Origin of the sequence: Pedobacter aquatilis, from assembly GCF_030409415.1 — a bacterium.
GTDB classification, from domain to species: Bacteria; Bacteroidota; Bacteroidia; order Sphingobacteriales; family Sphingobacteriaceae; genus Pedobacter; species Pedobacter aquatilis.
Genome location: NZ_JAUFPW010000005.1, coordinates 1 through 57,671, shown reverse-complemented (window position 1 = coordinate 57,671; position 57,671 = coordinate 1). Strand labels below are relative to the sequence as shown.

Annotated in this window: 47 protein-coding genes; 22 read left to right on the top strand and 25 right to left on the bottom strand. The window is 35.6% G+C overall.

What is annotated here, in order from left to right:
- Nucleotides 1–331: 331 nt before the first annotated feature.
- The 7 genes from glmM to QWY86_RS01060 all read left to right on the top strand — a co-directional run bounded on the left by glmM (nt 332) and on the right by QWY86_RS01060 (nt 7,409).
- Nucleotides 332–1,720 (top strand): phosphoglucosamine mutase, encoded by a 1,389-nt coding sequence (gene glmM, locus QWY86_RS01090; protein WP_290237751.1) that lies wholly within the window; start codon nt 332–334, stop codon nt 1,718–1,720.
- A gap of 3 nt (nt 1,721–1,723) precedes the next feature.
- A complete protein-coding gene (locus QWY86_RS01085; protein WP_290237749.1) occupies nt 1,724–2,872 on the top strand; it encodes a cysteine desulfurase family protein in 1,149 nt (382 codons plus the stop codon).
- A 489-nt stretch (nt 2,873–3,361) separates the two neighbouring features.
- Nucleotides 3,362–3,565, top strand: a complete 204-nt coding sequence (locus QWY86_RS01080) for a hypothetical protein (protein WP_290237747.1) — start codon at nt 3,362–3,364, stop codon at nt 3,563–3,565.
- A gap of 128 nt (nt 3,566–3,693) precedes the next feature.
- Nucleotides 3,694–3,897: a hypothetical protein gene (locus QWY86_RS01075; RefSeq protein ID WP_290237744.1), complete on the top strand. Its 204-nt coding sequence runs from the start codon at nt 3,694–3,696 to the stop codon at nt 3,895–3,897.
- 72 nt (nt 3,898–3,969) lie between these two features.
- Nucleotides 3,970–4,869 carry an MBL fold metallo-hydrolase gene (locus QWY86_RS01070; protein WP_290237742.1) on the top strand — a complete coding sequence of 300 codons (900 nt, stop codon included), beginning with the start codon at nt 3,970–3,972 and terminating at the stop codon, nt 4,867–4,869.
- A 183-nt stretch (nt 4,870–5,052) separates the two neighbouring features.
- Entirely contained in the window at nt 5,053–6,375 is a 1,323-nt protein-coding gene (locus QWY86_RS01065) for a cytochrome ubiquinol oxidase subunit I (RefSeq protein ID WP_290237741.1), read from the top strand.
- Nucleotides 6,376–6,404: 29 nt separating this feature from the next.
- Nucleotides 6,405–7,409, top strand: a complete 1,005-nt coding sequence (locus QWY86_RS01060) for a cytochrome d ubiquinol oxidase subunit II (protein ID WP_290237739.1) — start codon at nt 6,405–6,407, stop codon at nt 7,407–7,409.
- Between the two features lie 302 nt (nt 7,410–7,711).
- Here QWY86_RS01060 and QWY86_RS01055 read toward each other — a convergent pair whose 3' ends face one another.
- The 4 genes from QWY86_RS01055 to accD form a co-directional block, all read right to left on the bottom strand.
- Nucleotides 7,712–9,259: a M20/M25/M40 family metallo-hydrolase gene (locus QWY86_RS01055; protein WP_290237737.1), complete on the bottom strand. Its 1,548-nt coding sequence runs from the start codon at nt 9,257–9,259 to the stop codon at nt 7,712–7,714.
- Nucleotides 9,260–9,379: 120 nt separating this feature from the next.
- Complete coding sequence (locus tag QWY86_RS01050; protein WP_290237734.1) at nt 9,380–9,835, bottom strand: YciI family protein; 456 nt, start codon at nt 9,833–9,835, stop codon at nt 9,380–9,382.
- Nucleotides 9,836–9,845: 10 nt separating this feature from the next.
- Nucleotides 9,846–10,292, bottom strand: a complete 447-nt coding sequence (locus QWY86_RS01045) for a nuclear transport factor 2 family protein (RefSeq protein WP_290237732.1) — start codon at nt 10,290–10,292, stop codon at nt 9,846–9,848.
- Nucleotides 10,293–10,474: 182 nt separating this feature from the next.
- Nucleotides 10,475–11,320, bottom strand: coding sequence for an acetyl-CoA carboxylase, carboxyltransferase subunit beta (gene accD / locus QWY86_RS01040; RefSeq protein WP_290237730.1), 846 nt, complete (start codon nt 11,318–11,320; stop codon nt 10,475–10,477).
- 446 nt (nt 11,321–11,766) lie between these two features.
- Here accD and fbaA point away from each other — a divergent pair, with 446 nt between their 5' ends.
- From fbaA to QWY86_RS01025, 3 genes are all read left to right on the top strand, one after another.
- Nucleotides 11,767–12,846, top strand: a complete 1,080-nt coding sequence (gene fbaA / locus QWY86_RS01035) for a class II fructose-bisphosphate aldolase (protein ID WP_290237728.1) — start codon at nt 11,767–11,769, stop codon at nt 12,844–12,846.
- A 146-nt stretch (nt 12,847–12,992) separates the two neighbouring features.
- Entirely contained in the window at nt 12,993–13,475 is a 483-nt protein-coding gene (locus QWY86_RS01030) for a low affinity iron permease family protein (RefSeq protein WP_290237725.1), read from the top strand.
- Nucleotides 13,475–13,897 (top strand): GNAT family N-acetyltransferase, encoded by a 423-nt coding sequence (locus QWY86_RS01025; protein ID WP_290237723.1) that lies wholly within the window; start codon nt 13,475–13,477, stop codon nt 13,895–13,897. Before QWY86_RS01030 ends, QWY86_RS01025 begins: the two co-directional genes overlap by 1 nt.
- Before the next feature lie 180 nt (nt 13,898–14,077).
- Here the strand turns inward: QWY86_RS01025 and QWY86_RS01020 are convergent, their stop codons facing one another.
- From QWY86_RS01020 to QWY86_RS00995, 6 genes are all read right to left on the bottom strand, one after another.
- A complete protein-coding gene (locus QWY86_RS01020) occupies nt 14,078–14,941 on the bottom strand; it encodes a hydroxymethylglutaryl-CoA lyase (RefSeq protein ID WP_353958886.1) in 864 nt (287 codons plus the stop codon).
- A gap of 178 nt (nt 14,942–15,119) precedes the next feature.
- Nucleotides 15,120–16,436, bottom strand: a complete 1,317-nt coding sequence (locus QWY86_RS01015) for an NAD(P)/FAD-dependent oxidoreductase (protein WP_290237721.1) — start codon at nt 16,434–16,436, stop codon at nt 15,120–15,122.
- A gap of 299 nt (nt 16,437–16,735) precedes the next feature.
- Nucleotides 16,736–19,711: a protein translocase subunit SecDF gene (gene secDF / locus QWY86_RS01010; RefSeq protein WP_290237719.1), complete on the bottom strand. Its 2,976-nt coding sequence runs from the start codon at nt 19,709–19,711 to the stop codon at nt 16,736–16,738.
- A 414-nt stretch (nt 19,712–20,125) separates the two neighbouring features.
- Complete coding sequence (locus tag QWY86_RS01005) at nt 20,126–20,632, bottom strand: dihydrofolate reductase (protein ID WP_290237717.1); 507 nt, start codon at nt 20,630–20,632, stop codon at nt 20,126–20,128.
- Between the two features lie 34 nt (nt 20,633–20,666).
- Complete coding sequence (locus tag QWY86_RS01000; protein ID WP_290237716.1) at nt 20,667–21,041, bottom strand: four helix bundle protein; 375 nt, start codon at nt 21,039–21,041, stop codon at nt 20,667–20,669.
- Between the two features lie 117 nt (nt 21,042–21,158).
- Entirely contained in the window at nt 21,159–21,953 is a 795-nt protein-coding gene (locus QWY86_RS00995) for a thymidylate synthase (protein ID WP_290237714.1), read from the bottom strand.
- A gap of 663 nt (nt 21,954–22,616) precedes the next feature.
- Here QWY86_RS00995 and ispE point away from each other — a divergent pair.
- The 6 genes from ispE (at nt 22,617) to QWY86_RS00965 (ending at nt 27,349) form a co-directional block, all read left to right on the top strand.
- Nucleotides 22,617–23,420 (top strand): 4-(cytidine 5'-diphospho)-2-C-methyl-D-erythritol kinase, encoded by an 804-nt coding sequence (gene ispE / locus QWY86_RS00990; protein WP_290237712.1) that lies wholly within the window; start codon nt 22,617–22,619, stop codon nt 23,418–23,420.
- Between the two features lie 90 nt (nt 23,421–23,510).
- Complete coding sequence (locus QWY86_RS00985) at nt 23,511–23,933, top strand: OsmC family protein (protein WP_290237710.1); 423 nt, start codon at nt 23,511–23,513, stop codon at nt 23,931–23,933.
- Nucleotides 23,934–24,005: 72 nt separating this feature from the next.
- Nucleotides 24,006–25,172 (top strand): trans-sulfuration enzyme family protein, encoded by a 1,167-nt coding sequence (locus tag QWY86_RS00980; RefSeq protein ID WP_290237708.1) that lies wholly within the window; start codon nt 24,006–24,008, stop codon nt 25,170–25,172.
- 166 nt (nt 25,173–25,338) lie between these two features.
- Complete coding sequence (locus tag QWY86_RS00975; protein ID WP_290237707.1) at nt 25,339–26,046, top strand: DNA alkylation repair protein; 708 nt, start codon at nt 25,339–25,341, stop codon at nt 26,044–26,046.
- A 127-nt stretch (nt 26,047–26,173) separates the two neighbouring features.
- Nucleotides 26,174–26,896: a pirin family protein gene (locus tag QWY86_RS00970; protein ID WP_290237705.1), complete on the top strand. Its 723-nt coding sequence runs from the start codon at nt 26,174–26,176 to the stop codon at nt 26,894–26,896.
- A 156-nt stretch (nt 26,897–27,052) separates the two neighbouring features.
- Complete coding sequence (locus tag QWY86_RS00965; RefSeq protein ID WP_290237703.1) at nt 27,053–27,349, top strand: response regulator; 297 nt, start codon at nt 27,053–27,055, stop codon at nt 27,347–27,349.
- A gap of 90 nt (nt 27,350–27,439) precedes the next feature.
- Here the strand turns inward: QWY86_RS00965 and QWY86_RS00960 are convergent, their stop codons facing one another.
- The 6 genes from QWY86_RS00960 to tgt form a co-directional block, all read right to left on the bottom strand.
- Nucleotides 27,440–27,832, bottom strand: coding sequence for a GxxExxY protein (locus tag QWY86_RS00960; protein WP_290237701.1), 393 nt, complete (start codon nt 27,830–27,832; stop codon nt 27,440–27,442).
- A 204-nt stretch (nt 27,833–28,036) separates the two neighbouring features.
- A complete protein-coding gene (locus tag QWY86_RS00955) occupies nt 28,037–28,315 on the bottom strand; it encodes a lipopolysaccharide assembly protein LapA domain-containing protein (RefSeq protein ID WP_290237698.1) in 279 nt (92 codons plus the stop codon).
- A gap of 5 nt (nt 28,316–28,320) precedes the next feature.
- On the bottom strand, nt 28,321–31,125 hold the full coding sequence (locus QWY86_RS00950; RefSeq protein ID WP_290237697.1) for a hypothetical protein: 2,805 nt from the start codon (nt 31,123–31,125) through the stop codon (nt 28,321–28,323).
- 1,180 nt (nt 31,126–32,305) lie between these two features.
- A complete protein-coding gene (locus QWY86_RS00945) occupies nt 32,306–33,184 on the bottom strand; it encodes a DMT family transporter (RefSeq protein ID WP_290237695.1) in 879 nt (292 codons plus the stop codon).
- Nucleotide 33,185: 1 nt separating this feature from the next.
- Nucleotides 33,186–34,283 (bottom strand): LptF/LptG family permease, encoded by a 1,098-nt coding sequence (locus QWY86_RS00940; RefSeq protein WP_290237693.1) that lies wholly within the window; start codon nt 34,281–34,283, stop codon nt 33,186–33,188.
- A gap of 1 nt (nt 34,284) precedes the next feature.
- Nucleotides 34,285–35,415, bottom strand: a complete 1,131-nt coding sequence (gene tgt / locus QWY86_RS00935; protein ID WP_290237691.1) for a tRNA guanosine(34) transglycosylase Tgt — start codon at nt 35,413–35,415, stop codon at nt 34,285–34,287.
- 116 nt (nt 35,416–35,531) lie between these two features.
- On the opposite strand from tgt, the gene QWY86_RS00930 reads away from it, so the two are divergent.
- The 3 genes from QWY86_RS00930 (at nt 35,532) to rsmG (ending at nt 38,123) form a co-directional block, all read left to right on the top strand.
- Nucleotides 35,532–36,215 carry a hypothetical protein gene (locus QWY86_RS00930; protein ID WP_290237689.1) on the top strand — a complete coding sequence of 228 codons (684 nt, stop codon included), beginning with the start codon at nt 35,532–35,534 and terminating at the stop codon, nt 36,213–36,215.
- A 108-nt stretch (nt 36,216–36,323) separates the two neighbouring features.
- On the top strand, nt 36,324–37,424 hold the full coding sequence (locus QWY86_RS00925; protein ID WP_290237687.1) for a glycosyltransferase: 1,101 nt from the start codon (nt 36,324–36,326) through the stop codon (nt 37,422–37,424).
- Nucleotides 37,425–37,487: 63 nt separating this feature from the next.
- A complete protein-coding gene (rsmG, locus tag QWY86_RS00920; protein ID WP_290237685.1) occupies nt 37,488–38,123 on the top strand; it encodes a 16S rRNA (guanine(527)-N(7))-methyltransferase RsmG in 636 nt (211 codons plus the stop codon).
- A gap of 10 nt (nt 38,124–38,133) precedes the next feature.
- Here rsmG and QWY86_RS00915 read toward each other — a convergent pair whose 3' ends face one another.
- The 6 genes from QWY86_RS00915 to QWY86_RS00890 all read right to left on the bottom strand — a co-directional run bounded on the left by QWY86_RS00915 (nt 38,134) and on the right by QWY86_RS00890 (nt 50,720).
- Nucleotides 38,134–39,498 carry a M56 family metallopeptidase gene (locus tag QWY86_RS00915; protein ID WP_290237682.1) on the bottom strand — a complete coding sequence of 455 codons (1,365 nt, stop codon included), beginning with the start codon at nt 39,496–39,498 and terminating at the stop codon, nt 38,134–38,136.
- On the bottom strand, nt 39,498–39,869 hold the full coding sequence (locus QWY86_RS00910) for a BlaI/MecI/CopY family transcriptional regulator (RefSeq protein ID WP_290237679.1): 372 nt from the start codon (nt 39,867–39,869) through the stop codon (nt 39,498–39,500). Before QWY86_RS00910 ends, QWY86_RS00915 begins: the two co-directional genes overlap by 1 nt.
- 180 nt (nt 39,870–40,049) lie before the next feature.
- On the bottom strand, nt 40,050–41,024 hold the full coding sequence (locus QWY86_RS00905) for a M28 family peptidase (protein WP_290237678.1): 975 nt from the start codon (nt 41,022–41,024) through the stop codon (nt 40,050–40,052).
- A 197-nt stretch (nt 41,025–41,221) separates the two neighbouring features.
- A complete protein-coding gene (locus QWY86_RS00900; protein ID WP_290237676.1) occupies nt 41,222–42,220 on the bottom strand; it encodes an IS110 family RNA-guided transposase in 999 nt (332 codons plus the stop codon).
- 448 nt (nt 42,221–42,668) lie between these two features.
- The gene (gene smc / locus QWY86_RS00895) at nt 42,669–46,202 is read right to left on the bottom strand and encodes a chromosome segregation protein SMC (protein ID WP_290237674.1); all 3,534 of its coding nucleotides are present in this window, start codon (nt 46,200–46,202) and stop codon (nt 42,669–42,671) included.
- 2,214 nt (nt 46,203–48,416) lie between these two features.
- The gene (locus QWY86_RS00890; RefSeq protein ID WP_290237673.1) at nt 48,417–50,720 is read right to left on the bottom strand and encodes an ATP-dependent helicase; all 2,304 of its coding nucleotides are present in this window, start codon (nt 50,718–50,720) and stop codon (nt 48,417–48,419) included.
- A 281-nt stretch (nt 50,721–51,001) separates the two neighbouring features.
- Here QWY86_RS00890 and QWY86_RS00885 point away from each other — a divergent pair, with 281 nt between their 5' ends.
- A complete protein-coding gene (locus tag QWY86_RS00885) occupies nt 51,002–51,325 on the top strand; it encodes a DUF493 family protein (protein ID WP_290237671.1) in 324 nt (107 codons plus the stop codon).
- A 23-nt stretch (nt 51,326–51,348) separates the two neighbouring features.
- Here the strand turns inward: QWY86_RS00885 and QWY86_RS00880 are convergent, their stop codons facing one another.
- Both QWY86_RS00880 and QWY86_RS00875 read right to left on the bottom strand, forming a co-directional pair.
- The gene (locus QWY86_RS00880) at nt 51,349–52,320 is read right to left on the bottom strand and encodes an SGNH/GDSL hydrolase family protein (RefSeq protein ID WP_290237669.1); all 972 of its coding nucleotides are present in this window, start codon (nt 52,318–52,320) and stop codon (nt 51,349–51,351) included.
- Between the two features lie 73 nt (nt 52,321–52,393).
- A complete protein-coding gene (locus QWY86_RS00875) occupies nt 52,394–52,696 on the bottom strand; it encodes a hypothetical protein (protein WP_290237667.1) in 303 nt (100 codons plus the stop codon).
- A gap of 283 nt (nt 52,697–52,979) precedes the next feature.
- Here QWY86_RS00875 and QWY86_RS00870 point away from each other — a divergent pair, with 283 nt between their 5' ends.
- Together QWY86_RS00870 and QWY86_RS00865 are read left to right on the top strand one after the other, a co-directional pair.
- Entirely contained in the window at nt 52,980–54,350 is a 1,371-nt protein-coding gene (locus QWY86_RS00870) for a dipeptidase (protein ID WP_290237665.1), read from the top strand.
- 841 nt (nt 54,351–55,191) lie between these two features.
- Nucleotides 55,192–56,172, top strand: a complete 981-nt coding sequence (locus QWY86_RS00865; protein WP_290237663.1) for a glycoside hydrolase family 43 protein — start codon at nt 55,192–55,194, stop codon at nt 56,170–56,172.
- Between the two features lie 44 nt (nt 56,173–56,216).
- Here QWY86_RS00865 and QWY86_RS00860 read toward each other — a convergent pair whose 3' ends face one another.
- Nucleotides 56,217–57,440: an MFS transporter gene (locus QWY86_RS00860; protein WP_290237661.1), complete on the bottom strand. Its 1,224-nt coding sequence runs from the start codon at nt 57,438–57,440 to the stop codon at nt 56,217–56,219.
- Between the last annotated feature and the right edge of the window lie 231 nt (nt 57,441–57,671).

Here is a 57,671-nt window from a genome sequence, read left to right as displayed (position 1 = left end):
CAAAATATTTTATCAGTATTGTCAGTGTCTTGCGTCATGCTCAGCTCAAAAGTACCACTACTTTGTCCACCTAAGCCCGACCAAAGTGAGAAAGCCCGCAAGGCGAGGAACGAGACGCGGACTTGAAACGGGGGCGGGGCTGTGTTAACCGAAAATTTACTGTAATTGCTTTTCTAAAAACCATTTATAACAAACGATTGATAAGATATTTCTACTAAATATATCGTATAAATAGATATAAAAACAATGTAAATTAAGTTAGCTAATCGCTCTAAATTCCCCGCAATCTTGTTTTTTTTCGTATTTTTGAAATCAATATAAAATTTAGTAAGTGACTTTAATAAAATCGATTTCAGGAATAAGAGGAACTATTGGCGGGCAAGCTGGAAATGGCTTAACTCCAATAGATATAGTAAAATTTACAGCGGCTTTTGGTAGCTGGGTTGTTCAAAAAACGGGTAATAAAAGAATTGTTTTAGGTCGCGATGCTCGTATTTCGGGCGAAATGGTTAACAATTTGGTTATCGGAACTCTGCAAGGTTTAGGCATTGAAGTGATAGATTTAGGTTTATCAACTACGCCAACGGTTGAAGTTGCCGTACCTGATGAAAATGCAGGAGGTGGTATTATTTTAACGGCAAGTCATAATCCAAAACAATGGAATGCATTAAAATTATTAAATGCTAAGGGTGAGTTTATCAGCGATTTAGATGGTAAAGAAGTTCTTGATTTAGCTGAAAGTGCAGCTTTTGAATTTGCTGAAGTTGATAAGTTGGGCAAAGTAATTAAAAACGATACCTACCTGCAAAAACACATCGACAAAGTTTTGGCTTTGCCTTTGGTTGATGTTGAAGCTATTAAAAAAGCAGATTTTAAAGTTGTTATAGATTGTGTTAACTCAACTGGAGGTATTTTTATTCCGGCTTTGTTAAAGGCTTTGGGCGTAACCAGGGTTACAGAATTATACTGTGAACCAGATGGTCATTTCCCACACAATCCTGAACCGCTACCTGAAAATTTAACGGAAATATCAAAAGAAGTTCAAAAACAAAATGCCGATTTAGGTATCGTGGTTGACCCGGATGTTGACCGTTTATGTTTCGTAAATGAAGATGGTAGCATGTTTGGCGAAGAATATACATTGGTTGCCGTAGCGGATTTTGTTTTGCAAAACACACCTGGTAATACGGTTTCTAACCTTTCATCTACCCGTGCTTTACGCGATGTTACTGAAAAGGCAGGTTCTGAATACAATGCTTCGGCAGTAGGTGAGGTTAATGTGGTTAACAAAATGAAAGAAACCAATGCCATTATTGGTGGTGAAGGAAACGGTGGAATCATCTATCCTGAATCACACTATGGTAGAGATGCCTTAGTTGGAATCGCTTTGTTTTTAACACATTTGGCTAAGTTTGGTAAATCTATTTCGCTTTTAAGAAGCAGTTATCCGCAGTACTTTATTTCGAAAAACAAGATTACGCTAACACCAGAAATGAATATCGATAAATTGTTAAAGCAGGTCGAGGAGAAATACAAAAACCAACCTTACAGTACAATTGATGGTTTAAAAATCGAATTCGATAAAACATGGGTGCATTTGCGCCGTTCTAATACTGAGCCAATTATTCGTATTTACAGCGAAGCTGAAAATGAAACTGTTGCAGAGAATTTGGCGAACAAAATTATTTCCGACATTAAGGAAATCCTTAAATTAAACTAATAAATGAAGAGAGTTTATTTAGATAATGCGGCTACCACGCCTTTAGATAAAGAAGTAATTGCCGAAATGAGCAACGTGATGGAGAATTACTTTGGTAATCCATCTGCCATTCATGCACTTGGTCGCGAGGTACGTACGTTGGTTGAGAAGGCTCGTAAAACGGTTTCTGGCTTATTAAACGCATCTCCATCAGAAGTGTTTTTTACTTCAGGAGGAACCGAGGCCGATAACACCGCTATTCGTTGTGGTATTGCCGCTTATGGTATTAAACACGCCATAACATCTAAAATTGAACATCACGCAGTTGAGCATACCTTAAATACCATGCTTAAAAATGGCGAAATTGATAAGCTAAGCTTTGTTAATATTGATGGAAAGGGAAATGTGGACTATGCGCATTTGGAAGAACTTTTACAAAATAACGAGCGTACTTTTGTTTCGTTAATGCATGCCAATAACGAATTGGGTACACTTACCGATATGGTTAAAGTTGGCGATATCTGCGAAAAATACAATGCAATTTATCATGCAGATACTGTTCAAACGATGGGGCATTATCCGCACAACGTTCGCGAGCTTAAAGCACATTTTATTGTTTGTGCAGCACATAAATTACACGGTCCGAAAGGCGTTGGTTTTTTGTATGTAAATAGCAATGTTAAAATCCCGCCAATGATTTACGGTGGCGCACAAGAGCGTAATATGCGTGGCGGTACCGAAAATGTATATGGTATTGTTGGCTTGGCAAAGGCTTTAGAAATTGCCTATGCAGAAATGGAGCAGCATAGAAATCATATCCAGGGTTTAAAAGATTATTTAAAAGAAGCACTAATTGCAGAAATTCCTGGTATTGGTTTTAATGGCGAAACGGATGCCGATAAAAGTCTCTATACGGTGTTAAACGTATCTTTCCCAGAGATGGATATGGCCGATATGTTGTTGTTTAATCTTGATATTAATGGCATTTGTGCCTCTGGTGGTAGCGCTTGTTCATCAGGTTCAAACATTGGCTCACACGTATTAAATGGCATCAATGCCGACCCAAATCGTCCGTCTGTTCGTTTTTCTTTTAGTAAATACACCACAAAAGAAGAACTGGATTACGTAATAGAAAAAGTTAAAATGGTGGTTAAGCAAAATGCCTTAGCCTAAAGTATCATTAACCAGATAGGAACAGTCTCGAAGAAATTCGGGACTTTTTTGTTATTAAGCTGTTTTGAAAATCAATTTTATTTTTTTGAAAAGCAATAGCAGTAACTTTTGTTAAGGTTAGTCCTGCTTTACGCTTTATCCCGATGAAAAATCGGGATGCTCGCTGCAATCAGGTTTAATTTACAAGGGTTTCTGGTTCTTAGCGAGGAAAACAATTAAGAATAAATTGAAGTCCGTCTGCTGAAGCAAGACGGCAATGAATTAAATTGTATTTGGTTTAGCAATTAGGTCTGTCCTTGCCGTTGACATCAGTCAATGGTTAATTAATAGTTATCTATTGCAAAACTCAAATTTAAAACTTATATTTAATAAGCTAACGGCAAATAGTAAATGCCAATATTATTTAGTTCCTTAACAAAACCTTATCAATATTTCCCTTGGTGTAAGGTTAAGCAAAACTCAAATTTATAAAACTTAAATCTTTGCGTTATGGAAAATCATCAAACTAAATCAGCAATGCAAAATTCAGAAGCTGATAAAACTGAAAAACTTGAAAGAAAACACATTTACAAATTCATTTTAGCACCATTTTCTTTTGAATCTTCGCATCACTTTAACAAAATTCATAAAAGAAAATTTAATTCATTTGGCTGCATACACGAGTTAAGTAAATTACCTGGCGCAATGTTTTAGGTGGTGTTCTTTTTTAGGTAATGAAGACAGTTCAATGGCATTGCTATGCTTAAACCTATTCCTAAAACAACTAATAGAAACAATATGGTTTTTCCCTTGTTCTCTTAATACATCAAATAGAAAATACTATGGGAACTGATAAAGAAAAAGGTAAAATCGTTGAGAACGAATTGCTAAATAAAACGGCTGAAGACGTTAAAGAAAATAGAAACCTTGATGATAACAAATCATCAAAAGTTGCAACCAATTTATTTAATAAGGATAAAGACCGTAAAAATAATGCCTTCGGACCAGGCCACGAACCTGGAACAACTCCTGGTTCAGGAATTTAAGATATATTTTATCGTTAAAATTATTAAATTTAAACCACAGCATACGTTGTGGTTTTTTAATTTATCCCAAAAATGGAAAGAAGAAATTTTATCAAGAATTCTGCATTAGCAATGGCTATGCTTTCAATTTATAAAACTGATGTTTTTGCTCAAAAAGAAATGCTACGGGCTTATAACTTTAAGGCTTTAAGAAATAATGTAGGAGTATTTACAGAGCAAGGCGGAACAATTGGATGGTTAAACTCGCCAAACGGATTTGTAGTCGTCGATGCTCAGTTTCCGGCTTCTGCACCCCATGTAATAGAAGAATTAAAAAAACTTGGTGATAAACCATTTAAATATCTAATTAATACACATCATCACGGCGACCATACCGCCGGAAATATTGCCTTTAAAGGTTTAGTAGAGAAAGTTGTAGCGCATCAAAACTCATTGGTCAACCAAAAACGGGGTGCTGAAAAAGCAAATAATTTAGATAAACAATTGTTGCCCGATACTACATTTGGTACAGGCTGGAAAGCGCCCGTTGGCGATGAGAAAATCAGTGCTTATTACTATGGTTCAGCACATACAAATGGCGATGCCGTTTACCATTTCGAAAATGCTAATATTGTTCACGTTGGCGATTTAGTTTCAAATAGAAAGTTTCCATATATAGATAGAGAAAATGGTGCACACATTGGCAATTGGATAACCGCTTTAGATAAGATTCACAATCAATTTGATAATGATACCTTATTCATTTTCGGTCATAGCAGAGAGCCAGAAAAAATTACTGGTAATAAAGCTGATGTAAAATCATTTCAAAATTACTTGCAAAACTTATTGAAACTTGTTTCAGGTGAAATTAAAGCTGGAAAATCCAAAGAAGAAATTTTAAAAATTACAACTATTCCAAATGCTTCCGAATGGCAAGGCGAAGGTATTCAGAGAAGTTTAACAGCTGCTTACGATGAATTGAAAGGGGTTTAAATTTTAGTCACAAATTCATAGATTAATTTGCAATAATCCGCGAATTTGTGGCTAACATTTTCCAAATCTATTTTCAATTTATAAACATTCTATATTTAAAATAATTCTAAGCAAAAGCTTCTAAATCAGTACTAGTAAATCCATATCTACTATATTTGTGTTGCACAAAATCCAATATAAGATATGGATGATTTTTTAGCGGCCCGTTCCCAAATGGCCTTATCTTTAGGCTTCCACATCGTTTTTTCATGCATAGGTATGGTTATGCCGTTTTTTATGGCGGTATCTCATTATAAATGGCTAAAAACAAATGATGAGGTTTATAAAAATCTAACAAAAGCATGGAGTAAAGGTGTAGCTATCTTTTTCGCTACCGGTGCGGTTTCAGGAACCATGTTATCCTTTGAGCTTGGTTTGCTATGGCCAAAATTTATGGAACATGCCGGACCAATTTTCGGGATGCCGTTTTCATTGGAAGGAACAGCCTTTTTCATCGAAGCAATTGCATTAGGTTTCTTTTTATACGGCTGGAATAAATTAAACAAATGGTTTCATTGGTTTACCGGAATGGTTGTTGGTGTAAGTGGCTTGGCATCAGGAATTTTGGTTGTAGCAGCAAATGCCTGGATGAATAGTCCGGCTGGATTTGATTTTGTAAATGGCAAATACCTAAACATCGATCCAATACAAGCCATGTTCAATAAAGCCTGGTTCTCACAAGCTTTACACATGTGTTTAGCTGCATTTACCGCAACCGGTTTTGCGGTCGCTGGTGTACACGCACTTATGATTTTAAGAAATCAAAATAAAGAATTCCACTTAAAAGCATTTAAAATCGCGGCGGTTTTCGCTTGTATTGGTGCTTTACTTCAACCCATAAGCGGTGATATTTCTGCAAAAGATGTAGCCAAAAGGCAACCCGCAAAACTTGCGGCGATGGAAGCGCTTTACACTACAGAAAAACCTGCGCCATTATTAATTGGCGGAATCGTAAATGAGAAAGATAAAACCGTAAAAGGGGCAATAAAAATTCCTGGGGCATTAAGTTTTCTTGCGCATGGCGATTTCAAAGCTGAAGTAAAAGGTTTAGATAAAATCCCCGCCGATAAGCAACCTCCTGTTGCAATAACACATTACGCCTTCCAAATTATGGTTGGCATTGGTACATTGTTAATGCTAATTTCACTCATATATTTCTTCAATCTTATTCGTAAAAAAGATTTATTAAGCAAACGCTGGCTGTTAAAACTATTTGTATTTGCAATCCCATTAGGTTATCTAGCATTAGAGGCTGGCTGGGTAGTAACAGAAGTTGGTCGCCAACCTTGGATAATCTATGGTATTATGCGTACGAAAGATGCAGTTACGCCAATGCCGGGAATTGCTTATTCTTTTTATATATTCTCGGCAATTTATATATCACTCAGTGTAATTGTTACCTTTTTGCTTTACCGGCAGATAAAAATGGTTCCCATACTTTATAATAACAAAAAATCGGAAGTATAAATCAGCTAACTGTGGCAACAAAATAAATTATGGAATACGTTGTAATAACTTTTTTATGTTTAGGCATTTTGCTTTATTTTCTTTTAGGTGGTGCAGATTTTGGAGCTGGAATTATTGAACTGTTTACTTCAACCAAAAACAGAAGCAGAACACGCAAAACACTTTATCAGGCAATTGGTCCGGTTTGGGAAGCTAACCATATGTGGCTTATTATTGCCATTGTAATTCTATTTGTTGGTTTTCCCCGTATTTACACCACCATGTCGGTTTATCTTCACATACCGCTGCTCATTATGCTTATTGGAATTATTGCTCGTGGTACAGCATTCGTTTTTCGCCACTATGATGCCGTTAAAGATGATATGCAATGGCTTTACAACAGAATATTTAGGTATTCTAGTTTCGTAACTGCGCTTTTCCTTGGCATTATTGCCGGAAGTTTAATTTCTGGTCATATCGATACCAATTCAAATGATTTTCTCTCTGCCTACGTTTATGGCTGGTTAAATTGGTTTTCCATCGCCGTTGGCTTTTTTACGGTATCACTTTGTGGCTTTTTAGCCGCCATTTACCTCATTGGCGAAACGGAAGATGTGCATGACAAACAAAGATTTATAAAAAAGGCAGAGTACATGAATATTGCAGCAGTAGTTTTTGGTGCGATGGTTTTTATTGCTGCACATTTCGATAATATCCCGCTAATCGATTGGGTTTTCAAAAATACGGTTGGTTTAACTGCAATTATTCTGGCAAGCTTATCGTTGATTTTACTCTGGTACTTACTCATTAAAGGTAAAACCAAAGTCCTCAGGATTTTAGCTGGTTTTCAGGTAACCATGATTTTGGTCGCCATCAGCTATGCACACTTTCCGAATTTTATCCGCTTAAAAAATGGCAATGCAATTTCTCTTTTCGAAACCGTCGGACCAGAGAAAACTATTTACAGTTTAGGTTTAGCTCTACTTTTGGGCAGTATTTTGATTTTGCCTTTTCTCGGCTATTTGTTTTACAAGTTTCAGAAAAAAGAGGAGTAGATAATAAATTTGTCAGTCTGAGCCTGTCGAAGACTCATTAATTTATTAATATTTTGAAAAGCAATTGTAATAGTTCTTCGTTTCCGAAAGCCCCGCTATCGTTCCAATCTTTTTAAACTTCTTTTCTGTCTTTCTTCATCGTCATTGCGAGGAGGAACGACGTGGCAATCTATTAAATTAAGAATAATTAAAAAGGATTTCCACTTTATCGGGTTTATTAAACTTCCGTTTGTACAAAGCATGTAGCACAAAAAAAGAGCATCTGTTTCCAAATGCTCTTTCTAAATATCTTTTAATTTTATTTACAAACCGCCTTTTCTATTAGCTTTACTTTGAACAGGCCAGGTTGCTTGTTTGCCTGTTCTTTCATTTACAGGCAAATCAGTCGATTTTTCTGTTGAAGTTTTTTCAGGGTCTTCGCAAGCCATATAAACCATAATTGCTGCTAAAATCACATTGCTTCTAATTTCGTCAAAAACTAATTTATCATAGCTATCGCGGTTAGTATGCCAAGTATAAGTTCCATAATCCCAACTAGTAGAGCTTAAAGAATAACCCAATGCACCAGCGGCTACAAAAGATGCAAAATCAGAACCACCAGCACCCGGAGTACCTGGGAAACTTGTTTTAATTTGGTTTTTAATTGTATCAGGAACTGCAGCTAACCAACGTGTAATGTAATCTTTAGATTTTGCAAAACCTTGTCCGCCAATGTTTACCACACGCCCTGTGCCATTATCCTGGTTGAATAATGCCTGCAAATTGCCTACAATTTCCGGATGGTCTTCAACAAATGCTTTAGAGCCGTTTAAGCCTTGTTCTTCACTTCCCCAATGTCCAACTAAAATTGTACGTTTAGGGTTTGGATAAAACTTTTTCAAAATGCGCATCGCTTCCATCATCATAATGGTTCCAGAACCATTATCAGTTGCACCACTAGCGCCATCCCACGAATCGAAGTGCGCAGAAAGCATTACATATTCTTTTGGTTTTTGTTTTCCTTTTATTTCTGCAATTGTATTAAATGTTGGTACAACACCGTGCTCTTTTGATTCAGATTCGATTTTTAAGATTGGTTTGTTACCACTTTTTACTAAGCGATAAACTAAACCATAATCTTCAACAGATAAATCCAACGTTGGGATTTTAGTCGTATTTGCTCCAAAAATTTTATCTACACCAAAACCTTGCGACCAGTTATTGATAATAATACCTGCTGCGCCATTACTTTCGATAGCTAGAGCTAAATTTTTAGCATTTAAGCCAGTTTTCGCAATACCTGCGTTCCATGCTCTTAAAGCTTCAGCTTTTTCTTTTTTAAACTTCTCGAATAAATCTTTAGTCGCAAATTCTTCCCAGTTTTTTTCTGGGCGACCAGAAAGTTGGTTCATTGAAATTAAAACCAATTTGCCTTTAACATTAGGTAACCATTGTTGAAAGGAAACTGAATCGGTGATTGCAGGAAGTACAATTGCTTCTGCGTTAATTGCTTTTCCGTTAGTTGACGGACTCCAAGCTAACTGTGTGCCTTCTAAAGTTCTTAAACGTGGGCTAACTAAGTCAATATGTGTGATTCCTCTTTCCCAGCCACGCCATTCGCCCCATTTTTCGTTTTTAGCAGAAATGCCCCATTCGCCATATTTTTTTACCGCCCAATCGTTTGCTTGTTTCATCTGCGGCGAACCAACTAATCGCGGTCCAACAACATCTAAAAGCTCGTGTGCTAATTTTTCTAGCTGTGAGTTTTCACTAACTTCTTTAACAATATTATCGATAACTTTTTTGTCTTGAGCAAAAGCAAAAGATGAAGTAAAGAGCAGTAGGGTAGGAAATAGTAGTTTTTTATTCATAATTAAGTTTAGCTGAATTGATAAGCTAAATTAATTAAATAATACTTTTCGATGTGATGTTAATGGAAATGTTGCAGTCTTTTTGGTGTTTAAAAACTAACTGTTGCGCTTCCATAGCACTTAAAAGCTTTTCCTCTGGATTTTATCATGAAATGGCAAATATTCTGATAATGCTGCAGATCCGTACCAATTGTAAAATTCGGCATCAAGCACTTTGGCTTTAATTGCAGGATCACTTTCTAAAAGTTTTTTTGCTTCATCAATTGACTTAGTATTAAGAATAAAAATTCCACGATAACTTTTATCATTTTTACCCATTGGTCCAGCGATAACTAATTTATTTGCTCTAACCATTTTATCCATGTTTACCATATGTCCGGCAAATAAACTATCAGTTTTGGCTTTAGTTTCTGATATGTTTGGTCCTGTTTTTAGCATAACTAAAACGTACATTTTCATGCCATAATCATCAGAGCCGAGTTTGTTTGCAAGCTTTTCATCATATTTTGATTTTTCTTGTCCTTGCGAAAAAAGTGCAAAACTCAATAGTAAGATTGCCAAGATTAATTTTTTCATTTGACTGTCTTTAATGTTGTTTAACATCATTATATTCCCACAACACATTTATAATTTTCCATATTCCATTTAGTTTCACAAGGTGCGTGTAATCAATCCATTCGTCTGCGATTAGTTTAATTGATGCGGTTCGCTCAGAAATATCTAATAATTTAATTTCTTTCTTAGGATTAGATGGAAATTTATCTCCTTTCTTATTAAAGCTTTCAGCAAGTAAGATCATCGATTCTGTAGATGTTTCCCTAACATAATCTTTATTTGTAGCCTTATCCTTCCAAAAAGTTCGTTTAACCATTCTTGGGTGTAATGCACGTTCCATTCTAGATGAATTTGGCTGATGCTGAGATTCGATATAGTCTAAAGCAGCCTGTTTAATTGCTAAGGTATCTTGCTTGCTTTGCGATACTGCAACTTTACTAATGATAAGTAAAAACACACAGATAAAGAAGTGTCTCATTGTTTGGTTAGTTTGATACTTAAAGATATAAAATTTATATAGCTTATAGCTGTAAGAACTTAAATGTTTATTGTCGCAATAAAACAAAAAGCAGGACTGAATCAACCGAGGTTATTCAAGTCCTGCTTTTCAAATTTCAATTATCAATTGAACAATTAAAACAATTGAGCAATTAATAAAAATTAGTTATTCATCATTTTAATAAAAGCACCTAATTTTGCTTTCATTGCTCTTCTATCTACGATAAAATCAAGGAAACCATGTTCTAAAACAAATTCAGAAGTTTGGAAACCTTTTGGTAAATCTTTTTTAATGGTTTCTTTAATTACGCGTGGACCAGCAAAGCCGATTAACGCTCCTGGTTCTGCAATGTTAATATCGCCAAGCATTGCATACGAAGCTGTAACACCGCCAGTTGTAGGGTCGGTAAGTAAAGAAATATATGGGATTTTTGCCTGACTTAACAAAGCAAGTTTTGCTGAAGTTTTAGCCATTTGCATTAACGAAAATGCAGCTTCCATCATACGGGCACCACCAGATTTTGAAATCATCAGAAATGGAATTTTATGTTTGATGGAATAATCTATAGAACGTGCAATTTTCTCGCCAACAACCGAACCCATAGAACCACCAATAAACGCAAAATCCATACAGGCAATAACAATATCCTGGCCCTCAATTTTACCAACACCCGCTCTGATTGCATCTTTTAAGCCGGTTTTTGCCTGGCTTTCTTTAATCCTATCGGTGTAAGGTTTATTATCGTTAAAGTTTAATGGGTCGCCAGATGTTAGGTTTGCAAAAAGCTCTTTGAATTCGTTGTTATCAAATAAAACTTCAAAATATTCTTTTGAACCTACTCTCAAGTGGTAATCGCAGTAGTGGCAAACGTATTTGTTTTCCTGTAATTCTGCCTGATGTAGCGGTTTTTTGCAATTCGGACACTTATTCCACACGCCATCTGGTGCCTCTTTCTTCTCTTCGGTTGTGGTAATGATACCTTTGTTTTCTCTCTTAAACCAAGCCATATAATTTTTTAAAGAATTGGATTGCAAAGAAACGAAAAATAATATTAAGATTGTGAATTACCAATAACCAAATTGAAAAAGCACTAAAAAACAAATTTCAATGACCAATACCAGTGAGGTGAAATTTTTAATAATCAAATTTCAATTATCAAACTTAGTTGATGCCTTCCTTAGTTCGACAATTGATTAGTGAAAATTGAAAATTCTCAACAGTGTAAAAAGGGACTACTATTCATTTATTAAAACTTGTTTGGCGTTTTATATAGCTTGAAAATTGAATATTGGAATTTGAAATTTTCTGCTAGTGTGTGTTTTTTACACTAAGGATAATGTGTTTTTTACACTAAACGCCCTCTATTTGGTTGTGAGGCAAATAATTCTGTTGTTACAAAAGCTTGTAATGTTATTTTTTTTTATAACTTCGGACAAATAAAAATTAACAAGAGATGAGTTTAAAAGGCTACAAAGGCGTAATTTACGGAGATGCCGTTCAAGAATTATTTGAGCAGGCTAAAAAACACCAGTTTGCTTTACCAGCAGTTAACGTAACTGGTACTAACACGGTTAATGCGGTATTGGAAACTGCTAAGGCAGTAAATTCGCCAGTTATGATTCAATTATCTAATGGTGGTGCACAGTTTTATGCTGGTAAATCTTTAGATAATGACAAATTGCAAGCATGTATTTTAGGTGCTGTATCGGCAGCTAAGCATGTGCATTTATTGGCAGAACATTATGGTGTTGCTGTGGTTTTACATACAGACCACGCCGCTAAAAAATTATTGCCATGGATTGATGGCCTTTTAGACCACGGTGAAAAATTCTTCGCTGAAACAGGCAAGCCATTATTTTCTTCACATATGTTAGATTTATCCGAAGAATCTATCGAAGAAAACATGGAAATTTCTTCGAAATATTTTGCCCGTATGGCGAAAATGAATATGACTATCGAAATTGAACTTGGTGTTACAGGTGGTGAAGAAGATGGTGTAGATAACAGTGATGTAGATAGCTCGAAATTATATACTCAACCGAGTGAGGTTGCATATGCTTATGATGAGTTAAGCAAAATTTCTCCTCGTTTTACAGTTGCGGCTGCTTTTGGTAACGTTCATGGTGTGTATAAACCAGGTAACGTTAAATTACAGCCAGTTATCTTAAAAAATTCTCAAGATTTTATCAAAGAAAAATATAGCTTAACTGCAGAGAAACCAATTAATTTTGTTTTCCACGGTGGTTCTGGTTCTTCTCAGGAAGAGATTAGAGAAGCAATTTCTTACGGTGCTATTAAAATGAACATTGATACTGATATGCAGTGGGCATTTTGGGAAGGTATTTTAGATTACTACAAACAAAACGAAGCTTATCTTCAAGGTCAAATCGGTAACCCGGATGGCGATGATAAACCGAACAAAAAATATTACGACCCACGTGTTTGGTTACGCAAAGCAGAAGAAGCATTCGTTAAGCGTTTAACTTTAGCTTTCGAAGATTTGAATTGCATCAACGCAAACGATAAATTGTAAGACATTGGAATGTTAAAATGTTGAATGTTGTAAAGTTGCAACTTTCCAACTTTTAAACTTTTCAATTAAATAAACAAAGCGCCAGCGGATAAAACCGATGGCGCTTTTGTTTGTTTTATAGCTATATTTAATCAAACTAAAATGCGATGACAAAATCTAAGACCAAATCAAAGAATAATAACTTTTTTGAAAAATTTGCTAACGCCGCAACCAAGTTTACCGGTAGTTCTGCCGCATTTATTTCAGCAACTGCGATTGTGGTAATTTGGGCAATAAGTGGTCCGTTATTTAATTATTCTGAAACTTGGCAATTGGTTATTAATACCGGGACAACTATCATCACATTTTTAATGGTTTTTTTAATTCAAAAAGCACAAAATAAAGATGGCAAAGCAATTCAGTTGAAATTAAACGAATTAATTGCTGCACAGCAGGGCGCAAGTAATAGAATGGTTGATATTGAAGATTTAAGCGAGAAGGAATTAGACCAGTTACATAAATTTTACGTTACTATTGCCGCACTTGCAAAAAAAGAGGCCGATATTCATTGTTCGCATTCCATTGATGTGGCGAAGGAATTAAACGAGCTGAAACTGAAAACGAATAAACATTTTAAAAACGATAAATAATGAGTTTACTAGTTCAAAAAGTTATACATCCCGAAGATTTAGATAAAGTATTTGCCATCCGCAAAGTTGTATTTGTAGATGAACAAAATTGTCCACCTGAATTGGAATGGGAGCATGAAGACGAATCCATTCATTTCTTAGCTTCGCACAATGGGCAGCCTTGTGGTGCTTGTCGTTGGCGTAAAACGGATGCAGGTTATAAATTAGAGCGTTTTGCCGTGCTTAAAGAGTTTAGAGGAATGGGTGTAGGGCGTGCATTAATAGCCGAAGCACTTTCTGACTTGCCAGAAAATGCAAATTATATTTATCTGAATTCGCAACTCGATGCGATGAGTTTATACGCTAAATTTGGCTTTATTGCTGAAGGAGAGCAGTTTGAAGAAGCTGGTATTCAGCATTTTAAAATGGTTAAGGAAGTTTAGTTTTTTGCCACGGAAGCACGAAAGTCACGGAATTTTTAAGATTATTACTATTTGATTAGTTATTAGTTAAATTTCCAGTCATTGCGAGGTATGAAGTAATTTAATCATAAGAGATTGCTAGCCCGAAATATCGGGACAAGCTGTACTTCGCAATGACGATTTTACGAATGAAACAAAAAACTACCCGAATATCCTACCCGATAAAGCCATCGCTTGATTCCATTTATCCATATTTAGATTTAGACTTTCTCCTTTCGAATTTAAAAAGCTAATAACATCTTCGGTTGCAATGTTTCCTGTTAAATCATCGGCCGCCATAGGGCAACCACCAAAGCCTTTTAAAGCAGCATCAATTCGTTTTACACCTGAGTGATATGCAGCCTCAATTTTTTCAAAACGTTCAGTAGGAGTGGAATGCAAATGAACACCAATTTCTGTACGGTTAAATCTCGATATGAGCCTTGGTAAAATGTTTTCAATCTTTTCAGGGGTAGAAACTCCAACAGTATCAGCTAAAGAAAGAATTTTAACGCCTTTGTCAACTAAAACATCCGCCCATTTTTCTACTATTTCGTAATTCCATTCATCACCATAAGGATTTCCAAATCCCATTGATAAATAAACTACGGCATTTTTGTTGTTTTTATCACAAAGTGAAAGCATTTCCTCAACAGTCATCAAAGATTGAGTAATGCTTGAATTCGTATTACGCTGTTGAAAGGTTTCTGATATAGAGAAAGGAAATCCAAGATAAGTTATTTCTTCATGCTGAACAGCGTTCTGTACACCTTTTAAATTAGCTACAATAGCTAAGAGTTTAGTTTCCGTTTTGCTTAAGTCTAAACTGGCTAAAACCTCTGTGGTATCGGCCATTTGCGGAATCGCTTTCGGCGATACAAAACTTCCAAAATCTAAGGTATCAAAGCCAACCTGAAGCAATAAATTTAAATATTCCGATTTAAGTTCTGTTGGCACAAAATCATGTAATCCCTGCATAGCATCCCGCGGACATTCGACTAATTTGAATCTATTTTGGCTCATCATATTTTGGTTATAAAACGCAATTGCGGAAAGTTTTTTTGCAAAGAAAAGAAGTTTCAAGAAAATAATTAATGAAGAATTGCGAATTTCCAATAAACAATTATCAAGCAAACCATAATCTTGTTCTCGAATTTACACTAATAACTAATAACTAATAACTAATGACTAATGAACAACTGAACTAATGAACCTCTTTCACCTCTTCTCTATAATCTACGCTTCTATCTTTGGCAAAAGTTCTGATGATTAATCTTGTACCTCTATCGTAGCTAAAATAACTCCAAACCCAGTTTACAAACACAATTATCTTGTTTCTAAAGCCAACCAAGGTCATTAAATGGACAAACATCCAAGTGAACCAAGCGAAAACCCCTTGAAACCGTATTTTACCGATATCTACAACTGCTTTATTTCTACCAACAGTTGCCATCGAGCCTTTATCGAAGTATTTAAACTTTTCTAAAGGTTTATTTTCTTTAATATTAATTAGGTTCTTAGCTAATTGATGTCCTTGTTGAATGGCTGCAGGCGCTACACCCGGATGTCCATTTGGCGTATCCTCATCAATAATTGCAGCCACATCACCAATTGCATAAATATTTTGATAACCCACAATTAAACTTTGTGTATCAGTTTTTAAGCGACCGCCACGAACAATTTCGGCCTTATCTAAGCCATTAATTATTTGTCCTTTTACACCAGCGCTCCAGATTACGGTAGAGCTTAAAATTGGGGCTTTATCTTGTAAAGTCAAGGTGTGTCCATCGTAACCTAAAACCCTGGTTTCGTTCATTACCTGAACGCCCATTTTAACTAAGAACTCCTTTGACTTTTGTTGTGCTTGTGGCGACATTGGTCCTAATAACTCTGGAGAATTTTCAATTAGGTAAATGTTAACCTTACTTAAATCCATTTCTGGATAATCATTTGGAATGACATGTTTTTTGAGCTCTGCAATTGCGCCAGAGGTTTCTACGCCTGTTGGACCTCCACCAACCACAACAAAATTTAGTAGGGCACTTTTTTTATCAAAATCAGTTTCAATCAACGATTTTTCAAAGTTCTGCAAAATCAAACTTCTTAAATCCAAAGCCTCTGGAATAGATTTCATTGGCATTGAATTTTCCTCAATTTCTTTATTACCAAAGAAGTTGCTAGTAGAGCCAGTTGCAATCACAAGATAATCGTAACTGATTCTTCCAATATCCGTCTGTAGGCAATTTTGTTCTGCATTTACTTCTTGCACTTTGGTTACTCTGAAAATCAGGTTTTTTTGTCCTTTAAATATTTTACGCAGAGGAAATGCAATAGAATCGGCCTCCAAACCACCCGTTGCTACCTGATAAAGTAATGGTTGAAAGGTATGGTAGTTATGTTTATCCAACATCACAACTTGAAAAGGCTTATTTTTTAGTCGTTTAGCAAGCTCAATTCCGCCGAAACCACCGCCAACAATCACTACTCTAGGGTATTCACTTTTAGGAAGCTGTAAATCCATTTTATCTGCATTTTTTATATGTGTAAACTTAACAAAAACATAGCCAAAAGGTTTAGTAACTTAAACTTTCAACAATTATTGAAAGTAAAATAACTTTAATATGACCGTTGGGTTTCCTTGATATGAAGTCCGTCATTTCGATCGTAGTGTAGAAATCTTCGAATTGGTATTTTTGCTTCAAAGATTTCTCTGTTCCGCTGCGCTCCAGTCGAAATGACGGACGCAGAATTTAAAAATTAAACAAAAAAAACGCCCCGATAAAATCGGAGCGTTTGATATATTTTAAGATTTATAGAATCTTATTTTCTTTTTTCCGCAGAGCTACCCAAATCGATTACGATAGGCGTAGAGATACATAATGATGAATATGTACCAATTACCCGTCCGATTAACAATGCGAAGATGAATCCGCGGATGCTATCGCCACCGAAAATGAAGATTACTAATAATACGAAGAATACAGTTAATGAAGTCAAAATTGTACGACTTAATGTGCTGTTTAATGCGAAGTTGATAAGTTGATTACGTTCTTCGCCATGTAAATCTTCTTTACCAGCTTCTTTTAAACGCTCACGAATACGGTCGAATACAACAACAGTTTCTGTCATGGTGTAACCCATTACCGTTAAAATAGCAGCGATAAAATCCTGACCAATCTCTAAAGAGAATGGTAATAAACCATCTAAAATGGTGTAGAAAGATAATACCATTAAAACGTCATGCGCTAATGCAAGTACCGCACCTAAACCGTATTGCCATTTTTTGAAACGTACAACGATGTAGATAAACATGAATACACATGAAATTAAAACTGCGTAGAAAGCACCATTAACAATATCGCTTGCGATAATCGGCGTTACTTTTTGCGAGCTTACAATTTCGTATTTAGAACCAGCTAAACCTTTGTTTAAAGCATCTTCTACAACCTTATCCGTTTTAGGATCTTGATCTTCAATGTGGAAAGTAGTAGTGATTTTAACCTGGCTATCTTCTCCAGCAGTTTTAACCTCTGGTGTTTCGTTACCGAAAACAGGAGATAATGTGCTTTTCAAATCTTCAGTGTTAACCGTTTTATCGAAATGAACTAAGTAAGTTCTACCACCTTTAAAATCGACACCTAAATTTAAGCCACCATTTTTGAAGTACATTCCAATACCTGCAACGATAATGATTGTTGAGATGATGTAGTAAATTTTACGACGACCAACAAAGTTGAATGCTAAGTTTTTGAATGCATTACGGGTAAAGTTGTTATCAAAACTGATTTCCATTTTACGATCTAACATCGCATCGAAAACTACTCTTGAAATTGCAACAGCAGCAAATAACGAAGAAAGAATACCAATACACAGTGTAGTTGCAAAACCTTGAACCGGACCACTACCGAAAGCATATAGAATGGCACCTAAAATAAATACAGTAATGTTTGCATCTAAAATAGATGGCATTGCATGTTTAAAGCCTTCTTTAATTGCAGTTGGGATATTTTTACCCAAAGCTAATTCTTCACGTACACGTTCGAAAATCAGGATGTTTGCATCAACAGATAAACCGATGGTTAAAACGATACCAGCAATACCAGGTAAGGTTAATACCGCACCTAATGATACCAAAATACCAATGATGAAGAATAAGTTGATTAATAAAGCAAAGTTAGCAACCCAACCTGCACGGTGATAATATAACGCCATGAAGATTAAGATTACAATAAACGCAATTACAAAAGAGATTAAACCATCGTGAATGGCTTGTGCTCCTAAAGTTGGACCAACAATGAAGCTACCAGCAATACGAGCTGGAGCAGGTAATTTACCAGCTTTTAAGATGTTCGATAAATCTTTAGTATCTTCTTGTGTAAAGTTACCAGAGATTGAAGAAACACCATTTGGAATTTCATTTTGTACTGTTGGAGCAGAATAAACCTGATTATCTAAAACAATTGCAATAGATTTTTTATTCTGAGCATCAGCAGAAGCTTCAGCAGTAATTTTTTTCCATTTCGCAGCACCTTCGCTGGTCATGTACATGGTTACTTCTGGTTTACCTTTTTGGTCAAAATCGTTACGAGAATCGCTAACCGCTTCACCACCTAAATCAGGTTTACCATCAGCACTTGTAACTTTAATTGCATAAAGTTCGAATACTTTAGAACCTTCCATTGGTTTAACACTCCACATAAACTTCATAGAAGAAGGAATAGAAGCAGCAACCTCAGGTAATTTGAAATATGAATTTACTTTTGCAGTATCTTTTTGCGCAACCCAACCAACAACTGGTCCTGGGCGTAAAGAAGGCTGGCCATTTTCTGCCTGATAAGTAGGAATACTTAAAACCGAGAATAATGGATTAGATTTTGCAAGTTCTGCTTTAGCAGCTGTTGAATCTTTTTTAGCTAAGCCAGCTAATTTACCACCTTTTGCAGTATCAGCAGCTTTTTCTAAGCCAGCTAATTTACTTCCAGTTGCAGCAGCAGCTGTGGTATCTTTAGTAGCTGGAGCAGTTTCTTTTAAAGTTGATGCTAAAGTTTTGTTAATGTTTTCAAGCAAAGAAACAACTTCCTGAATTTGATAAACTTGCCAAAACTGTAATTCAGCAGAACCTTGTAATAATTTATAAACACGTTCTTTATCCTGAATACCCGGCATTTCAATTAAAATGCGGTTTGTTCCAGGTTGTTTTTGCATGTTCGGACTAACAACACCGAAACCATCAATACGAGAACGTAAAATTGTAAATGAACGGTCAATCGCACTTTCAGCCTCTTTCGATAAGAAAGATTGAACTTCTGAGTTAGATGCGTTTGGCTTCAAAAGTGAAGCATTATCTTGATTTGAGAAATAATCTGCAAGTTTAACACCAGGACTTAATTTTTCAAACTCATCAACAAAAATTTTGATGTAATCCTTACCGCCTGCGTTTAATTGGGTTTGCGCATTTTGTAATGCTTTGTTAAAATTAGCATCTGTTGTGTTATCTGCTAACGATTTAACTAATTCCGCTAACGATATTTCCATCGTAACGTTCATACCACCTTTTAAATCCAGACCTAAATTGATCTCTTTCGATTTAACAGCCTGATAAGTAAAGCCCAATAACGGGTAAACTTTTTCAGTGCTCATCGAATCTAAATAAGCCTTTTCCTTGGCTACATCACCTTTCGCATAGTTTTTGGCGTCTTTCTCTACACTAGATGCTACCAGAGTAAAAGAAAGGGCATACGCACAAACGATAGCTAGAACTATCGCTATAAACTTAATAAAACCTTTTCCTTGCATTGTTTGTTTAAAATAATTTGTCTTTCGCTGTTTTTTTAACAAGTCGGCAAATCTAATTAAATTTTTAAATTATAGAACCCCTTAATTGATAATTTATTAAGATTAATTTTTAACATAGATTAATCGCAATACAATCGTTACGTTAAACTCGTTTTTAATAAAAATTAGTTGGTTAGATTTATTTGGAAAGCAATTGCAGCAACTTTTGGCTTGGGTTCCGTCCCGCTATCGTTTCAATCTTTTTTGTTATGGTCAGACTGAGCTTATCGAAGACGGTAACAAAAAAGTATTTCCACTGTATCGGGTTTAAGGGGCAAAGTATGTGAAAATATATATGGTTTCCGTCATTACGTGGCACTAAGCAATCTCTTATAATATAATTGCCGTTGGTTTCAACCAACGGATAATAGGTAGCTATTTCTTGCGTTCTAAAACCTCAAAAGTGTAATCGTATTTATTCTTTTCGTCCGCGTGGTGTGGTTCAGCGCTAATTAAATTCCACTCATTCCTATTAATCTCCGGAAAAAAAGTATCTGCATCGAAAGTATTGTGAATGGTAGTTAAATATAAGGTATCTGTTTTTGGTAAAGCTTGACGGTAAATTTCTGCTCCACCAACTATAAACACAGGTTTTTCCTCATTTTGAGTAATCTCCAAAGCTTTATCCAAACTATTTACAACTTCAACACCATCAATTTTTAATTCAGTATCTCTTGTTATCACGATGTTTCTTCGGTTTGGCAATGGCCTGCCGACAGAATCAAAAGTTTTACGTCCCATAATAATGGTATGGCCCGAAGTGGTTTGTTTAAAAAACTTTAAATCAGCAGGCATGTGCCATAAAAGCTGGTTATTTTTACCGATTTCAAAATTTTCGCCAACGGCAACGGCTATGGAAAGATTTCTTGGTTCACTTGTCATTAGTTCAATAGTTCATTGGCTCATCCGCTCATGGCTAAGTGCCAAAAGATTTCTTACCAATATATTTTAAATAAGCATTAAGCTTAATGTGTATTATTTCGAGCTTATTGAAAAGTTGGTTATAAATATCTTCGCTAACCAAACTTCTATGTCGCATTTTTCTTAAGAAAGACTTTGTTTCCAAAATAGAACCTCTGCTGTAATAACAAAAGTTTTTGTTCTCTTTAAAATGGAAACGTCCATAACCCTCAGCTATATTAGCACTAATTGAATCTGCCGCTCTGCAGATTTGCTTTCCAATGGTGTCTTTAGCAAAAAAGTCCCATTTAGTTGTAATATCCCAAATTTCATTTGATAAATCTTCAGCAAGTAGATAAACCTCCAAATCCTCAATTCGATTATAGCTCATAATTACTTTGTTTTATACATTAATTATAAGGGATGAAATTAAATAGAGATTTTTTAGATAGAAGCTTAGCCAAATGATACCAATGACAAATGAACTATTGAACCAATGACTAATGAACTATACCGCCACAACCCCCTTAATATGCGGATGTGCTTCGTAATTCTCCAATGTAAAATCTTCAAACTTAAAGTCGAAAATGCTTTTCACATCTGGATTAATCTTCATCGTTGGCAATGGTTTTGGCTCACGACTTAATTGCAAGTTTGCTTGCTCGATGTGGTTGTTGTATAAATGCGCATCGCCTAAAGTGTGGATAAAATCTCCAGCCTCTAAACCACAAACCTGCGCTACCATCATGGTTAATAAAGCATAAGATGCAATATTAAAAGGTACACCCAAGAAAATATCAGCACTGCGTTGGTATAATTGGCAACTTAATTTTCCATCGGCTACATAAAACTGAAAAAAAGCATGACAAGGCGGCAATGCCATATTTTCAATTTCTGCCACATTCCAGGCCGAAACTATAATTCTACGCGAATCTGGGTTATTTTTTATCGTATTGATGATGTTTGTAATCTGGTCGATGTGTTTGCCATCGGGTGTTGGCCAACTTCTCCACTGCGAGCCATAAACTGGTCCAAGGTTTCCATCTTCATCTGCCCATTCATCCCAAATACGAACACCATTATCCTTCAAATATTTAATGTTTGTATCGCCAGTTAAAAACCAGATTAATTCGTGTATAATAGATTTTAAATGGAGCTTTTTAGTGGTAACCATTGGAAAACCTTCCTGCAAATTAAAACGCATTTGGTAGCCGAAAACGCTGATGGTTCCAGTTCCTGTGCGGTCGTGTTTTTGTGCGCCGTTATCCAGCACGTGCTGCATTAAATCTAAATATTGTTTCATAAACTTTCTATCGTTTACAAATATCTAAAATTTATGATTTGTTAATACGCTTATTTATAAACACTAATTGTTTACTAACATTAAAATGATTTTTTGATTAGGAAAACTTCGGTTTGGAGTCAATGGCGGAATATAGCCCTGTTTTTCATTTCAAGTACGCACTCGTGCCTCGCTGGCGGGCTTTCCATTTCAACCAGGTTTAATAACAAAGTATTTTGTACTGAAAATTTAAACCACCCCTTGCCCCTCCTAATTTAGGAGGGGAGTAGGCAGAATGTTAATTTATTGCTGTGGCTTATAATTAAGGTTTAGCAGGTTTAACCTAAAACGTAATCACTTAGTTTACCTGCTTTGTCCAACTCCCCTCCTTATTTTCAAGGAGGGGCAAGGGGTGGTTTTTTAATTTGAAGACTTTGCAATGAAAACCTAAATAGTTGCAATTATAGGCCATTTAGCCCAGGGTGCAGCGTTACCCTGCAGCGAGGAGGCACGACGAAGCGAAGCGTAAAAGCGAAACACGGGAAGAAACACGAATAGATGTACTGAAATTGCGCTTCAAATTTATTTAGAAATAGAATAGAAACACTTTTGTATTTTTGCGTGTGCATCGGTTTTTAGCTTTGAGAGAAATCGTAAGTCGTAAATCAAAAATCGTAAATCAAAATGTTATCCTTTCCGAACGCAAAAATAAATTTAGGTTTAAACATTACCGAAAAAAGGGCAGATGGTTATCATAACTTAGAAACTGTATTTTATCCGATTAATATAAAGGATGCGGTAGAAATTAGCGATGCCGATGAAACATCTTGCAAAATTCATGGAATTGATATTCCTGGCGATTCGAATGACAACCTTTGCTTAAAAGCATACCATTTAATAAATGCCGATTATGATATTCCTGCGCAACAAATTAATCTTTTAAAAAATATCCCTGTTGGTGCAGGTTTGGGTGGTGGTTCGGCAGATTGCGCTTTCGTAATCAAACTGATTAACGAAAAATTCAAGTTAGGTTTAACCGTTAATCAAATGGAATCTTATGCCCGAAAACTCGGTGCCGATTGCGCTTTCTTCATCGAAAATAAACCTGTTTATGCGTTTAATAAAGGCGATGAATTTGAAAAATGCGAAGTTGATTTGTCAGCATGGTTTAAAGTTTTGGTAAAACCGCCTGTTCATGTAAGCACAGCCGATGCTTATGCGCTGGTAAAACCTCAAAAACCTTTGCAAAGCTTAAAAGAAATCATACATTTGTCGCCAACAACATGGAAAAATAAGGTTATCAACGATTTCGAGCCATCGGTATTCGCAAAGTATCCCCAAATTCATCAAATAAAAACCAGTTTATACGATGCAGGCGCAACATTCGCTTTAATGAGTGGCAGCGGTTCATCGGTTTTTGCAATTTTTAACCAAGCCGTTAAATTGCCCGAACTGGAAAAAGACAATTTAGTTTATTATAATATTTAGTTTCGATTTTCGCTTTTCGTTGGCGGTTTTTCGCTTTGAAAAACAAAAGACAGGCAACGGACAACGACAAACTAACAACAACAATACAACATGAATATAAATCTCATCCGCAAAAGCGGGAAGTTTAATTTCGAGGCAGAAAATGAAAACGGTTTCACCGTTGAGTTAGATGCAAAAGCTGCAATAGGTGGCGAGGGCAAAGGTTTCAGGCCAATGGAAATGCTATTGGTTGGCCTTGGTGGTTGCAGCGGCATCGATATGGTGAATGTTTTAACCAAACAAAAAGAACCACTCGATGATATTAAAATCGCTATAAATGCAACCCGCAAAGACGAAGAAATGCCACCAATATTTGACGTTATTGATATTCACTTCAATTTATATGGCGATTTAAATCCATCAAAAGTAGAACGTGCCTTATCAATGACTTTCGATAAATACTGCTCTGTGTCGAACATTTTAGGGCGCTCGGCAAAAATTAACTTTACATATACAATTAAGGGTAATACGTAATACGTTTTAAGTTATAAGTAGCCTGGCTATTTTAACGTATCACTTAGAACCTAAAACTTACAACATCATAAAATGAAATCCGAAAATTTTGAAACCATAGCGATACGCACTCAAACCGAACGTAGTGGACATAAGGAACACTCCGCACCAATTTACTTAACATCGAGTTATAAATTTGATGATGCTGAAGAAATGCGGGCTTTATTTGCCAATGAAAAAGAAGGTAATGTTTATAGCCGTTACTCAAATCCAAACACCTCAGAGTTTATTGAAAAAATGTGTTTGTTAGAAGGCGCTGAAGATGGTTTCGCCACGGCAACAGGTATGGCGGCTATTTTTACAACTTTCGGTGCATTTTTAAAAGCTGGCGACCATATCATTTCTAGTCGCTCGGTTTTTGGTTCTACACACCAATTATTAACCAATGTTTTCTCAAAATGGGGTGTAACTTTCGATTATGCCGATTTAGATAAACCACAAGATTGGGAGGGTTTAATTAAGCAGAATACTAAAATGATTTTCGTAGAAACGCCCTCAAATCCTGGTATAGATATCATCGATTTGGAATTTTTAGGCGATCTGGCAAAGAAACACAATCAGCTTTTAGTGGTTGATAACTGTTTTGCCACACCATATTTGCAACAGCCAATAAAATTAGGAGCGCATATTTCGATTCATTCAGCTACAAAATACATCGACGGACAAGGACGTGTTTTAGGTGGAATTATTTTAGGTACAAAAGAATTAATTGCCGAAGTTATCGGTTTCGCCCGTCACAGCGGACCAGCATTATCTCCTTTCAACGCCTGGATTTTATCAAAAAGCTTAGAAACTTTAGCCATTCGTATGGACCGCCATTGCGAAAATGCCTTAAAAGTTGCTGAATACCTGGAGAAACATCCGAAAATTAAGTTGGTCAAATACCCGTTTTTACCATCTCATCCACAATATGAAATTGCTAAAAAGCAAATGAAACAAGGTGGTGGCATTGTTACCATTGTGGTTGATGGCGGCATTGAAGCAGCCCGCAATTTTATGGATAAACTGGAAATGTTTTCTATTTCTGCAAATCTTGCCGATACGCGTTCAATCGCCACGCACCCGGCAACCAGTACCCACAGCAAACTTACCGAAGCGCAACGTAACGAGGTTGGTATTGAACAAGGTTCTATTCGTCTATCAATTGGTTTGGAGCATATAAATGATATTTTGGCCGATATTGAGCAGGCGCTTTCGTAATTACAATTTTAAATTACGAATTACGATTTTTTGGAAAGCAAATACAGTGGGGCATCGGTTACGGTAGCCCCGCTTTTCGTTTCAAGTCCCGATGAAGAATCGGGATCTTTCCACTGCAATCTGGTTTATTTTACTTAAAACTATGCAAAAAATATAATTTCGTGTTATGAGCGATAGAAAGTCAAAGACCGCCTTAGGGGATATAGATTTTATTCTTTCTGAGCTGCAGGCCATTAGCGAGCCTGATTATTTGAAAAAGATGGCGCAGTTTGGCATCGATATTTCGAAGGCATACGGCATTCGGGTACCAAATATTCGAACGCTTGCAAAAACCATTGGTAAAAATCAGGATTTATCTTTGCAGCTCTGGCAAACTGGTTTCCATGAAGCTCGGCTTTTAGCCAGTTTTATTGGCGATTATAAATTGGTTACCGAAAGTCAGATAAATGCCTGGGTTAAAGATTTTAATTCCTGGGATATTTGCGACCAGGCTTTTGCTAATCTTTTCGTTAAAACGCCTTACTTTAAATCAAAAATATTCGAGTTTGCAACTGCTGAGGCAGAATTTGTAAAAAGAACCAGTTTTGTTTTGATGGCTACAGCTGCCGTTCATTTAAAAAAAGAGCCGAACGAAACTTTCCTTGAATTTTTGCCCATTATAGAAAAAGAAGCTTATGATAACCGAAATTTTGTTAAAAAGGCAATTAACTGGGCGTTGAGGCAAATCGGTAAAAGAAATGGGTTTTTACATGAACACGCTATCGAAACTGCAAATAATATTCTTGCTCAAAAAAATAAAAAAGCTAATTGGATAGCTTTAGATGCATTAAGAGAATTAAATAGTGATGCGGTTTTATTAAAACTTGAACTTTAAACTCTCGACTTTAAACTGCAGACTTCGGACTTCCGTTTTCTGACTTTCCAACTAATTACTTACCCTACATCAATGCACAGGTTTACAACCTGCAGTAAATTTGTATCATAAACAAGAAAGGAAATTTATGTCACAGTTTATTTTGTACAAAGAAAACACCAGAGGCCATGCAAATCATGGTTGGTTAAACGCTCACCACTCATTCAGTTTTGCTAATTATTACAATCCTGAAAGGATGCATTTTGGAGTTTTACGCGTTTTAAATGATGACTTGATTGATGGTGGAATGGGTTTTGGAGCGCATCCACACGATAACATGGAAATTATTACCATTCCATTGGCTGGTGCAATTGCCCACAAAGATAGCATGGGAAATTCGGCAACGATTACCGCTGGCGAAATACAGGTAATGAGTGCTGGAACAGGTGTAAGTCATAGCGAATTTAATGCCTTGGCTGATGTACAGCTAAATTTATTGCAGATTTGGTTGTTCCCGAATAAAAAGAACGTTACGCCGCGTTACGACCAAAGAGCTTTAGATGTTGCTGCTCGTCATAACAATTTTCAGCAAATTTTATCTCCAAATGCGGAAGATGATAACGTTTGGATTCATCAGGATGCCTGGTTTTCTTTAGGAAAGTTCGATGCTGATTTTGAAACGGAATATAAAATTAAAAAAGCGGGTAACGGTGTTTATGCTTTTGTAATTAGCGGAGAGGTTACCATTAACGGGCAGGTTCTAAACACAAGAGATGCCATCGGTATTTGGGATACAGATAGCATCAGTTTTAAAGCGAATTCTGCTGATGCCGAAGTATTGTTAATGGATGTACCAATGGAATTGAATTAATAAACTGGCCGTCATTTCGACCGCAGTGGAGAAATCTTTGGATTTAGTTTTTTAGCTAGCTTCAAAGATTTCTATCCCAAATTTTCAGGACTGCGTTATAGTCGAAGTGACGGCTATTTTGTTAAGACTTTTATTTATAACCTTGAACTTAAAAATATGCAAACTACCATACTTTACATCGGGCGAGATAAAGAAATTACTGCTGTAATGAACCGCTTGCTTAATGCCAGACCTGAATGGAAAGGCATTTGTGTTTGTACGGATGAAGAAGCGATTTCGATTTTCGAAGCGCAAGAAGTTGACTTGGTGCTCTTGGGTAATGGGATAAACCTGGAATGTGAAAAATCGCTCAGGAATAATATAACTGCGTTAAAACCCAATGTAAAAATTATTCAGCATTATGGCGGCGGTAGTGGTTTGCTTTTCGGCGAAATTATGACAGCCTTGGGTTAGTTGTCTTGACTAGGATTGTTATGATTATAGGATTATAAGATTCAGTGTTTTCACTATTTTCAGTGCTGGTTCTAGGATTATATAAATTTATTAGACTTGTTTTCTATTTTCAGTGTGTTTAGTGTTGTACACTCTTTTAAAAGTTAGGCTTTTGCTTCCGAAGTTTATCAGTAAGCCAATTGGTAGGTTGTAAGCCTCTAGATAATTTATCGCTTGATTTAAATGCGAGTCATTCAATTCGGAAACAGCTTTCAGCTCGAGCATGATAATGTCTTCCACAAAGAAATCTACACGCCTTATTCCAATTTGGATGTTATCATAAAATATGGTCATTTCCATTTCTCTGCGAAAACTTAAATCTTGTTTTTGCATTTCTATGGCAAGTGCCCTTTGATAAATTACTTCTTTAAAGCCCGAACCCAAAATTCCATGTACATTCATTGCACAGCCAATAATCCGACCTGTTAAATCGCCATATTTCATTTCAGTAGAATTAAAATTTACTTTAGAAATAGGGATAATCTAATATCGATTAAAATTTTAATAAATGTGAGATTACTCAATACCAATTAAGCATCTCTATAAAATACTAATCTTGCACTTTTGAAACTTTCAAATCCAAATTTTAAGACGCAAAAATCCTAAAATCCTTTAATCCATAAAAATCCTGGTAAATCTTTCTGCTCCCTAACTGATATAATCTCTATCCTCGTCGCTCAGTTCTTTTTTGCCCGAAACCGTATGATTTTTTTCAATTTCATCGTCGTAACTGCTAATTGTTTTTCTTGGTCGGCCAACAATAAAACCGATAATGAAGCCGATAACCACACAAATTCCGATGACCAGAAGTTTAGAAACGGCAACGGTTGTTACAAGGAAATCGAAATCTACAGGCTCGGTGTTAACCATTAAAAATATGGTTAATAACGCGGTCAGAATGATGATGGAGATGGTTTTTCCGCTCATGGGGTTTAAAAACTATAATTAAATGAAAACTCTAATATCGGGTTTTGATTGTAAATTTTATTAACAAAAACCAATCTTGCACCCACATCTACAACAGGTTGATACCTCAAAAGGTTTAATTTACTATTTATTTCTACCCCGTATGTTTTCGGCTCGGTAATTCTTGTGTTAATGCCAATGTTTTCATAGTGGCAAAATAAACCCGCTCTAAAATTTCTTACATATGCCAATGAACTTAATTCCCAATCCGGAAATGCAAATGGAAAGCGGTAATTGAAAAGCATCGTATTTTGCAATTTATTTCTCGCTAAAATATTATTGTAGCCATAAACTGTTGCAATTTCGGTAGCATACTGGTTTACACCACTTGCTTTTTGATAGTTGAAACTTGCCAAAAACGAATGGTTTTTAGCAAAGCCTGGGAAATATAAAAAACTTTCAAGTGCTAAAATTTCACCACCAAGATTTTTATCGAAAGGTTGATGATTGTAAGTTGCCCTTAAAATTTGTGCCCATTGTGGAGCAATATCTCTTTCTGTTGTTCTTACGCTGTGGTTAAAAGTTAAGTTATACTCCATCGGGAATTTAACTTCACGAATAAAACTCGCAGGCATGTTTTCCGTTAGGTACCGGCTGGTAAAAGTAGTGGCGGTGTTGAGCGTAAAAGCATAGTTGTGGTTTCTTGCATTAAAGGAAACAGGTATCGATGCATTTAATTTGTAATAATTCTCCCGCCAATCGCCTTGCTGAATAGCGTTTTTAGCTCGATAGAAGGTTCTTCGTGGTCGGTTGCGATATGCAAGGCTAAAAATAGGGTAGAGCGCCTTATAGCTGATGTCGGCGGTGTATTCGAAACGCTTTAAATCTCGATGGTATTTTGCACCACTGTAAAAATCCATTGTGTTTAGCAAATTGTTAGACTGAAGCTCGAGCCCAAAAACATATTCGTTATCGATTACCGGAATTACGCTGTGAAAACTAAACAGGTTTAAACCTTGGCGAAAGCGCTTCGATTGAAAAACGCTATCTGGAATTATTTCGAAAACGTTGCCCACTTTCTCTTGCTTCGCTGCCGCCGAAGAGAAATCTACAAAAATATCTTTGCCCACAGGTTTTTCTGATTTGCTTTGCTCTGCAATTTCATATCCGTTGATTTTATAATCGTTGAAAATTATTTTTCCATCATCAGTTTCTGATGGGTTGAAAGCGCCGTATTTTGAGTTGCTCCATGCAGTAATTTTTTTCGAAATAATATCGATACCATAAATATTATCGATGCCGTTAAAGTGCGCATTGAAAGCAATTTTATTGCCTGCAAAAATTGGTCGGCTTAGTTGTTGCCTACTGTTGGAAATGATAAGCGTTTTTTTATCACCATCCATTAGCCATAAATTTTTTCCTTGCTCGCTCACGCTGATGTATGCAATTCGTTTTCCAGTTTTGTCGAAGCTTGGGGTTTGCAAAATTTCGTTATCTGGATTGGGATAAGTTTTTAAAACTTTGCCGGATGATGCGTCAATTTCTACCAAATTGAATTGGTTGTTTAGCTCAACTTTTGCAGCAATGATTTTTTTGCCATCATCAGAAAGACTGGGCGAGAAAAGCCGACTTTGGCTACTCAGTTTTTTAAATTTTTGTGATTTGAAATTGTAGCTGCAAATCACACTATAACTTCGCTGCTTGTAGCGTGGGTCGTAACGAATTTCATCCCAAACCAAAACATCATTTTTATAGCTAAACCAAGGTTGTTCTTGATAACCGATGCCGAACAATTTCTGTTCACTTTTATCATCATTTATGATAACGAAATATCTCGCATCTTGCTTGCTTTCTTTGAGTGCTAAAATCTGATTTTTATTCAACCGAACAGGAAGAAAATAATTGGTTGCCAAAGATGTTTCCTTGTTTAAGCTAACGTAATTTTCTGCCTGAATTTTTTCGCTCTGCGAATTCCATTTATCGACCAATTTTTCCTGTGTGGAAAGGAAATATTTCTTCGTATTTTTTCCGGTGATTTTTTTTAGGCTTTGCGAAAATGGGTAAAGCCTTAGCGGTCTTCTTCTGATGTTAGAAAGTAAGCTGTCGGAAACGAAATTTCCAAACTTCTCCTTCATGTCTGCAACCATTAAATACCCGATTTGGTAATAGCCTGGAGTTACATCTTTATTCGAGCCAAAATAAGCCTTGCTGTAAGAAAATCTTTTACCCTCTAAAAGGGAAGTCCGAAAAGGCATGATCCATTTGGGTTGCCGACCGCGACCAGATTCGGTCAACGCTGTTTCATTTACAACAGCATCTCCCTCAAAAAACCAAATAGGTAAACCTGCTCCGAAGTAGGCGAAGTAAACCAACTCCGGGAATGGGTGTGCTTGTGTTCCTGTCAATTTGTCAAACTGTGCAATGTGTCTAAGCTCATGTACGGCGAGGTTGTTTAACCAATCCTGACTGTCGAAGTATTGGGGTGGTGTTGCATAAAATTCAGACTTCTTCGGCCCGAGCTGAACAAAGCCATTTGCTATGGTCCCCTGGTTCTGAAGCAGGAGTGGGATAGAGGTGTTTTGCTGCCTTAAACTGAGTCCGATTTTGCGATAGATATATGGTAGGGTATTTGCCATACGCTGGGCTTCTTTTTCTAATTCTTTTGGATAGATGATTTTAAAGCCCCCAGACTGAATGTAGTTCCATTTTACACTAAGTGGGTTTTGCGCACTGCTGAAAATTTGGCCAAAAACCGATAGTGAAATAGAACTTAAGATAAATGTATATAAGTACCTGATAAATAGTGTATTGTTTTTAATTGATATATGCATTTATATTATTTGCTAAAATATTTAGTTTTTGTGATTTTCTAGATGGTTATTGTTGTGAACAAAATATTAATATAATAATTGATAACTTATTGATTATTAATTTTATAAATTAATTATTTAAATTGATAATTCTTTGCTTTTCTATTGTTTAAAGTAATGTTTTGTTCATTGTTTATGCATTTTGAATCATCATTTATCAATGCTTAAATAACGGTCATAATTTACACTTAATAATCGATTTTCTTCAAAAATATTGACTCCGATTTTGGTTTTTAATTATGTGCAATGAGTTATTTCTAATGCAGATATTGAATTTAATCTAAAAATTTTGTGAATTTTGGGAGGTTAGTTTAACGAAAAATAATGTAATAATGTTTGGTTTTTTCTTTAGTTTTTCCGACTGAAAATTCTAATGGTTTTTGATGTAAAACGTTAATTCTTATCAGGTTTTTACCATACTACTTTCTTAAATATTTGCATTTTTTTCTCAGGTTAATTCACCAACCAATTCAGTTTTTATTTTTTTGTTATGTCATAATGGCATAATTGTTAATTCTTTTCTCATGCAATAAACCCATATCTCTATCCCTTACTCTATTTCTATTGTCTGAATTGTGAAGTAATAAATTCACTTATGATAATAGATTTATTACATCTTCAACTTCAAAAAAGGATAAATTTTAAGCTTTATTTTTTTTAAGAACTCAAATGATTATTCAGAAATTTGTATGTTTTTGGAATGGTAATTATAGCTTTTTAAGATAATAATCGCGTTCGTAAACCAATTTCTGTGCGATATTTCGCGTATGGCAATCAAAATCTGTAATTTATCACAAAAATTAGAGATTGATATTAATGTGTTGATTTTCAGTATTTTGTTTCCGTGTTTCGTTCGTTAGAGTGAGGTCTAGTTAAAATCGATTGCAGCGCCTTATTAAGCAAAGTGTTGCCAATAATGTCAATTGGAGATTGTAATATTAATGGATTTAGTTGATATTATACTCAAGAAATATTTGGCATTTTATACTGATTTTTTGCTCATTTTAACGTCTGGTTTCACTGCTTATCTCAAATTAATTAAAGTATTTTTCAGTAGATAATTGTGAAGTAAGTTAAACTTAAATGCAATAATAATTTGAGGAAATTTGATGCGAAATCTAATCGTAAATGAGACGCATTTTTAGCGATGGTTCTTTCTGTTTTTATAAATAGGATATAAGAATACAGAAGCTAAAATAATGATAGCTCCAAAGTAAAATCCTGTGCTCATTTGCTCCTTACTTTGGAAGAAAAGATAAGCTAAAATGATTCCGTAGACAGGCTCTAAATTGGTTACTAAAGCAACCCGAAATGCAGATAAAGTTCTCATTACAGATACGCCCGCAACGTAAGCAACCGAGGTGCAAAATGTTCCCAGTATCACTAAATAAAACCAATCATTTGTGCTCAAATTAAATTGCATTTCGAGTAAAGAACCATCACATAAACGATATAATGTAATCCAAAATAAACCGCCAATTAACTCATAAAATCCAATTATTGACGGTTCGCTTTTTTGCACAAACGTAGAGTTTATTGTAGAAAATAAACTTGAAGCTACAGCTGCTAAAAGCCCAAAAATTATACCCAATGTGTACTGACTTTCGAACTTGAAAATCATGTATATTCCTGCAATTATTAACAGGCCAACCAAAATATCGCCCAAATAAATGGGCTGCTTTTTTATTAATGGTTCTAATATCGCGGTAAATAATGTGAACGATGAAAGGCAAACTAATGTTACGGAAACAGTAGAAACCTTAATTGCATGAAAGAAAAATATCCAATGAATGGCTACAATTCCGCCAGTTAAAAAGAATTGAATAAACTGTTTTTTAGTAATTTTTATACTCTTTTTAGTGAGTAAAAACCAAGCAAAAAGTGTGGATGTTGCAATTAAAACCCGGTACCAAACCATGGGTACGGCATCAATAGAAATTACCTTTCCGAGCACGCCGGTAAAGCCCCAAATAAAAACAGTTGCATGAAGAATAAGGAGATTTTTTTTATTGGCTTCCATGCTATTTTGGTGCACGTTTTAAGAGGTAAAATCCTAATAATCCAAATACAATTGTTGGTAGTAAAACAGCAATGAAAGGAGGTAAACCGCCCTTGGTAGAAAACATCTGCGTAAATTGATTAAATACAATATAAGCAAAGCTTAAGAAAATGCCTATACCTAATGATACGCCTACACCACCGCGAACTTTTCGAGAGGAAAGTGCTACACCAATTAAGGTTAATACAAATGCCGAAAGTGGGTGTAAATACCGTTTATATTGCTCAAATTGCAAGTCATTCATTATGCCGGTACCACGAATTTTCTCTTTTCTTATCTTCTCAGAAAGTTCTTTTGTAGATAGGTTTTGAACCACGTTATCATATGCAGAAAAATCATCAGGGCGCATATCTAAAATGGTATCTTTAAGCTTTCCATTTCCGTAGATCATGCTTTCTTTTAAACCATTAACATTCCTTATCGTATAATTGCTTAGTTGCCATTTACGCTTTGTAGAATCCCACTTAATATTTTCTGCTATAATCTTTTTGGTAAGTACATCGCCATCAAAATTATCTAATGAAAAGCGATAGCCATAGTTGGTTTTATTATCAAAGCTCTGAATGTAAATGTAAGTCTTGTTATCCAGTTTCATGTGGATATTCGACTTGGTTGATGGGTCATTACGCTTTACAAAGGTGTTTTCAAAGCTATTTTTAAGCGTATTTGTGTATGGAAGTATATATAGATTTGAGAGTAAATTAGCCGAAAATATAATACTAGCCGAGATGAAATATGGCCATAGAAATCTGTTAAAACTAACACCTCCACTCAAAATTGGAACAATTTCAGTCTGGTCGGCCATTTTTGCTGTAAAGAAAATTACTGCAATAAAGTTAATTAGGGGCGAAAGCATATTAATATAAAATGGAATAGAGCCAGCATAGTATTTTGTTAAAACACCCCAAAAGGTTAATCCACTTTTCAAAAAATCATCTAGTTTTTCCGATAAATCAAAAACAACAATTATAATCACGAAAATTGCTAGGGTATAGATAAATGTTCCCAGGTACTTTCCGATTATAAAACGGTCGATAATTTTTATGTTTATAAGTTTCATTCTATAATTTATTGCCCAATACCTTAACCATTTGGTTTTTCCAATCGTAAAATTCGCCGCTAATAATTTTTTCTCTGGCTGTTTGTACCAGCCATAAGTAAAAATGAAGGTTGTGTAATGTTGCAATTTGTGCGCCAAGCATTTCATTACTGTGCACTAAATGACGTAAATAAGCTTTGCTGGTTACTAAATCTACATGTAAATCGCTATCCGCTTCTATTGGCGAAAAATCATTTTCCCACTTCTTATTTCTAATGTTAATGATGCCATTTTTTGTAAAAAGCATTCCATTTCTTGCATTTCTTGTTGGCATAACGCAATCGAACATATCAACACCTAAAGCAATGTTTTCTAGTATATTAATTGGTGTACCAACGCCCATTAAGTAACGCGGTTTATCGGCTGGTAATATATCGCAAACAACTTCAGTCATTGCATACATTTCTTCGGCAGGTTCTCCAACTGATAATCCTCCGATCGCATTGCCTTCTCGACCCATGCTTGCAATAAATTCTGCTGATTTAATTCTTAAATCTTTATAAACCGAACCTTGCACTATAGGGAATAAAGTTTGGTCGAAACCGTATTTTGGCTCTGTATTATCGAAATGTGTACAGCAGCGTTTTAACCAACGGTGCGTCATTTTTACAGATTCTGCTGCATAAGTATAATCGCATGGATAAGGCGTACATTCATCAAAGGCCATTATAATATCGGCACCAATTGTGCGTTGAATATCCATTGCGTATTCTGGTGTAAAAAGGTGTTTCGAACCATCAATATGCGAGTGGAAAGTAACACCTTCTTCCTTAATCTTTCTTACTTTACTTAGCGAATAAACCTGATAGCCACCGCTATCTGTTAAAATTGGGCGATCCCAGCCAATAAATTTATGTAATCCACCAGCCGATTCAAGGATATCTAATCCCGGTCTGAGGTATAAATGATAAGTATTACCTAAAATTATTTGAGCATTAATGTCATTTTCAAGCTCACGCTGATGTACGGCTTTAACTGTACCAGCAGTGCCAACAGGCATAAAAATTGGAGTTTGTATTTCACCATGCGCTGTTGTTACAGTTCCGGCTCTGGCTTTTGATAACGGATCGTTAGCCTTTAAAGTAAATTTCATATAGAATGCAAAAGTAACAAATTTACAGCACCTTATATATAAAGAAAATCAGTTTAATACATTAAAAACAATCAAATGTAATACTGTGTTATATAATTTTAATCATCAAAAAATCTATGCAACATTATAGTAAATTCAGTTTTCTCCTGCTTTTTATCCTTCTAAGTACTTTAAATAGCCAGGCTCAATATGATGCATCAGCAACTTTAAGTTTGGGTATGGGGCATGGCTACACTGCTCTAAGTCAGAGCGTAATGAGTAACGCTTTTAATAATAGCAATGGTAAAGCAACAGCTAAATCAAATAATACAGATTATATTTATCTAGGTTTCAGCGATTATCGTGGTTTTGAGGATAAGATTCTAAATTCACTTTTAGCGAAAGATAAAAAATCTGATAAAGGAAAAATAAGGAGTTTTTTATCTAGCACACGCACCATGTATCATTTTATGATGCGATCCAGAGAACTGGGTTTTAAAGACACCTATATTTCAGATATTATTGCTACAGGTATTGCTTGGAATTGGGAGATGTATCATGAAACTAAAACAGATAAGCAGAAAGTTTTAAATCTTCGTAATGCGATTAAAAATAATTTGGCAAAAGATGGTGTTAAAAAACAAATATCTAAATTATCAGCAGATGATAAGCGAAATTGGATTTTGAGTTTTATGTATAATAATAGTATGATAGCACAAATTATTAAACAATCCGGTAAATTATCGGCTGAGCAAAAACAACAATTGGTTACAACTGCACAGCAAGCTGGTGTACCAGACATTGCAGCAGTTTCACTTTAATAATTTTATTTACGTTTTTTTTAAAAAAAGATAATATTGCAGATTTAAAATTAGAAATTTGCGCCTGCTTATTTTAACGTTGTGATACTAACCCTAGTCGAAATCTGTTTGATTTCTTTTTTTGCTTTCTGCCTGATCATCCAATTATATTATGTGCTCTTTGTTCATTTAAAGCTTGCAAATGTAAGTGTTGAAGAAGTGCCAGATGTTGCCAAAGTGCCAATTAGTGTAGTTATATGCGCTCGCAATGAGATTAATAATCTGCAGAAATATTTACCTGCAATTTTCAATCAAAATTATGCTGAATTTGAGGTTGTTGTTGTAAATGACAGATCTTGGGATGGAACGGAGGAGTTTCTTGAAGGTTTGGAGCAGCAATATGCTAATCTGAAAGTTGTAAAAATTTTAGATAACGACAAGTTTATTGCTGGTAAGAAGTTTGCCGTAACAATGGGAATAAAGGCTGCTAAATATGATTGGTTAGTTTTTACAGATGCTGATTGTGTGCCTGAAAGTGATAATTGGTTAATGTGTATGCAAAAACCTGCCGATGAAAATATAGAAATTGTGCTTGGTTACTCACCCTACTTAAAAAAACGCAGCTTTTTGAATGCGCTAATTCGCTTCGAAACATTTTTTACAGCTGTAAATTATCTTGCTTTTGCTTTAAAAGGCATGCCGTACATGGGGGTTGGCAGAAACATGGCCTACAAAAAATCATTATTTTTTAAGAACAAAGGCTTTGCGGCACACATGCATATACCTTCTGGCGATGATGACTTATTTGTGAATGCTCATGCTAATAGAAACAATACAGCAATCAGAATTAATAAAGAAAGTCAGGTTTGGAGCGAACCAAATACAAGTCTGTCTGGTTATCTTCGTCAAAAAAAACGTCATTTTGGGGCGGGGAAATTTTATAAGCCAAAGCATAAATTTATACTGACTTTTCAAATCATTTTTCAGTTTCTCTTTTATGCGGCATTTGCGGCTTGCATGTTTTTTAGTATAGAAGCTAAATATGTATCAGGTGGAATATTATTGTTGAGCATTATTATTAGATGCCTGATTTATCCAAAACTACTAAAGCGTTTAAATTATAGCGATTTACGTTGGTGGTTCCCGATTTTAGATATACTTTTGTTCTTCTTTTTAACCTTAAACGGCTTTCTATCTATATTCGGAAAGAAAAAAGTAAACTGGAAATAAAACGTATACACGATTTTAGATTTTGGAATTACGATCTTCAAAATCAGCATTAAATTTTTAACAATGAGCGAAGTAAAGCCTGACATCATCCTAAAGTATTTTCCTGATTTATCAGAAAAACAAATTGCGCAATTTTCTCAATTGTTCGATTTGTATAGCCATTGGAATGCACAAATCAATGTAATTTCCAGAAAGGATATTGAAGAACTTTATGAACGTCATGTATTACACTCCTTAGGTATTGCAAAGGTTTGTACATTTAAAAAGGGCGAAAGTGTGCTTGATGTTGGTACAGGTGGCGGGTTTCCTGGTATTCCTTTAGCCATCTTATTTCCTGATACTCAGTTTTATCTGGTAGATTCTATCGGGAAAAAAATTAAGGTTGTAAACGAAGTTGCTTCAGCGTTGGGCTTAGAAAATTTAAATGCCGAACATTTAAGGGCTGAACAAATTAAAGATAAATTCAATTTTATCGTTTCCAGAGCAGTTACTCGTTTGGGCGAATTTTATCCCTGGATTCAGGGGAAATTTAAGAAGGAATCGATAAATGCTATTGCAAACGGTATTCTCTACTTAAAGGGTGGCGATTTGACAGAAGAGATAAAAGAATCAAAACTGAAAGCGGAATTATATCCGCTTTCAGTTTATTTTGAGGAAGATTTCTTTGAAACTAAGTACGTGGTTTACGTACCACAGTAGAATTAGTTTATTAGGTTCCAGGAATCACTTCACCGTAAATAACATCATCTTTATCGTACTTTTTCTTTGCTGGCGTAGGATTAAGAGGCGGATTGACAGTTTGTTTGCTGTTAGATTTGTAGCCTTCAACTTTTATGGGCTTAAGTTCTTCCTGAGATTTAGGTGCCCTTGCAATTGGTTTTACACCTTTGGCAGGGTAACCCTTAACCACATGCTCATTTAGGTTTTTATTTTCAACAGGTGGCGGTGGTGGCGCTAATTTTATCTCTAAAACTTCGCCTTTTGCAGCTTTTGGTTCTTTAGGAGGCGAAGGCGGTGGAGGTGGAACCATCTTTAATTTTAATGATTTGTTGGCCGTTGCCTTTGGTGTTGAATATTTTAATTTTTTTACTGGTTGTGGCTCAATTGGTGGCGGTGGCGGAAGCTGTTTTACAGGTTCGGCGATTACAATTTCTTTAGCCTTTGTTTTTTTAGGTGTAGTTTGTTTAGGGGTAAAAATGTTTCTGCTCGTTTTAGGATATAAATCCAGAACGCCATAATTTTTGGTAAAAGCCATAGTTGATGCGCAAACCATGGCACCTGCAAGTGGTAGCGCAATTAGCAATCTGAGCCTTGCCCATTTTGCCGATTTCTTTTGATTTAACATAGTGATTCTTTGTTTTAAAATTGATGAGTTGAATATTTGATTAATGAGTGATAAATTTTGCTTATCGCAAGTGTTTTGAATCAAAAACATTGCGTAATCATACTTCGCAATATTTTGATTAACAGTAGATTCATCCGCCAGATATTCGTGAATAAGTTTCACGTCCTTCTTCAAGAAAAACAGTAACGGGTTAAACCAATTTAAGATTTGTAAAATCTCAAAGATCATCACGTCAATGCTATGTTTTTGATGAATGTGAACCAATTCATGCTTAATAACTGTACTTTTTTGTGGCAAGTTTGGATCTATAAATAATAGCGTAAAAAAAGAAAATGCAGTTTTGGAATCTGATAATTCAATGAATTTGATGCCATTCTCCTGTTTTACATCATATTGTTTAATTAGTGAAATGATTCGCTTAAACCCATAAAGAAGTTTAATTAATAATAAGATTGCAACAGATCCGTAAATTATTATAAGCACATTTTCTAAGCTAAAAAATGGATTTTGAACTTCGCTCTGCTTATAATAAAATTGTTGTGGTTGTACTACTTCTTTAGAGAAAAAACCAATTTTTAAAAACGGCAATGAAAATGCTATAGCACTTGAGCCAAGTAAGTAGAAACGATTTGCTATGTAAAACGTTTCTTTATGCAACACTAATCTGTAAAACAAGTAAAAAACTGATAGATACAAATTGGCTTCGAGTAAATAATATATCCAGTTCATTATTTATGTTCTTTAAGCTTTTCAGCGAGTTTAATTATCTCATTTAATTCTTCAGCACCCATTTTTTTATCCTTGACTAAAAAAGAAACCAAACTTTCGTAAGAGTTTTCGAAGTAATTGTTCATCACTTTATTAAGCGCAAAACGCTTGTAATCTGGTTCATTTATAATAGGGAAGTAGATGTGTGTGTTTCCAATCGCTTTATGATCCACAAAACCTTTGCCTTCTAAAACCCTTATAACCGTTGATACTGTATTATAAGCGGGTTTGGGTTCTTCCATTCGTTCAATAACATCTTTAACCAATGCTTCGCCCATTTCCCATAAAATAAGCATTACCTGTTCTTCTGCTTTTGTAAGTTCTTTTATCATCTTAACTATTTTTATAGTTTGCTTAGATTAAAGTTACTACTATTTTTATAGTTTGCAAACTATTTTTATAGTTTTTGTTTAAGTTGTTGTTTGTCAGTGTTTTTATTTGCTTTTTTTAAATGTCAGACATAAAAAAACCTGCCTTGAATGGGCAGGTCTTATGTTATTTTTTTGTGATTATTAAAACTTCTCTTGCTTTCGGGGATTGTCTGTCATAATCATTTTATCTTTTAATATTTGCTGTAAACCAGTTTGAGCATCAATGCTCTTCACAACATCTAAAACTACATTTGCAGCATTACTGAAGAACTGTTTTGTAATGGTTTCGTATTCATCAGTTGCTTTGTGATAATCCTTATGGTCTTCTACACCAAAATAAAGAAAAGGAATATTCTTTGCATTAAATGCACCTTGGTCGCTTTGGTTAGTCCAATCATCTCTGCCAAGTTTAGGGTCATCATGGCCTAAACTTACCTTAATATCTTTTCTATTGGTATCAATATGTTTTTTTAAATATGGATTTTTAAAAGTTCCAGATACATATAGTTCTCCCTTTTCACTATGGCCAATCATATCCATATTTAAGTTTACAGCTATGGTTTGAATGGGCACTGGTGGATTGGCAACAAATGCCTTTGCACCTTGCAACCCCATTTCTTCTGCATCAAAGGCAGCGAAAATTATAGTGTTATTTGGTTTATGTTTTGAAAAATAGGCTGCAATTTTTAGCAAGCCAGCAGAGCCTGAAGCATTATCATCTGCGCCATTAAAAACTTCGTCTTTTATCACGCCTAAATGGTCGTAATGCGCTGAAACAACGATTATATTTGAACTTTTGCCCGGAATATAGCCGATAATATTGGTTCCGTTAACTTTTGCACCACCTCTAGAATTGAAGGAAAATTCTTGTGCGTAGTTTACATTTTGAGGATAGGATTTTAAGCCAAGTTTCTGAAATCTTTCTACAATGTAAGCTCTTGCCATTTCAGCGCCTTTTGTCCCGGTTTTTCTACCTTGGTAAGCATCTGATGATAAAACTTCAACGTCTTTCAATAATTGTGTATCTAATTTTGAAGGGTCTGTTGAGTTTTGATTTTTTACTGATGAGCAGCAGCTTAGCGTGATGGCTAAGGGAATAAGGTAAAGGATTTTCATTTTTTATTTATTTTCGTCATTGCGAGGCACGAAGCAATCTTAATGCGCTGGCTTATTTTTTTTAAAGATATTAATTATTGGGATATTGAAAGGAAAACGTTGTTCTTTATAATGCATTGAGTTAATAAACCTGTATTCTATGGTTTATGCAAATAAAAGACAGATTTTTTTTTAGAAGCATTACTTTAGATTTTATCTCAAGCTGCCAGTTCAGCAAGATACGGCGTTCCTCTTTTTACTGCTGCAAAAGCCCTGCTTAGCAATTTGTTCTTAATCACATTCAGTACGCACATGGAATTTTTCCCCTCAGCTTTTTTTCTGTCGTAGTATCTCTTAAACTCATTGTCCTTTTTTATTGTATTGAGTGCACACATGGTTAGTAGTGATTTTAACTTTTTATTTGCCAGACTACTTACTCTATTCCTTCCCCTTATGCTCGTTCCCGAACTATACGGGAATGGTGCTACCCCGCAATAGCTTGCAAACTTTCGGTAACAAGAAAATGCAGTAAAGGCTTCTGTGTGAATCAGGATAAATAATGCGGTTTGCTTACCGATTCCGTGGATACTCTTTACAAGGTTGAACTGTTCGTTTAGGTCTTTATTTTCTTCTATTATTTTTGTAAGCTCTACATCCACCTTTTTTATCCGTTCTGCATATACTGCGAGCAATTCCTTACTATCGGCTATACAATAGCCGGCATTATCAACATCGAAGCCCTTAAGTTCTGAACTGGTACATTTCAGGGATGTTTGGTGCCTTACCAGTTGTTCCCGGTGAGCCAGGAGGTGTCTAAGTTTTGAGGTTGTTGCCGAGGGAAGTCGATAAGGACGCACCTTATGCTGATTTGAAAAAGCATAGTGTGCGATTGCAAGCGCATCCGCCTTATCAGATTTCCCACGTTTCAGACCAATCGAGCGCTTGATGTGCAATCCATTCTCTACCCAAATAGACAGCCCCTTGGTATCCATAAAACTGGTTATCGGACAAATGTAAACTCCGGTATGCTCACAACAGAAAAGCACATTATCAAGCGCAATGTCATAGAGGGAAAGCCATTCCAGCATCTCGCTAAAGCCATCATAACTGTTATTGAAAACATGGTGTGAGGATTCAGTAAAGTTTTTACGAGTAAAGGCAACAACGTCAATAGTTAATTTGGAAATATCTATTCCCACAAATAGTTCATAATTCATAACTTTACAGTTTAAGTGATTAGAAAGCCTAAAGTTGAATAAAACTGAATCCCTTAATAGTCCCCTAGACTAAAATTCTATATGGTTCTTGTTCAACTAAAAAGCAGAGGTCTGTTACAGGTTCTAGATCTTAAGTCTGGACAGAAACATAGTTCACCTCTGCTTTTAAGGTTTTCTTTATCAAATTTAAATCTTTAACAAACCTAAGGGATGGAAATGAAAATACTTTTAATAGCACTCCCGTTCAATAACCTGTCAGCTGCAACCTATAAAACAGATGTCTTTTTTGCTCAGCTTGATAGAAGTTTTAAAAGATTGTAATGTACAGCAGGACTAAAGACCGCCAAATGTGATGGCATTACTTTCTTAATTATTTTTGGAATGAGATTGCTTCGTCGGCTGAAAAAGCCTCCTCGCAAAGACGATGGCAGGAAGTTTTTACTAAAACCTAAGCCGCAACTTCACGTAAATCTACCGCAACCACCCTGGAAACGCCTTGCTCTACCATGGTAACGCCGTAAATAATATCGGTACTGGCAATAGTTCGCTTGTTGTGCGAAACGATTATGAACTGCGATTGGTCTGAAAATTTACGGATAATATTGTTAAATTTATCAATATTCGTATCATCTAGTGGTGCATCAACCTCATCAAAAATACAGAATGGAGCGGGTTTTAAAAGGTAGAGCGAAAACAATAATGCGGTTGCAGTTAGCGTTTTTTCGCCACCTGATAATTGATTGATGGATAAGGGCCGTTTACCTTTTGGTCGGGCAATAATGTCTATATCGGCTTCCAATGGACTTGCCGTATCAGATAAAATTAAATCGCAACTGTCTTCATCGTTAAATAATGAACGGAATACAACAATAAAATGTTCTCTAGCTTGCGTAAATGCCTGCATAAATTTCTCTTTTGCGGTATCATCAATTTCCTTGATGGTTTGCAAAAGGTCGGTTTTAGCTGCATTTAAGTCCTTTTTCTGATTTTGGATAAAAGTATAACGTTCATCCATTTCCTGATAAGCTTCCATCGCCATCGAATTTATAGCGCCAAATTCATCTAGTTGGCGTTTCATCTTTTCTACTTTTTGTCTAAGCTCAAATTCCGATTCGGTTATTTCGGTTTCAGTTTCTAATAAATCGTTTATATCGATGTTAAATTCGACTGCTAAACGCTCCTTTAAAGCGTTTAAATCAATTTTTAAAGTGTTTTTCTTGTCTTTTAATTCAGTCAATAAGAAATCAGTTTCTTCGCGATTTTTGCGCAACGTCGTTAGGTTTGTTTCCACTTCGTTGATGTTGCCCTTACTGTCAAAATACTCTTTTTCAGCTTCGGCCAAGCCTTTTTCCAATTGTTCGCGTTGCTGATACATTTCTAAAAGCGTATCATCGCTCAAATCGGTGTGTTGTAAGGTATTTGTAATTTCGGTTAAGGTTTCCTGAAGTTCTTTATCGTTTTGTGCAATTCGTTTATTTAAGGCTTCTTCCTGAACGAAGCGGTAATCTAAATCTTTCTCTAACCCCGAAAGCTTATTTTGCTGCTGGTGAAATCGAATGTTATCCTGATTAAATTTTGTTGCCGATTCGTTTACCAAATCAGCAATTTCCTGATAATTGGCTTGTTGATCTTGCAAGTTTAAATGTGCTTGCTGCTGATTTTTTTGCAGTTCTACCAGCGCAGGCAACTTTTCGGATAGTGATTTTTCAATCGAAACAATTTTTTGAGCAATGTCTGTTTTCCTGTTTTCGCTTGTGGTAATAAATTCCTGATACTGGTCTCTACGGGTTTGAACAGAAATGTGTTCGTTATTCAAACGATTCATTTCTTGTTGTAAAACCGCAAGTTGATTAACTTTTGAAGCTTCCTTTAAACTGAAAATATTGTCAGATTCAGTAGAAATAACGTTGTTGTATTGATTTATAAGCGTTTCTGAAGATTTGATTTCTTTAGCTAAATTTTCTAAATTTTTAGCCCGTCCAATTCGTTTACCTTCAAATAAACCCACAGAACCACCAGATAATGTAAATTTGCTTTGCGCATATTTTCCATTTTTTGCAAGAATTGTAATGTTAGAACTGGCATTTTGTTTAAACAAATTTTCCTGCTCATTTATAACAATAAATACATTTTGAAGTAATAAATTACAAAGGTTTTGATATTTTTTATCAACCTCAATCACTTCCAGTGCAGAAATTAATCCTTCTTGAATGTCTACAGAAGCATTTTTATCAGGGATATTTTCCAGTATGAAGAAATTTGCCCGTCCTCTGCTTGCATCGGTTAGCAGGTTTATAGCCTGAACGGCATCCGCATATTTTTCAACCACATAGTGATTCATTACCGGCTCCAGATAATTTTCAATCGCAATGCGATAATCTTCATCACAAAATAAAATGTCAGATAGGAGTAATGCATTTTTTGAAAATGAACTGTTCTTTTTTAAGAATCGTATCGACTCCGGAAAGCCTTCCAAACTATCTACAAGTGATTTAGTAAGGTTATATTCATTTTGCTTAGCGTCTTTTTTACGGTTTTCTGCGTTAAGCTTTTCTTTATTTGCACTTAAATTAGCTTCAGATTTTGCTAGCTTTTCCTTTAAAATTTCTTCTGCTTCTGTCAGATTTTTAATTGTTGCCTGTTTTTCCCTAACCTGGATATCAAGTTCTGCCAATGCATTGTCAAACGACTTTAATTCCATGCTTTTCGTTTCAGTATCATCCACATTTCTATTGGTTTCCTGTACCAAGGCATCTTTCTGGATGTTTAAAATATCGATTTCCTTTTGAGCAGCATAAACCTGACTTTGCAGCTCATTAACTGATTTTATAAGGTTATCTGTCCGGTTTTTCTCCGTTTGTTGCTGTTCTCTAAGTGTATCAAGCGATGCTTTTAACGTTTTTAAATCAGCCTCAACCCGGTTAAAAACTTCCGTTTCAATTAAAACTTCTTCGTTAAGTCGCTTGATGTTGTATTTTACATGGTTTACCTGATTCTTATCTTTCTCAAGTTCGGCAGATAAGCGGTTTTCCTTTTCCTGTAAAAAACGCATCTGCTCATTTTTCACTTTCTTTTCGCTCTCGTAAGCACGAATTTTAGAAACAAATTCGTTTGTAGCTTTTTGCTGTATGGAAAGGTTTTTTTCCTGATTAATGCTTTCCAGTTTTAGTTTTTGCAAACCAGCTTCGCCCAAATCTATTTGTGTGCTTAATTCGGTTCGGCTAACCTGTTGATTTTGCTCCTGGGTTTCTAGGGCAGTTAAATCTGTACGGAAAAAGGAAATACGATGCGCCGCAAGTTGTACACTTAGTTCGCGATATTGCTCTTTTAGTTTATAATATCGCTCTGCTTTTTTAGCTTGATTTTCAAGCGTTTTAAGGTTTTTTTCGATTTCAAACAGTAAATCTTCAACACGTTCTAAATCTGCCTCAGTATCTTTTAGTTTATTAAAGGTTTGCTTTTTTCTAAGCTTATATTTAGAAATTCCAGAAGCTTCCTCAAATAACGAACGGCGGGAGTTTTCTTTATTTGAGATGATTTCATCAACCATTTTAAGCTCGATGATCGAGTAGCTGTCTGAACCAATGCCGGTGTCGAGAAATAAATCGGTAATGTCTTTTAAACGGCACTGAACATCATTTAATCGATATTCACTATCGCCATTGCGGTATAATTTTCGGGTGATGGTTACAGATGAATAAGCTGTAGGCAGAACATTTTTGGTGTTATCGAAGCTTAAGGAAACCTCTGCAAGTTGTGCCTGTTTCCTGTTTTTTGTTCCGTTAAAAATAATGTTCTCCATCTTTTCAGAACGAAGTGCCCTTGTACTTTGCTCGCCTAAAACCCAACGCATAGCATCAATTACATTTGATTTTCCACAACCATTCGGACCAACAATAGCCGTTACACCTTCATTAAAATTGATGGTTACTTTGTCGCCAAAGCTCTTAAAACCTTTAATCTCTAACTTGGTAAGTTGCATGGTTGAATACTGGGAAGCAGCTACCAATATTAACGATTATTTCGATGGTTTTCAAGGTGGGTATTGTAAATGTTTCGCCACAGATTTACAGATTATTAAAAAAAGTTGCCACTGAAACACGGAAGACACGGAATTATTTTTCTCATCTAAATCTTTTATTCTTTTAGCGCATTGATTACAATCTTATTTCCGTGTATTTAGTGTTTCCGTGGCAAAAAAAGTAAGCTTGCCATGGAGGACACAGAATTTTTCTTTAGCCACAGATTTACAGATTTATCTTGAACCTTATTTCCTTGCCTATGGCGAAAAAAAATTGCCACTGAAACACGGAAGACACGGAATTATTTATCTCATCTAAATCTTTTATTCTTTTAGCGCATTGATTACAATCTTATTTCCGTGTATTTAGTGTTTCCGTGGCAAAAAAAGTAAGCTTGCCATGGAGCACAGAGAATTTTTCTTTAGCCACAGATTTACAGATTTATCTTGAACCTTATTTCCTTGCCTATGGCGAATAAAAAGTTGCCACTGAACACGGAAGACACGGAATTATTTATCTCATCTAAATCTTTTATTCTTTTAGCGCATTGACTGCGATCTTATTTCCGTGTATTCAGTGTTTCCGTGGCAAAAAAAGTAAGCTTGCCATGGAGCACACAGAATTTTTCTTTAGCCACAGATTTACAGATTTATCTGGAACCTTATTTCCTTGCCTATGGCGAAAAAAAATTGCCACTGAAACACGGAAGACACGGAATTATTTATCTCATCTAAATCTTTTATTCTTATACCGCATTGATTACAATCTTATTTCTGTGTATTCAGTGTTTCCGTGGCAAAAAAAATATGCTTGCCATGGAGGACACAGAATTTTTCTTTAGCCACAGTTTTACAGATTTATCTTGAACCTTATTTCCTTGCCTATGGCTAAGAACAAGTTGCCACTGAAACACGGAAGACACGGAATTATTTATCTCATCTAAATCTTTTATTCTTTTAGCGCATTGATTACAATCTTATTTCCGTGTATTTAGTGTTTCCGTGGCAAAAAAAGTAAGCTTGCCATGGAGCACACAAAATTTTTCTCTAGCCACAGATTTACAGATTTATCTTGAACCTTATTTTCTTGCCTATGGCTAAGAAAAAGTTGCCACTGAAACACGGAAGACACGGAATTATTTTTCTCATCTAAATCTTTTATTCTTTTAGCGCATTGATTACAATCTTATTTCCGTGTATTTAGTGTTTCCGTGGCAAAAAAAAATAACCTTGCCATGGAGCACACAGAATTTTTCTTTAGCCACAGATTTACAGATTTATCTTGAACCTTATTTTCTTGCCTATGGCTAAGAAAAAGTTGCCACTGAAACACGGAAGACACGGAATTATTTATCTCATCTAAATCTTTTATTCTTTTAGCGCATTGATTACAATCTTATTTCTGTGTATTCAGTGTTTCCGTGGCAAAAAAAGTAAGCTTGCCATGGAGCACAGAGAATTTTTCTTTAGCCACAGATTTACAGATTTATCTTGAACCTTATTTTCTTGCCTATGGCTAAGAAAAAGTTGCCACTGAAATACGGAAGACACGGAATTATTTTTCTCATCTAAATCTTTTATTCTTTTAGCACATTGATTACAATCTTATTTCCGTGTATTTAGTGTTTCCGTGGCAAAAAAAATAACCTTGCCATGGAGCACACAGAATTTTTCTTTAGCCACAGATTTACAGATTTATCTTGAACCTTATTTCCTTGCCTATGGCGAAGAAAAAGTTGCCACCGAAACACGGAAGACACGGAATTATTTATCTCATCTAAATCTTTTATTCTTTTAGCGCATTGACTACGATCTTATTTCCGTGTATTTAGTGTTTCCGTGGCAAAAAAAATAACCTTGCCATGGAGCACACAGAATTTTTCTTTATCCACAGATTTACAGATTTATCTTGAACCTTATTTCCTTGCCTATGGCGAAGAAAAAGTTGCCACTGAAACACGGAATTATTTATCTCATCTAAATCTCTCATTCTTTTAGCGCATTGATTACAATCTTATTTCCGTGTATTTAGTGTTTCCGTGGCAAGAAAAATAACCTTGCCATGGAATTTTTATTTAGCCTAGAAGCTTTAAAATAAAAAAAGCACAAAGAAAATCTCTGTGCTTTACTATTAATTATAAAAATAATCTGAAAATCTGTGGCTCTATTATAAACCTACTTCACAATCATAAGTTTTGCAAATTTCAACAGCAACTGCTTATTGCCCAGTCCTTGGAAAAATACAGTAGCTTTTACATCAGGCAAACTACCTTCCAGGCTTATAATCTTTCCAAAACCGAACTTTTCATGCTCTACTTCCATACCATTTTGAAATTCGTGTGGTTGCGATGGTGCAAAGCCTGGTGTTGGAACATGTGCCTTTGCAAGTAATGACGTTGTTTTTGGGCGAACGGGTGGGGCAGATGTTGTTGCACTTGCCGGTTTAGGTTTACTGAAAAAATCTCTTGGCTGTGATGTCCAGCTTTTGCGTTCATCATCAAAACTCCCTTCTAAAAATCCACTTTTCGAAGCGGGTTTAACATCCAGTTCTAAAAACTTAGGATTAATCTCATTGATAAAACGACTCGGTTCGCAGTTGGTTAAAGTTCCCCAACGGTAACGCGATGTCGCATAAGTAATGGTTAATTTTATCTCTGCACGGGTAATGGCTACATAAAACAACCTGCGTTCTTCTTCCAAATCAGAACGCGAATTGACCGACATTTGCGATGGGAAAAGATTCTCTTCCAAACCAACAATAAATACATTTTTAAATTCTAAACCTTTGGCCGAGTGAATCGTCATTAAAGAAACCGTATCCTTATTTTTATCGCCATCCTTATCATCATTGGTTAAAAGCGCAACATCCTGCATAAAAATATCAAGGCCTTTTTCCTCAATATCTTCACGCTCGGCAAACTCTTTAATACCATTTAACAACTCCTGAATGTTTTCATATCTGCTTCTGCCTTCAACGCTATCATCACTGTATAATTCTTTCAAAATACCAGCATGTTGTGCAATAAATAAAGCGGTTTCGTAGGCATCAAGTTTTTTAGCTTCAGCAGCAAAACTCTGTATCATCATCGAGAAATCGTTAAGCTGGTTAGCCAAACGACCATCAACATACATGTGCGCATTCGAAATCACATCCCACATGGTTTTATCATGCTGGTCGGCAGCAACAATAATTTTATCTATTGATGTATCTCCAATACCACGTTTTGGATAGTTGATTACACGTTTTATCGCTTCTTCATCCTTCGGATTAAAAGTTAGACGGATGTATGCAATTAAATCCTTAATCTCCTTACGTTGGTAGAATGATAAACCACCATATATTTTGTAAGGAACATTAAGCTTTCTCAACGATTCCTCCATGGCCCTACTTTGAGCATTTGTACGATACAAAATGGCGAAATCATGGTAATCATAACCCTTTAAGCTACGCTCCTGAACAATAGATTCGGCAACCAATTTACCTTCTTCATTATCTGTAAAGGCTCTCGAAACCTTAATTCTATCGCCCTCAGGATTTTCGGAGAAAACATTTTTCTCCAGCTGATTTTTATTATTGGCAATGATGCTACTTGCGGCATCAACAATATTCTGTGTAGAACGATAATTCTGCTCCAGTTTGTAAACCTTTAAATCCGGATAATCGCGCTCAAAATTTAAAATGTTTTGAATGTTTGCACCTCTGAAAGCATAAATACTTTGCGCATCATCGCCCACAACGCAAATGTTTTGATAAGCTGCGGCCAGTTTTTTAACAATTGTGTACTGCGAAAAGTTGGTATCCTGATACTCATCCACCATTAAATACCTGAATTTTTGCTGGTATTTATTCAAAACATCAGGATGTTCTTTAAGTAAAATATTGGTTTTGAACAGTAAATCATCAAAGTCCATTGCACCAGCCCTAAAGCAACGCTTAGCATATTGCTCGTAAATCTGCCCAATTAGCGGACGCTTATTCTGAATATCTTCTGCCTGTATTTGGTCGTTAGATTGGTATTCTCCCCAAGAAATCAAGTTGTTTTTAGCCGATGAAATCCTGCCAAAAACGAAGTTAACCGCATAAAGTTTATCGTCTAATTGCATTTCTTTCAAAATTGCACGCAATACACTTTTACTATCATCGGTATCGTAAATGGTAAAGTTATTCGGATAGCCGATTTTTTCTGCTTCAACACGTAAAATTTTAGCAAAAACAGAGTGAAATGTGCCCATCCAAATGTTTTTAGCTTCTGCACCAACCACCTTACTAATACGCTCACGCATATCTTTACTGGCTTTGTTGGTAAAGGTTAAAACTAAAATATTAAATGCATCCGTTCCACTTTGTATAAGGTGTGCAACGCGATAAGTAATTACCCTCGTTTTTCCCGAACCTGCACCCGCAACAATCATTACCGGTCCTTTTGTATTCTCAACTGCTGCTCTTTGCTGTGGGTTTAATCCTTCTAAATAATCCAAATTGGCTCCTGTTTTTACAAGCTTCAAAAATAATAAATCCAATGCGCATTAAACAAATTGTTGAGAAATAGCCGTTAAAATCTTTTGAAAAGCAAAACATGTATGTCATAGCAACAGCAGTCCTTTGCTTTGCTCATACGCCTTCAGGCCTTAAGCTCAGGCCGGTATCCGCTTCGCCAAGGTTTAAGGAAAATAAAATAGTACAATTATTCATGGTTGCCATGCATTATGTCAAAATTACATGTTAAGTGATTAGGAATGGAATTTGATAAGTATTCTATATGGAAGAAAAAAATATAAACAAGAATATAGAATTTACAGATATACCAGAAGGAACGAGTACAGATATTTATGCTAATTTGAAAGAAAAGTTAGAAAGTGTTCAGCAATTACCTGGTATTTATTGCTTCAAATTCATCATAACAGGTGGCTTAGATAAAGTAGAAGATTTGCGCAAGATTTTTCCGACCGAGGAGTTTATTGAACAACCATCCAAAACAGGTAAATATGTTTCAATAACTATAAATAAAAAGGTTGAAACTGCAGATGAAGTTATTGCTATCTATAAACAAACTGCCGAAATAAAGGGAATAATGACACTTTAAGAAAGGTTAAACATTGCATTACCTTATCTGGAAACAATAAATTTTTTAACTGAATTGTATTGCCCTGAATCTGATGAGATCTTAAAGAAATAGATACCTGGAGTAAAAGATGTGGTGTTAATATCCAAAGTATGTTTACCGGTATTAAGGTATTCGTTAACTACGGTTTTTGTTAATCTACCCATTATATCAAAAATCTGTACATTTATCTTATCAGGTTCTGGCAAAACAACATCAATAAAAGTTTGTGTTGAAGCTGGATTTGGATAATTTTGGGTAACTACAAACTTCAAAAACCTATCAAAAATAGCTTTATTTATAGCATCAAAAATTACATAACTTATTAGCCGGTAGCCCCTTGCATTTGGGTGAAAAGGATCCTGATAAAGCGAAAAATCTCTTCTCATCGCAGCATTAACATCCGCCAGATATATTTTGTACTCTGCTGCAAGTCTTCTGTAGGCTAAATTTATGTTTCTAATATTAGTATTAATAGGAACGTATTCTCTTGTGGTTCGGTCATCTACAAATTGCAAAGTACATAATATTGGAACCAGCTTTTGCTTTAAGCTTGTGGTTATTAACAAACGCATGTGTTCTGTAGTTTCTGCCACACTTCCAATGCCACGAGACATGGCGATGGCGTCATTTATACCCATATTTAGAACAATAAAACCTGTTCTGTTTTGAATAGCATTATCTATTCTAAGTAATCCCTGGCGTGTTGTTTGTCCGCCAATACCATGGTTTGTAATGCTAATTGTTTTACCGGTATAACAGTTGGCGAAATTATTTTCGAGCAAAGGCTGAAAACTTAGGCCTCTAACACCTTCAACTGTGCTGGCTCCAAAAGTAACGATGTTTATACTGTCTTTAGAATAGTATTGTGCTGCCTCTGGGCAACTAACACCTACGCCAGTTTGTGCGGAAACACAGTGGGGTAAAACAAAAGAAACTAGAAGCAAAGCATAAGTAAAAATTGCGCCTAATTTCATTGATGATAGTCTGTGTGGAGATTTTATTTAATTTTACAGGCTGCAATCTACCAAAAAGCACCGAAATATTTTATTAGTATTTCATATTTGACTTTTCCGTTTCAATTGGAAAGCAATTATTAAGCACAATCCACTTTTGGCGCTCCTGGTTTTTGTATGATGTTGAATCCACAACATTGATTGTATATACCTTACCTTTGCTTTGAATTAGAAACCAATTGAAGCCATTTTTACTAAATTTATCAAGCAAATTACCACTAATTACAGTGTATTGCTTCTGTTTCTGTTTTCCGTAACTTCCTGATTGATAGGTTATTTGAGCGGATGTTAACTTTGATAAAAAAATAATAGAGACAAATAGGAAAAATTTTTTCATAGTAAAAAATATCAAATCCAAGCTTATTTTAATAAGCATTTAAACTGTAATTGGTCAATAAAATGTTTCTCGGGACGATGTTTTGTACTAATAAAATTGTTACAAATAATTGTAGTCATAGGGTTACCACAATTGGTTACAAATATAATTTAATTCATCAAAACACTAAAATTTCTGTAGCTTTTAGCTTACAAAGCTATTGATATTTGTCAAATTTTGATTTGAAGTATGGCGCTATTAGTTCTGTTGCATAAATCCTATATTTGTCGAAATTCATTTTGTTATGCAAGAAATTAAAAATTATGTAGAAGCAAACAAACAACGTTTTTTAGACGAATTGTTTGAATTACTAGGTTTTCCATCAGTTAGTGCCGACCCAAAATACAAAGGTGATGTGTTAAAAACGGCCGATTATGTAGCTCAAAAATTAAAAGATGCAGGTGCAGATAATGTAGAAATTTGCCAAACTGCCGGATATCCAATTGTTTATGGAGAAAAAATAATCGATTCATCTTTGCCTACGGTATTAGTGTATGGTCATTACGATGTTCAACCTGCAGACCCATTAGAATTATGGCATACACCTCCGTTTGAGCCTACTGTTCGTGATGGCAAAATTTATGCTCGTGGCGCTTGCGATGATAAAGGACAGTTTTACATGCATGTAAAAGCATTTGAATTAATGATGCAAACGAATACTTTGGCTTGCAACGTTAAATTTATGATAGAAGGAGAGGAGGAAGTGGGTTCGGCAAATCTTGGTATTTTTGTTAAAGCCAATGCAGAGCGTTTAAAAGCTGATGTTGTTTTAATTTCTGATACTTCGATGATTAGCATGGAACATCCATCAATCGAAACTGGTTTACGTGGATTAGCTTACATGGAAGTTGAAGTTGTTGGTCCGAACCGCGACTTACATTCTGGCGTTTATGGTGGCGCAGTAGCGAATCCGGCAACTATTCTTTGCAAAATGATTGCTTCATTACACGATGAAAACAACCATATTACCATTCCCGCTTTCTATGATAAAGTAATCGAATTAACAGATGAAGAGAAGAAGGCTTTAAATTCTGCACCTTACGATGAAACGGAGTATAAACAAGATTTGGATATTGAAGAGGTTTGGGGCGAAAAAGGTTATTCTACTTTAGAGCGTACAGGTACTCGTCCAACTTTAGAGGTTAATGGAATTTGGAGCGGTTACATTGGCGAAGGCGCTAAAACGGTTCTGCCAAGTAAGGCAAATGCTAAAATTTCTATGCGTTTGGTTCCAAATCAAAGTTCAGACGAGATTTCAGAAATTTTTGCTAAACATTTCGAAAGCATTGCGCCGAAAAATGTAAAAGTTACCGTTAAACCTCATCATGGTGGCGAGCCAGTAGTAACACCAACCGATAGCATTGCTTACAAAGCTGCAGAAAAAGCAATTGAAGATAGTTTTGGTAAAACAGCAATTCCAACTCGTGGTGGCGGTTCTATTCCAATTGTAGCCCTTTTTGAAGATGTGTTGGGCATCAAATCCGTGCTTTTTGGCTTTGGTTTAGATAGCGATGCATTGCATTCGCCAAACGAGAAATATGATATTTACAATTATTACAAAGGCATCGAAACATTGCCATTGTTCCACAAATATTTTGCTGAATTAAGCAAATAGAATAACTTCAGTTATATATTAAAATCCCTGTTTATTTTTTAATTGACAGGGATTTTTTTGGAAATGACAATTCAGTTTTTCATAGGTGCTGCAGCCCTGCTATCCATTTCAATCTTTTTGTTATTGTCAGTTTGAGCTTGTCGAGGATCAGCAACAAAAAGTATTTCCATTCCTATCAGGTTTATAATTTAAGGTAAAACTTTCATAGCAAAATAAACTCCCAATCCGCCAAAGGTAACTTTACAGAAGAATTGGCGCACAGCCGCCTGAAATGGGAAGATAGTGCGCCATGCTATCCCCCTTTGGAGGGGGCAGGGGGAGGATTTTAAACTTTGATGGGAAATGCCTCGCCTAATTTAGGAGGGGCGGGGTACTTAAATATTGCCATAGCTTTATAAAAGATTATAAGCTAAGGTAAAACTTACCCAACCTTTTAGATTCTTATTTACTAAGTTATTTTTAAGCAGAAAACCACCGCACCTTTCTTTGAAAATAAGGAGGGGAGTTATGCTATGCATTAAAATTAATTCTCTGCTCATTGAATAATTTGCAACCAATAATGGTTACTCAAAAATCGCTAAAAGCACATTCTACTCCCCTCCTAATTTAGGAGGGGCAAGGGATGGTTATTTAATGTTTAGAATATAGGGCGCTCTGCAAAACTTTCATAGCTAAACAAACCAAGCCGCCTAAACCCGACCTGAATGTAAAATCCTTTACCGATTTTTTTAATCGGGAAAGATTTGAAATGGGGGCGGGGCTGGACTGACCGATTAGCACTGCAACTGCTTTCCAAAAAAAGAAAAGTCGTTTTTGGTTAATTTTTTTTTAAATTGTGCTCATGAAATACATAATCCCATCTCTTTTACTTTTCGTAGCGAGCACCTCTTTTGCGCAAAGTACTAAATCGATTAAGCAATCGGGAAACCCAATTTTTGAAGGTTGGTACGCAGATCCAGAAGCGGCTATTTTTAATAATAAGTATTGGGTTTATCCAACTTATTCTGCAAAGTACAAAGAACAGGTTTTTTTAGATGCTTTTTCTTCAACAGACCTGGTTACCTGGAAAAAACATCCAAAAGTTTTAGATACAGCTGCAGTTAAATGGGCTAATAAAGCGATGTGGGCGCCTGCAATTGTAGAAAAAGATAAAAAATACTATTTGTTTTTTGGTGCAAATGATATTCAAAGTGATAACGAAGTTGGCGGCATTGGTGTTGCAGTTGCTGATAAACCTGAGGGACCATTTAAAGACCATTTAGGCAAGCCGCTTGTAGATAAGTTTTACAATGGTGCACAGCCAATTGACCAGTTTGTGTTTAAAGATAAGGATGGACAGTACTACCTAATTTATGGTGGCTGGAAGCATTGCAATATTGCCAAGTTGAATAACGATTTCACAGGTTTTGTGCCTTTTGAGGATGGTACAACTTTTAAAGAAATTACACCAGATAAATACGTTGAAGGACCTTATATGTTTATAAGAAATGGCAAATATTATTTTATGTGGAGCGAAGGTGGCTGGACTGGTCCGGATTATTGTGTAGCCTATGCGGTTAGCGATTCGCCATTTGGTCCATTTAAAAGAGTTGGTAAAATTTTAGAGCAAGATGCGGCAATTGCAAGAGGAGCAGGACATCACTCTGTAATTATTAACGAGAAAAAGAATTCTTATCACATTGTTTACCACCGCCGTCCCTTAACAGAAACTAATGGAAATCATCGTGTTACCTGTATCGATGAAATGAAATTTGATGCAGATGGAAATATCCTTCCGGTAAAAATTACTAACGAAGGTGTAAAAGCCCAAAAGGTTAAATAAATAATTTAAGGTCAGTTTTTAGCCTGTTTAAAAACTGACTTTAATTAATTTGCTACGATGCTATTTGCCTGTTTTTTATCCAGCAAGCTAAAACCGTAAGCGCAGATTAAAAGGATGCATGCCAATCCGAACCAGAGCCAATTATAGCTAAAGTGCTTTGCGATAAAAAATCCTGCCATTGGCCCAACCACTTGTGCGCAACTCCAACTCAACGTATAACCTGCGGCATATAAACCTCTGTTGTGCTCGTTGCTTCTACTAATCACTACCGTATTTATAAAGGGAAGTACAAACATTTCGCCAATGGTAAAAGTTACAATGGTGAGTACGGCCGTAAATACATGAAAAATTATTGGTGCACTAAGTAGCAAATAAGAAACTGCAAAGAAAACCGAACCGATTATTATGAAAAACATTGGCGACCTTTTCTTTTCGATTTTATTAATCATAATCATTTCGAACAAGGCAATTATAGCGCCGTTTAAGCCTATAATTATGCCTATGGCAAATTCGTCTATGTGCCATTGCTCTTTAAAAAACACCGGAACTACCCTAAACATCAGGAAAGCGCAAGTAATAAAAAGTGTGGTCAAAAGTATAAATCTAACATAAAATCCATCTTGCCAAGGTTTTAAAATCACCATTGTGCTCCGGTTTTCTTTCGCTTTTTTTATAAAATCTTTAACTTGAGGCAGGAGAAATAAAATGGCTAAGCCTACTAAAATACTCACACCACCTTCTACAATAAACAACAGCTTGTAGTTTATCGAGGCAATTATTCCCGCCATACTTATTCCTGCCGACCAGCCAATGTTAACTGCAAGTCGGTTTAACGAATAAGAACGCGTTATTGTACTTTCCTTGGCATAATGTGCTACGGCGGTAAAATTTGCCGGACGAAATGCTTCTGAGAAGAAACTAATTACGACAGCCAAAACACAAAGTGTAGAAAAATGGGTGATTGTAGAAAATAATATGAATAATAAACCACCAATAATTGACGAAAGGATTTGAACGGGTCTGAAACCAATAATATCGGTTAGTTTACCGCCAGTGGCCGAACCTAAAATAGAACCAACGCCAAATAGGGTTATGATTAAACCCGCATCAATTTCTGAGCGGTGCAAACTTTGCGTTACATATAAACCCATAAATGGTACGGCCATGCTTCCGCAACGGTTAAACATCATTACGATGCTTAACAGCCAGGTTTCGCGGCTTAAGCCACTGAATGATGATTTATAGGTATTTAAAATAAGTTTGAACATGGTTTGTTTTGGAGATGCAAAAGTAATGAAATGACTTGTGATAAATGATAGCAAAATTTTAATCCTTTTCTCTCTATAATCTATTCTGCAGGATAGCAGGATGCCTATGCTCCTAGTTTATATGCAACTCGCTATCCCCCTTTGGAGGGGTAAGGGGGAGGATTATGTCCGTCATTGCGAGGTACGAAGCAATCTGTTTTATAATTTTCTGCTTTACAGGCGTGCTTCGGC

What these genes read in the sequence shown, in the direction of transcription:
- QWY86_RS01085 (WP_290237749.1), top strand. Translation starts at nt 1,724, where the DNA reads ATGAAGAGAGTTTATTTAGATAATGCGGCTACCACGCCTTTAGATAAA.
- QWY86_RS01080 (WP_290237747.1), top strand. Translation starts at nt 3,362, where the DNA reads ATGGAAAATCATCAAACTAAATCAGCAATGCAAAATTCAGAAGCTGAT.
- QWY86_RS01075 (WP_290237744.1), top strand. Translation starts at nt 3,694, where the DNA reads ATGGGAACTGATAAAGAAAAAGGTAAAATCGTTGAGAACGAATTGCTA.
- QWY86_RS01070 (WP_290237742.1), top strand. Translation starts at nt 3,970, where the DNA reads ATGGAAAGAAGAAATTTTATCAAGAATTCTGCATTAGCAATGGCTATG.
- QWY86_RS01065 (WP_290237741.1), top strand. Translation starts at nt 5,053, where the DNA reads ATGGATGATTTTTTAGCGGCCCGTTCCCAAATGGCCTTATCTTTAGGC.
- QWY86_RS01060 (WP_290237739.1), top strand. Translation starts at nt 6,405, where the DNA reads ATGGAATACGTTGTAATAACTTTTTTATGTTTAGGCATTTTGCTTTAT.
- QWY86_RS01055 (WP_290237737.1), bottom strand. Translation starts at nt 9,259, where the DNA reads ATGAATAAAAAACTACTATTTCCTACCCTACTGCTCTTTACTTCATCT.
- QWY86_RS01050 (WP_290237734.1), bottom strand. Translation starts at nt 9,835, where the DNA reads ATGAAAAAATTAATCTTGGCAATCTTACTATTGAGTTTTGCACTTTTT.
- QWY86_RS01045 (WP_290237732.1), bottom strand. Translation starts at nt 10,292, where the DNA reads ATGAGACACTTCTTTATCTGTGTGTTTTTACTTATCATTAGTAAAGTT.
- accD (WP_290237730.1), bottom strand. Translation starts at nt 11,320, where the DNA reads ATGGCTTGGTTTAAGAGAGAAAACAAAGGTATCATTACCACAACCGAA.
- fbaA (WP_290237728.1), top strand. Translation starts at nt 11,767, where the DNA reads ATGAGTTTAAAAGGCTACAAAGGCGTAATTTACGGAGATGCCGTTCAA.
- QWY86_RS01030 (WP_290237725.1), top strand. Translation starts at nt 12,993, where the DNA reads ATGACAAAATCTAAGACCAAATCAAAGAATAATAACTTTTTTGAAAAA.
- QWY86_RS01025 (WP_290237723.1), top strand. Translation starts at nt 13,475, where the DNA reads ATGAGTTTACTAGTTCAAAAAGTTATACATCCCGAAGATTTAGATAAA.
- QWY86_RS01020 (WP_353958886.1), bottom strand. Translation starts at nt 14,941, where the DNA reads ATGATGAGCCAAAATAGATTCAAATTAGTCGAATGTCCGCGGGATGCT.
- QWY86_RS01015 (WP_290237721.1), bottom strand. Translation starts at nt 16,436, where the DNA reads ATGGATTTACAGCTTCCTAAAAGTGAATACCCTAGAGTAGTGATTGTT.
- secDF (WP_290237719.1), bottom strand. Translation starts at nt 19,711, where the DNA reads ATGCAAGGAAAAGGTTTTATTAAGTTTATAGCGATAGTTCTAGCTATC.
- QWY86_RS01005 (WP_290237717.1), bottom strand. Translation starts at nt 20,632, where the DNA reads ATGACAAGTGAACCAAGAAATCTTTCCATAGCCGTTGCCGTTGGCGAA.
- QWY86_RS01000 (WP_290237716.1), bottom strand. Translation starts at nt 21,041, where the DNA reads ATGAGCTATAATCGAATTGAGGATTTGGAGGTTTATCTACTTGCTGAA.
- QWY86_RS00995 (WP_290237714.1), bottom strand. Translation starts at nt 21,953, where the DNA reads ATGAAACAATATTTAGATTTAATGCAGCACGTGCTGGATAACGGCGCA.
- ispE (WP_290237712.1), top strand. Translation starts at nt 22,617, where the DNA reads ATGTTATCCTTTCCGAACGCAAAAATAAATTTAGGTTTAAACATTACC.
- QWY86_RS00985 (WP_290237710.1), top strand. Translation starts at nt 23,511, where the DNA reads ATGAATATAAATCTCATCCGCAAAAGCGGGAAGTTTAATTTCGAGGCA.
- QWY86_RS00980 (WP_290237708.1), top strand. Translation starts at nt 24,006, where the DNA reads ATGAAATCCGAAAATTTTGAAACCATAGCGATACGCACTCAAACCGAA.
- QWY86_RS00975 (WP_290237707.1), top strand. Translation starts at nt 25,339, where the DNA reads ATGAGCGATAGAAAGTCAAAGACCGCCTTAGGGGATATAGATTTTATT.
- QWY86_RS00970 (WP_290237705.1), top strand. Translation starts at nt 26,174, where the DNA reads ATGTCACAGTTTATTTTGTACAAAGAAAACACCAGAGGCCATGCAAAT.
- QWY86_RS00965 (WP_290237703.1), top strand. Translation starts at nt 27,053, where the DNA reads ATGCAAACTACCATACTTTACATCGGGCGAGATAAAGAAATTACTGCT.
- QWY86_RS00960 (WP_290237701.1), bottom strand. Translation starts at nt 27,832, where the DNA reads ATGAAATATGGCGATTTAACAGGTCGGATTATTGGCTGTGCAATGAAT.
- QWY86_RS00955 (WP_290237698.1), bottom strand. Translation starts at nt 28,315, where the DNA reads ATGAGCGGAAAAACCATCTCCATCATCATTCTGACCGCGTTATTAACC.
- QWY86_RS00950 (WP_290237697.1), bottom strand. Translation starts at nt 31,125, where the DNA reads ATGCATATATCAATTAAAAACAATACACTATTTATCAGGTACTTATAT.
- QWY86_RS00945 (WP_290237695.1), bottom strand. Translation starts at nt 33,184, where the DNA reads ATGGAAGCCAATAAAAAAAATCTCCTTATTCTTCATGCAACTGTTTTT.
- QWY86_RS00940 (WP_290237693.1), bottom strand. Translation starts at nt 34,283, where the DNA reads ATGAAACTTATAAACATAAAAATTATCGACCGTTTTATAATCGGAAAG.
- tgt (WP_290237691.1), bottom strand. Translation starts at nt 35,415, where the DNA reads ATGAAATTTACTTTAAAGGCTAACGATCCGTTATCAAAAGCCAGAGCC.
- QWY86_RS00930 (WP_290237689.1), top strand. Translation starts at nt 35,532, where the DNA reads ATGCAACATTATAGTAAATTCAGTTTTCTCCTGCTTTTTATCCTTCTA.
- rsmG (WP_290237685.1), top strand. Translation starts at nt 37,488, where the DNA reads ATGAGCGAAGTAAAGCCTGACATCATCCTAAAGTATTTTCCTGATTTA.
- QWY86_RS00915 (WP_290237682.1), bottom strand. Translation starts at nt 39,498, where the DNA reads ATGAACTGGATATATTATTTACTCGAAGCCAATTTGTATCTATCAGTT.
- QWY86_RS00910 (WP_290237679.1), bottom strand. Translation starts at nt 39,869, where the DNA reads ATGATAAAAGAACTTACAAAAGCAGAAGAACAGGTAATGCTTATTTTA.
- QWY86_RS00905 (WP_290237678.1), bottom strand. Translation starts at nt 41,024, where the DNA reads ATGAAAATCCTTTACCTTATTCCCTTAGCCATCACGCTAAGCTGCTGC.
- QWY86_RS00900 (WP_290237676.1), bottom strand. Translation starts at nt 42,220, where the DNA reads ATGAATTATGAACTATTTGTGGGAATAGATATTTCCAAATTAACTATT.
- smc (WP_290237674.1), bottom strand. Translation starts at nt 46,202, where the DNA reads ATGCAACTTACCAAGTTAGAGATTAAAGGTTTTAAGAGCTTTGGCGAC.
- QWY86_RS00885 (WP_290237671.1), top strand. Translation starts at nt 51,002, where the DNA reads ATGGAAGAAAAAAATATAAACAAGAATATAGAATTTACAGATATACCA.
- QWY86_RS00880 (WP_290237669.1), bottom strand. Translation starts at nt 52,320, where the DNA reads ATGAAATTAGGCGCAATTTTTACTTATGCTTTGCTTCTAGTTTCTTTT.
- QWY86_RS00875 (WP_290237667.1), bottom strand. Translation starts at nt 52,696, where the DNA reads ATGAAAAAATTTTTCCTATTTGTCTCTATTATTTTTTTATCAAAGTTA.
- QWY86_RS00870 (WP_290237665.1), top strand. Translation starts at nt 52,980, where the DNA reads ATGCAAGAAATTAAAAATTATGTAGAAGCAAACAAACAACGTTTTTTA.
- QWY86_RS00865 (WP_290237663.1), top strand. Translation starts at nt 55,192, where the DNA reads ATGAAATACATAATCCCATCTCTTTTACTTTTCGTAGCGAGCACCTCT.
- QWY86_RS00860 (WP_290237661.1), bottom strand. Translation starts at nt 57,440, where the DNA reads ATGTTCAAACTTATTTTAAATACCTATAAATCATCATTCAGTGGCTTA.